This window comes from Acidobacteriota bacterium (genome assembly GCA_009691245.1).
GTDB lineage: Bacteria > Acidobacteriota > Terriglobia > 2-12-FULL-54-10 > 2-12-FULL-54-10 > SHUM01.
In genome coordinates this window covers 57,672-99,438 of the sequence record SHUM01000003.1, presented here as the reverse complement: position 1 = coordinate 99,438, position 41,767 = coordinate 57,672, and the positions used below count along the sequence as shown (strand labels likewise).

The window sequence follows — 41,767 nt, the reverse complement described above, 5'->3', positions numbered from 1 at the left end:
TGTCTTCCCGCTGGCCACCGCCACTTCAACCTGCCGCAACACCGTTACGATCTGCTCTGGTTTGTACCTCTGCATCGGCATATTCAAATACCTCCCTCATGAGATTCTCTCTCACTTCGGCTGGTATCGAAATCGCCGGGCAGGTCAATGCGGATGTAGCTCTGGCTCAGCTGCTCATAGGCGCTACCGTCGGTTCCCTTGGGTTTCCAGTGAAATCGCAGATTGTATTTCAGCAGCTGATCGCGGATCAGATACTCTTCGAGATCGAGCACCTTGGAGAGATAGTATCCACCCACCTGGACGGTCGATTCACCAAGCTTCTGTCGCGGAGTGGGGACCTGCGGAGACTTATCGAGCAGCAAAACTTTTTTGTCCGCGCGCAGGAGCAACTGCCGGACCAACGTCAAGCCAGCCAGTCCGGAACCGATTACGGCAAGATCGTAGTGCTGTTTCATGGATATCCCGCCCTCTTCTCCGTGAAGTTCATCGCCCCGGCGCTTTTCGGCAAAGTGCGGAACCTTCGGCGATCCTTCGCCGAATATCGGCCCATCCAAAAAATGGCCTTACTTCAGGGGGAAGCCGGTGCGCGACTGGCACGTCCACCAGCAGGACAAAAATAGCACAACACGCCAGCGCAACACGAGGGCGCAATTGGCGACAGTCGTCGTGAAAGGAGAGTTTGAGTTCAGTGCTGGAGCGGCGTTCTACTGATAATACTCAGTGGAAAAGGTAGCTCGATGCAGTAATAACAGGAGTGAGAATGATGCTGAATGATCGGAGCGGAATGAACGGAAACTGATGCGCTATGCAACCGCTATTTCGCGAGCTAAGTCAGCATTCCGGCCATGAAGCCCGCTTCGAGCCAGAGAATGATCTCATCCAACCCATCCGGTTCTTCCGAAAAGGCAACGCCCATCGTGGATTCGGTGGAATGCGCAACAAATCCATTCACAACCACTTCGAGAGGATAGTTATTGATGAGGAAGCGCGCCTGAACGGCCGCGCCGTCAGGTAGTGCGGCGTCCGTCAGGACCAGCAGCCCGCCGGCGCCCACATTGAGCAGTTCAGCCTGAAGGGTGGTGCTGCCGGATTGCAGCGAGGCAATGCCGTTAACCAGAAAGCGGCGATGTTGACGCCTGTCGTCTCCCGACCCTGAAGATGAGTACACCATATAGATCTTCCTCCACAGATGTTATCGGACAGCAGATGGTGAGCAATGGGTTTATTATTCTACAGGTGCATTAGTAATCACATTCTGGCCCGGGAAACCAGCGAGTGAATAGACGATTCGGGCTAGACACCGAAAACCTGTTGGTGCCGAATCAACCCGCTAACAAACATTTAATCTATTGATTAGCTGGCATCGCGCTGGCCAGTTGGGTGCGTGCGTGATAGGAGCTGCGCACCAGTGGGCCGGATTCCACGTGGCTGAATCCCATGCGCAGCCCAGCCTGCTGAAATTCCGCAAACTCGCTGGGGTGATAGTAGCGGGCGATGGGAAGATGGTCCCGCGATGGTTGCAAGTATTGCCCGATGGTCATAATCTGGCAACCGCTGCGCGCCAGATCCCGCATGGTCTCGTGAATTTCTTCGGTCGATTCGCCTAATCCCACCATGATCCCCGATTTGCTGGCGATGGATGCGTCCATCTGGCGCACGCGCGAAATGAGTTCGAGCGACTGCTCATAGCGGGCGCCGGGACGAACCTGCTTGTAGAGGCGCGGCACGGTCTCCGTATTGTGATTCAACACGTCCGGACGCGCATCCAAAACTATTTCGAGCGCCTCGCGCGAGCCTTGGAAGTCCGGGATCAGCACTTCCACTTTGCACCCAGGCTGCCGCTGGCTAATGGCGCGGATCGTGCGCGCAAAAAGCTCCGCCCCGCCATCCTTGCGGTCATCGCGATTGACGGAAGTAACCACAACGTATTCCAGATTCAACGCATGCACGGCCTCGGCCACGCGCTCCGGCTCGTCTTCATCCACAGGCAGCGGCTGGCCCTTGGGGACCGCGCAGAAACCGCAGCGCCGCGTGCAAACATCGCCCAGAATCATGAACGTCGCGGTGCGCTGATCCCAGCACTCGCCGAGATTGGGACACTGCGCGCTTTCGCATACCGTGTGCAGTCCCAGCCGATTGGTCAGCACTTTCAGTTCGTGATGGTTCGCCCCGCCGGGCGCGCGCGCCCGCAACCACTCCGGCCGGGGAGCGCGGCGAACGGCGGAGGTAGCCGCCTGTAATTGCGCAACAATGTTGACCAGATCACTCATGTCGTTTAGGCCCCAAGGTAGCGGGCGTATAAGCTGCGGGCCACGCCAGGGTCGTTGGTGCCTTTGATGATGGCGCGGCCATCGGGGAATACGATCATTTCGTAGGCATCCACCTGGAATCGGAATACATGAGAATTGTACCGCACCGCGCCCAGCAGTGTGAGCGTTCCGGCCAACTCGGCGAAGTCCAGCGGGCGTTCCCGTTCGTGTATCTGAACCGAGTCGCGACCGCAAAGCGTGACAGGCGCCGACTTGGCACCGGTTAGATAAGCGAACTCCCGACGCTGACAAACGCGGCAGTCCGCGGCGGGCGGGCCGGGATCAATGGACTGGAAGCGGCTGTCCCACACATCCACCGAGATCATCTTGCCGGTCAACTCCTGCGCCGCGCCCACTAACAGTTTGGTCGCCTCGGCCACCTGCAAAGAGGCCACCACGGCGGCGGCGGCATTCAGAATGCCCGCCGTATCGCAGGTGGCGTGCGCGCCAGCGGGGGCGGCGGGAAATAGGCAGGCCAGGCAGGGAGTCGCGCCTGGCCGGATGGTGAAGGTGACTCCGTAACTGGCCACGGCGGCTCCGTATATCCACGGGATGCCGCTGTACACGCTGAAGTCGTTCAGCAGATAGCGCGTCTCGAAGTTGTCGGTGCCGTCAAGAATTACGTGGACTCCGCCGAGCAACTCGGCGATGTTGCGCGGCGTCAGGTCAGCCACCACGGGGAGGATACGGACCTCGGAGTTCGCGCGCTTCAGATGAGCCGCGGCGGCTATCGCCTTAGGAGTGTGCTCGGCGGCGTCGCTCTCATCAAAAAGAGTCTGGCGCTGCAAGTTGCTCTCTTCCACAAAATCGCGATCAATTAAAGTGATCTCACCCACGCCGGCGCGCGCCAGCAATGCCGCCTGTAGGCTGCCCAGCGCACCGCAGCCTACGATTGCCGCTCGCGACTGTCCGAGCCGCTGCTGTCCCGCTGCGCCGATGCCCTTGAAAAGTATCTGGCGCGAGTAGCGGGCGAATCCAAGTGTATCTGGAGGAATGCCCATATTCAGATTATAGAGGGACCATATGCTAACGGGCTAACTGGCTTGCTCTTCTGTGATCCGGTCCTGCGCCCTCTGCGATTGATCCTTGCCCGAGAGATAGTATTCGCACACGGGCCGGCCGAATTTGAGGAAGAGCGCGGGCGTGACGGTCCAATCGAGCAGCGTGGAACTGATCAGCCCGCCAGCGATGACCACCGCGATGGGTTGCAGCAATTCCTTGCCCGCCTCTCCGCCGGCGAAGACCAGCGGGGCCACGCCCAGAATCGCCGCCAGCGCCGTCATCAGCACGGGCCGCACCCGTTCGAGCGTGCCGCGAATGATCATCTTCTCGTCAAACTGCTCGCCTTCGTAGCGCACCAGATGAATGTAGTGCGAGATCATCATGATGCCGTTGCGCGCCGCGATGCCGCCCACCGTGATGAATCCCACCAGCGAGGCAACGGAAAGCACTCCGCCCGACAGATAGACCGCGATCACCGCGCCCACCAGCGCCAGCGGAATATTCGCCATCACCTGCAACACCACGCGGACAAAACCAAATTGCGCGTACAGCAGCAGGAACACTCCCAGAATGGCTACCCCCGACATCGCCAGAATCAACTGCGTCGCCTGCTGCTCGAACTCAAACTGCCCGCCGTATTCAATCCAGTAACCAGTAGGCAGCTTCACCTGACTGTTGATGCGAGTTTGCAGTTCGGTAACCGCGCCGCGCAGGTCGCGACCGGCGACGTTGGCCTGCACCACGATGCGCCGCTGCGCATTCTCACGCCACACCTGGTTGGGGCTGGACGATAGTGTAATATCGGCCACCTGCCGCAGCGGAACTTTGCCGCCCGAGGGAGTGTCGAGGAGCACGTCGCTGATCGCTTCAATGTTGTTGCGGTAGACCTCATCCAGCCGCACAATCACATCGTAAGTCCGCTGTCCATCGAGCACTTGTGAGACCGTCCGGCCCTGTAGCGCCGTCTCCAGCACATCGTTGATCTCGCCAGCCTGCAAGCCGAACTCAGCCGCGCGCTGGCGATTCACGGTCAGGCGCAACTCGGGCACCAGCGACTGCTTCTCCACCGCCACGTCCACCATGCCCGGCACGGACTTCATGACTGTTTCGATCTCATCGGCCATACGCCGCAACTCGGCCAGCTCCACCCCAAAAATCTTGATGGCGATCTGCGAACGCACGCCGCTCTGCATGTGGTCGATGCGGTGCGAGATGGGCTGGCCGATGTTCAGAGCGATGCCGGGAAGAATGGAGAGCTGACTGCGAATGTCGGCGACGATCTCCGCGATCTTCCGCTCGCCCGGGTCGAGCGCTACTTCTATCTCCGTGTAATAGACGCCCTCGGCATGGTCGTCCAGCTCGGCGCGGCCCGTGCGACGGCCCGTCGATTTGACGCCTTCGACGGCCAACATGCGCGTTTCCGCCAGTCGCCCGATGGCGTCGGACTCCGGCAGGCTCACGCCCGGCTCGGCCTGCACGTTGACGGTAAGCGTTCCTTCGTTAAAATCAGGCAGGAACTCACGGCCCAGCAGGGGAATGAATGCGATGGAAAGCAGCACCAGAAAGGCCGATGCGATCAGAATCTCCCACGCATGAGGAAGCGTGAAGCGCAGGATGCGCGTCTGCAGAGACTTCAGGCCGCGGACCAAAAAGGAGTCCTCAGCCTCATCCATAAAGGAAGCCTTGGGCAGCAGATAATAGCACATCACCGGCGTCAGTGTGAGTGAGACCAGCAGCGAAGCGAGTAACGAAATGATGAATGCGATCCCCAGCGGCGCGAACAAGCGGCCCTCCACTCCAGAGAGGAAAAACAGCGGAATGAAGACCAATGCGATGATGAACGTTGCGTATACGATCGAATTCCGAATCTCCGCCGAGGCGTCGAAGATCACCTGCAACGCAGGTGCGGAATGCTCACGACGGCGATTCTCCTGGAGGCGCCGGAAAACGTTTTCGACGTCCACGATGGCGTCGTCAATGATCAACCCGATGGCCACGGCCAAGCCGCCGAGCGTCATGGTATTCACGCCCAGGCCCAGCACCTTCATCACCAGAAACGTCAGCAGAAACGACGCAGGGATGGCCATGACGTTGATCACGGTGGTGCGGAAATTCCAGAGAAACAGAAAGAGGACAATCGTAACGAAGACGGCGCCTTCCACCAAACCATCCTTCACGTTATCGATGGCGCGCTGAATGAAATCGGCCTGGCGGAAAACATTCGTATCCAGCGTAACGCCGGCTGGCAGAGCGGGCTTCAACGATTCGATGGCGGCTTCGAGCGCCTTCGTGAGGGCGATGGTGTCGCCGTTCGGCTGCTTGTAAATGCTGAGGATTACCGCGGGTCCGCCATTGAATCCGGCTGACCCGCGCGGAGCGGGCGGGCCGAATTGCAGGTGGGCCACATCGGAGACGTGGATCGGCTGATCGTTGCGGAAAGCAACTACGGTCTGACCAATTTCTTCGAGGCTGCTGGTGCGGCCCACGTTGCGAATCAGAATCTCGCGATTCGGTCCGGTGAGGAATCCACCGGAAGTGTTTTGGTTGGACGCACCGACGGCGGCTTCCAGCTCGTGCAGTGTTACGCCATACTCCTGCATGCGGTCGAGAGACGCCAGCACCTGATATTGCTTCACTCCGCCGCCGATGACCGTTACCTGCGACACGCCGGGCACGGCAAGCAGACGCGGGCGAATCACCCAGTCGGCCACCTCGCGCATTTCAAGAGGCGAAACTTTCCCGTCATCACTCTTCAGCGCGACCAGAAGAATCTCGCCCATGATGGAGCTGATCGGCCCCAGCACTGGCGTCAACCCCTGCGGCAGACGGTCGCGAGCCAGCTCGAGTTTTTCGGCGACGATCTGGCGGTCGCGATAAATGTCCGAGTCCCAATCAAACTCGACAAATAGTAGCGACAGGCCCACGCCGGACTGCGACCGTATGCGCTCGACATCCGTCGCGCCGTTCAGTGCGTACTCGAGCGGCAGCGTCACCTGCACTTCCACTTCCTCGGGCGCCAATCCTTCGGCTTCGGTGAAGACGGTGACGGTAGGGCGGTTCAAATCGGGGAAAATGTCGACGGTCAGCTCGCGCCAGACAACGTAGCCTCCGTAGCTCAGCAACAATACGGTCAGGCAGATGACCAACAGGCGGTGTTCGAGGGAGAAGCGTATTATGCGATTGAACATGAGTCGAGACGGGCTCGTTTATATTGCTGAGTTATCGTGCTTTGAAAATTTCCATGTAATGGACTATATTTCTAAAATTCCGGTTCGCTAAATTTGCAAGTCAACACACTCAAAGTTTGGCTTACTGTACGGCGACTGCCGGCACCGCATAGGAAGCGCTCTCCGATTGCTGGCGTGGCAGCGCGCCCAGCATGCCCGCGCCATTCACCACCACGCGATCTCCTTCACCGATTCCTGACAGCACCTGCCAAAAACCGTTTTGGCGAATCCCTACTTCCACCGGTTGCGCGGCAAAGTTTCCGTCCGCCCGCACTATATATACCCAGCGCTCAGTTCCGGTATCAATGACCGCCTGCTCGGGAACAGCCAGCACGCGCTGCTGCCGGCGAAACTCTGCACGAACAAAAGATTCAAGCGCCAGCACGTTACCTTCATTCACCACATCCACGATGACCGGCACCGACCGATTGGTGGAATCGATTGTGTCGCCGATCCAATGGACGGTTCCCGACATAGGCTTGGCACCCGGGGACGGCGGGAAGATGGAAGCCGATTGTCCCCGTTTCAACGTAAGCAAGTCCGAGCTGTACACCTGCGTTTTCACCCACACCCGGCTGGGGTCCACGATGGTGAATAGCTGTTTGTATTCGTCGTTGAGATTCAGCTCTCCGGGAGTGAAATTAATGGAGGCAATGATGCCATTAATGGGAGAGCCGACGGGCGTGCGGCGCGGGTCGCGAAACTTTTTGGTGGCCTCCATGGCTTCGTCCTGCTTACGGACTTCGTCGAAAATGCGCACTGCCTCGTCGCGCAATTCCTTGGCCCACTTGGCGTCCGCTTCATAGAGCGGATTTGCGGCGGCCAGTTTTTGCGTGCGATCCAGTTCAAGCTGCGCCGCATCGCGCCGCTCACGCGCGCGTGCCAGCACGCCGTTGATATCAAGGTCCTTGGCTTCCATTGGGCCGCGCTCGATGGCGGAAAGCTCCAGCGTTACCACCGCCAACTGCTGACCGCGCTTGACGGTTTCGCCGAGACTCAGCGGCTTGGGCGCAAATTCGATTCGTCCCCACAGAGGAGCCTCGACAATCGCGGTGAGATCCGGCCGCGCTTCGACGTGGCCAGTAGCACGAACAATCTGATCAAGCGAGACCAGCTTCGCTTCCACTAGAGTAATTCCCAATTCCTTTTGCGCCGCGTCCGTGATGGCATACGTTCCATCTTCATTCAGAATGACGAATTGCTTGCCTTCCGTGGGTACCGCCGGCTTCCGCATATTCAGCACGGCCGGCAGGATGAACCGGTCCATCACCCCAACCACGAAGATCAGGCAAGCCAGTCCGATCAGAGCTGGCCTGACCATGCGCGTCCCAGCACCACCCACTTCGCCGGCCTGCTGGCGCACACGCCACAACTGGATCGCAGTTAATCCAACGACTAGAAGCACCAGGGCGATATTCACCATCAGGCGGAAAAAACTGGCTGGATTGCTCTGCACCGTGATCGGGAAATCCATGCTGAACTCATCGCCAGTTTCCGTCTTGAAAGTAAAGTGTAGATTGAAGGACCCCGCTTTGGAGAACTGGTGTTCCGCAATGCCAAACACTCCGGCTTCTCCCTCCGGGTGAACGGGCAGGTGCGGCTCGACGGCGCGTTGCGATTGCGTATCGACGAGTGAACCTTCCGGCTGGAGCCCCAAGGGAATTTCGGTGCCAAGCAGCGGATCGGGAACCGCGAGCAGGCGGAACGCTTTGATTTCGACGTTGGCAATCTCGCCCGCAACAGGAAGCGATGGCGAGTACATGATCTCCACGCGGTAGTTGCCGTTCGCGCCGGTTACGTTCTGGACGAAGGTCTGCCGGCCGCCACCTGCGACTTCACCATGCGCATGTAGCAATGCAGGGATGAGCATCCACGCGCAAATGCCGAGTGCGGCGGTGGCGAATATCGCAAGCCGTGGATACAGACTTGAAAACTTCATTCGCGGTACGCTCACTGAGTCACCTCCACGCGGCCAATCATGCCGAAGCGGAGAAGCTCATCCGGATTGCTGACGCGAAAGATCAATTCGCGGGTGCGCGTTTCCGGATCAACTGCGGGTTCAATGATTTCCAGCGTGCCGGTGAAAACTTTGCCCGGCAGATTGTCGAAGCGTATCCCCGCCGTTGTACCCATGGGCCACGGGCGGAACTGCGACTCAATTACGCGCGCCGCTACGCCGACCTGCGCGAGATTCACGATGCGATACAGCTTGAATCCCTCATTCACCGTTTGATTTTGTGTAAAGGTCGCCTCGGCGATTTCACCGTCAATGGGCGAAGCCAGCGGCTTCCGTGTTGGCGACACATTGCCGATCTGTTCGTCCTGCTGACCAATCAGAGTGCGGGCTTTTTCGTATTCCGCCCTGGCGTCCAGCTCCTCCGCCTGCATATGCTGCAACTGCTGGCCCGAGAGATTGCCCAAGCTCATTAGGCGCTCGCCGCGCTCGCGTGCGACACGCGCCACCAACGCCCGGTAGCGAGTATCCAGTAATACTTTCAGCAAATCCCAACGCTGGTTGGAGATATGCGCCTGATCGTGCATATTGTAGCGGTGTTCGATGATGACTACGGGGTCGCCCTTCTTCACACGGTCGCCGACTGTATAAGGCTTCTCTTTGGGAGAAATCGTACGACCCGTGGCGGGCGAGAAGATTTCAGCGCTGGAATCCGGGAGATGAACCACCTTGCCCAGGAAGTTTGTGGATTGCGCGCGCAGTAACGATGCGCCCAATGGCAGGGCAAAACATAAAAGCAAGGCGCGGCAGACGCTTCGGCGCAGTGAAGCGTTTCGCGGAAAGTCGCTGCGGGATTGGCCGTGCATCCTCATTGACATTTCATTCGACGGTCACTTTTATGGCTTGCTGGCCTCGGTCAATATTTGCAACCCACGGCGGACTGCGGCGGCGACCGCCTCCGCTGCCGCAGCCGCCCCGGAGTATCGAATATCCTTACCCACCACCAACGGCGCGGCGGCATTCTTGCCTTTGAATTGGTCCAGAAACGTGGCGGCGGCAAGACCGGGATCGTCCTTGTTCAGCACGATGACCACGCGGTGAATGGTCATATCTCTCTTCAACCCGATCGCCATATCGATAGCGCCCTTCAGACCATTCGTGTCCACCACAAGCACCATGCCGAGCACGCCCGAGCCGTCGCCGCTCTTGCCGACTGCAACATAGAAGGTGGCTGGATTATCATTGGCGTGAAGCTTGCTGCCAGAAGCCTGCTCAATGCGCTTTACCTGCGCCGCAGTCAGCGATTTATTGCGCGCCGTAAATCCGGTTGCCTCCGGGAAGACACTCTTCAGCGTCTTTTCAGGAAATCCGGATTCGTGAGCCGCCAAGGGAAGAGACAGCAAGAAACTGAGAATCACGGCCAAGCCAAACCAAAGAAATGGGCGATATGGTGCAAGCGGAACTCTCATACCTTGATTTTACTCCTTCCAGGCTTGGATTTCCGCTTCCCTGCCCGTTATCGACTGCTTATCGACCACCAGACGAAGCGTTAACGGTAGCCTCGAATGCCGTCGTAACCGCCCACACGCGATAATTCATTTCCACTTGCGTGGCCTGCTGTTCCTGCCAGAGAAGTTCGCTGACGGAAACGCCACCCACCGAGTAGGATTGGAATAATTTCTTGAGCAGCTCCTGCCCGCGCGGAACGACATCCCTCTCGAACAATTCAAGCCCTTGCGCATCCTCGTTGGAGGGCGGGGCCGGCTCGACGACGGCCAGCAAAGGCTCTGCTGTTGGACGTCCCGCCACGGCGTTGGCTCGCGCGATCGCGCGCCGCCGATTGGCTTCCAGCCGTGCCACTTCAGAAGCCGTCTGCTTTTCAGCATGTGCGAGTATTTCGGCATCCAGCGACGAGATGCTCTGGGTTTCCAGCCTGAGCTGAATGGCTTGATTCCAGCCGGCAAGGCGGTCCTGACTCTGGCGAGCGGCGGCAGCACCAGCTTGCGCCAGCAGAATTTGCAGAAAGGTCTCGTCGCTTGCATGGTAATCGGGAGGAGGGAGGGGGACTTTTGTATTGGCCGGCTTAGGCTGATTCTTCGCGATCATTTCTCGGAATTGCGCAAGAGTAACCGGTGAATTGCCCCCGGCGCCCCGATTGGATGGTTGCTGAGCTTGCGCAGATTGACAATATGCGGCAAGCATGACGAACAGGAATCCCGCGCACACCACAGCCGCTATGGGGTTTCCGAAAATTCGAGTCCTTTTGTATCTGCTTGTCATGCCATGGCCACAATCATTGTCCTACAATAACGATGTTTCACAATGAGTCCAGTATTTTATTTCCGAGCCATTCCCGTAAACTTCGTCGGTTAGTGTGTAAAAAAGAAACACGCCACCATGCCGCCTTCTCCCTCGGCGAGTACTTCTACCTGAGCACCGAAGGCGCGAACGTCGCCAGCCGCTTTGCTGCTTCCCGCTAACTGAGCGGAAGCCTCCGCGCGCAGCGAGATGTTCGCGGGAACCGCTGTCTCCAGAATGTTAAAGGAGAGATAACCGAGCAGTCCAGATGGTATCGCTTTGCCTGCCTCGCCGGGAACCACGGCGCGCACGGTCAGCGCCGTGGTCTCCAGGCCCTGATCGTTTTTGCCATCCTTGGTTTCCGTCTTGATCTCGACATTACTCAACTCGGCGGCGGCCCCTAGATCGACTTTGGAAAATTTCAGGTTCTTGCTGACAAAGCTGATAGTCAGGCTTGTCTGTCCCACGGCGTCCTGTTCGGCCGGCGTGAAATAGATGGGGACAACAACCGAGGAGCCGGGCATTCCAGAGGCACTCCCCAGCGTCAATCGAGTCGTCGTCTTGGGATTCACAGGGGGTTGCGCGATCGCCGCCCCCTGCGAATATAGATTCGCCGAGGATATAACTGCGAGCAGGATGGCGGCAGGTAATCTCTTGTTTGCGATTTCGCTAGGGGAGCCAATCATCTGATGAAGGTCCTTTCTAAAGAGTTTGATTCATTCTGCAAGATGCCGAGTTGCCTGCGCTCTCCTGGTGACCAAACAACCTTGGCCAACCAGCGCGAGTTGGCCGGTCCAGAATTTGCATAGAGGCGAGCAATGAGTGAGGCAGCAAATGGCAGGGGGCGGTAATGGAGTGCCCGTGCAACAGTTGACTCCCCCTGATCGGGACGCCTTTTTGGCCAGTTGACATCAGTAGTAGCCAAGGCGGCTTAACTGAGGTCAACAAATTGCGGGATCGCGTGCAGCAACAGCCTTAACGCAAGGCATCCTAGCGCCAGAAGAACGAAGATGAAATAGGCCGGCTGATTTTCGGTGAGCTGGAGAGTATAGAAAATACCCTTCTCAATATCATTGATCTGGTTGAATGCGCCTTCGAGGTGCCCTGGATTGCGAACGTCGTAGTACTGTCCACCGGTGGAGTAAACGGCATTGGCAATCTGCTGTGATGCGCCTGGCTGGAGCGCCACACCCATCATGTAAATCTTGGTGCCTTCGGTTTTCGCGCGCTCCACCTCGGTCATGGGATCGCGACCGTAATTGTTGTCGCCATCCGTAAACAAGATGATGACCTGACCCTTGGACTGCTTACGGTTCTTCTGGCGGCTGAAGGCAAAATACCGATTGGCTGAGTTCAATCCTTCGCCGATAGCAGTGAACCCCTCATTGACTAGTGTGTGGGTTCCGGTCATATGCAGATACTGTATGAGGCTCTCATGATCAAACGTCGCTGGGCTGACCACATAGCCATTGTTGGAAAAAACGGAGAGTCCGATGGCATCTCCTGTGCGTTTATTGACAAACGCCAAGGCGCTAGCCTTTACCGCCTCCATCTTGCTGCCGACGGTAGGCGGGGGAGCTACCGTGCTCTGATTGGAGAACTGCGGCGGAGGTGAGGTATTTACGGTGGTAACAGCCGCCACATTGGCACCGCGACCAATCGGTTCTTCCATGCTTTGCGAAAGATCCAGCACGAACATGATCTGCAATCCGCCGCGCTCAATGCGATTCAACTGAAACGGAAAGACCGGTCCGAGCAGAGCTACCAGCAGGAATCCCAAGGCGGCGATTTCCAACAACCGCGGCAAACGGAGCACGGGATTGGGCGGACCAATCTCCTCGTTCATGATGTCGACGAGGGAATTGCTCCAGTAATTCCGCCGCAGCAATCGATAGATCAACAACAGCACAAGCGGAGGAATTGCGTAGAGAGCAATCTCGAGATGCGTGAAACTAATGCCCATTCCCTGTTTTCTTCCTAAACCTTTTTCGTTGACCCGAACTCGCCTGCTGGAATCAAGGAATCCAATTACCGTCCAGCCTGCAAGATATCTCGCACATCAGACACAAACCCGGACGGATCGCCAACTGACCCATTGGTATTGCGGCCATAGCGAACGTCTTCGCACATGCCCAGCACTCGACCAACTTTGTCGGCAAGATAGGATTCGGTAGACTGGCTGGACAGTTCTTCCTTCATTTCGTCCGCCGTCAAGCCCTCCGTGTGAACGTCAATCATGTGGCCAACATAAGCTTTTACGTCCTGATACGAGCGGCCATAGAAGTCCATGACCTTCTGAGGATCAGAGAAATCGGAGGGAACATAGTCATTCCAGCGCTGCTGAATCGCAGCCATCGCCTTACGGGGGTCAGGACCGGTGCGCCCCGTACTAGCCTTGAACATTCCATAACCCTCCCACGCTACGCCGAGCACCAGTATGCTCAAGGCAAACCAACCCATGCCCGCAAACACCCAACGACCCCTGGGCCAGCCATTGACTGTAACGGCATCGCGCAAGTCAGCGGCATCGGGCGTTAGCGTGCTGCGCAGTCCGACGATAGGACCGGGAACTGTCAGGCTTTCAGCGGCCTTCTCTTCCGCACTGACTGTGGTCGCATCCTTGCGGAAAAAGAACAGCGTCAACTGCGGAATCTGCACCTTGTCCTCGCCCACGGCGAAGCTGGCCAGCGTGATGTCCAGGAACAACCGTTTGTTGCCACTCTTCAGTTCGCTAACGGAGTAGCTTGCGTTATAAACCCGCAGCGGGTCCATGTTGATGGTGTCTTTGTTCAAGTTGTCCAACACGAACTCGACGGTAGGTTTGTGCTCGACAATGATCGCGTAATGAAACTGATCGCCAACCCAGACGGCCGTCTGGTCCAGACGCGTAGTAAGCTCGATTTCCTTGAGGGGGGCCACGGGTGCCTTGCCACGAGCACCACCCTGCGGCTGCCGTGTTTGATTGGTCTCTCCGGTGAGCATCTCTTCTTCGCCAGCATCGTGGTCACTGCCACCCATTTGCCAGGCCGAGAGGTTCCGGGGCGCGGCCAGCAATAACACCACGGCCACCGCCAGTCCGGCAATCGCAAAAATCCAATTCTGACGTATCCTGTTCATACTTTCTTCCGCCTTTCAAATAACTCCATCAGAGGATCCATAAATGGCTCGCTCACTGGAAGGAACATGCATTCCAGCCCCAGCGAAAAGAACAAATCCCGCAAACTCTGCTTGCGCCGCTCCACAATCGCCTCATATTGATCGCGTTGCTTGGAGGAAAGACTCAGGGTCATTTCGCCCTTCCCCTCGGACGACCGGAAACGCAGTAGACCATGCCCAGTGGGTAGTTTCGTCTCCAATTGATCTTCAAAAATGATGGGCACAATATCATGCCGCCGGGCGATCGCCTTGAAATCGGGGATATCCTGCAAGTCCTTAGTATCCGGACTGGCAACAAAATCCGAGAGCAGAAAGATGATCGACATGCGATTCAGGCGGCTGCGCAGAAACCGCAAGGCAGTTTCCCAATTTGTGCCCGTGTTGCTGCGCTCCATGCCATAGAGCCGATCGATGACGCGCCAAACATGCCCTTTTCCTTTTCGGGGTGGCTCGTAAGCTTCCACTTTGTCAGAGAACGCCATGAATCCCAGATGGCAGTTGTCTTCCGTGGCGGAAAAGGCCAACGAGGCAGCCACCTGAACCATGCGCATGCGCTTGGAGTATTCCGCGGTGGAGTAACGCATGGACCGCGACACGTCAGCCACGATGAAAACGACCACTTCCTTTTCTTCAAAGTTCCGTTTCAGGAAAAGGTCCTGCATGCGCGCGGAAACGTTCCAATCCACCCGGCGCAAATCTTCGCCGATCTGGTACTTGTAGTGGCTCTCGAACTCGTATCCGGACCCGCGAATGCGGCTTCTGCTCTGGCCGAAGCGCAGACTGCGGATTCGGCGCGAAGCCGAAATCTCAAGGTACGCGAGTTCTTTAGCAATCTCCGGAGGTAGCAACCAACTTCTCCCTTTATGGAATCCCCTATGGGATGGATGTCCGGCGCAGCACTTCCGCGACGACTTCGTCCGTACTCACGCCTTCCACTTCAGCGCGGATGGTGCGTGTCATTCTGTGGTGCAGCACATCGGTGGCGATGTATTTAACGTCTGAGGGCGATACATAGTCCCTGCCGCGGAAGAACGCCGCGGAGCGCGCCATGGCCAGCAAATGCTGGTAGGAACGCGGAGAGACGCCGTACTGAATCATCTCCTTCACGATCGGCAGGCAATCCGCATTGGTGCTGCGAGTGGCCTGGCCGACGGCCACGATGTAGCGGCGGACCTTGTCGTCCACATGCACCTTGCTGGCAAGCTGGCGAATCTGAACCACCGTGGCGGGTTCCGCAACAGCTTCCAGTCTCAATTCCTCAAGCTTGGAGGTCAGCATCTTGAATTCATATTCTGGCGTCGGATAAACCACGCGGATCATCATGGCGAAGCGGTCGAGCTGCGCTTCCGGCAGACTGAAGACGCCTTCCTGTTCGACCGGGTTCTGAGTCGCCAATACCCAGAACGGATCGTCCATTGGATAGGTGGTCTCGGAGATGGTTACCTGGCGCTCCTGCATGACTTCAAGCAACGCGCTTTGGGTCTTCTGCGGAGCGCGGTTGATTTCGTCAGCCAGGACGATGTTGGCGAAGATCGGACCTTTCTGTGTCCGGAACTCGGCGGTTCTTGCGTCAAAGATGCGGGTACCCAGAATGTCGGCGGGGAGCATGTCGGGCGTGAACTGAATTCGAGAAAACTTGGCGTGAAAGGTGCTGGCCACGGCGGAGACCAGCAGCGTCTTGGCCAGTCCGGGGACGCCTTCCAGCAGGATATGGCCCGAGCCGGCCATCTCGCCTTCGCCCTTCTTGAACGAATACGGGATGCGGCCGAACAGGCCAATCAAGATTTTTCGGATCAGATCTTCCTGCCCAACGACTACGCGCTGGACCTGCGCTTCAATGGCGTGGATGACCTCCCAGGCCTGTTCAGTCGTCTGTACTTGGGTAACTACTGCCAAAGTTCCTCCTCACTAAACCCTGCGCCAGATTCGATTTGCGCAGCGCTCCGCCCCGTCGGGCTTCCTTACAGAAATATCGCGGCGGCCATCAGGGCGAGGGCTGCCGTTAGAAAATGTGTAAACAAATCGCGCCGGATCGGGTTGGCCTCATAGCCAGCCACCGGCCTGCCACTTACCAAAATTTCTTCCATGGCATCGTTGACCTGCCGCTGATCTTCACCGCGGAAGAAACGCGCGCCGGTACGCTCGGAAAGATCGCGCATGGTGCGTGCCTGCGCGCGGGTCAGGATGCGCTCACCCGCCGCAGTCGTAACATACTTCACGATTTCGCCATTATTCAACATATGCGGCACATGAGCGCCGTTGGCTGTGCCCAACCCGAATGAGTAAACCTTCAAGCGCCGGCGCGCAATTTCAGGCATTACCGCGCCCCATTGGCCAATATTGTCGTCGCCATCGGAGACCATCACCAAAATCCGTCGGCGCTTCTTGGCTTCTTCCGGGAAGGTGATCTCATCAGCCTGAATCACGCGCAGCGCGCTCACCAGAGCCGCGCCCATATTGGAACCCCACGTCGGCTCTTCGGTCTGGTTCAGAAAATCAAAATAGAGCAGCACGCCTTCTGGGTCACGCGTCAGATAGGAAAGTATGACGCTGTTGAAGTTGTAGGTAACCAACGCATATCGATCCTGCGGCTGCTTCCGCATGATGAACTGCTGGATAATTTTTTCTGCATGCCCCAGGCGGTTCGGGTCCATGTCCTTGGCATACATGGACGGAGATACGTCCAGCATGAAAATCACGTCCGTAGGCATCGGGAGTGGACGCAGGTCGCGGGCCAGTATCTGCGGATAGGCCAACCCGATGATCATGCAGACTAACGATAGTGCGAACAAGAATCCGCGCATCCAGCCGCGCCCAGCCCAGGATATCCGCGAAATGCCGCGCATATTGTCCAGGTTGCCGAAGCGGCGGCGCATCACTCTGTGGTACATCAAGCCGATGAACCAAAAGAGCATCACTGCCGGGATTCCCAGCAGCAGCCACAAATAATTTGGATAAACAAACTCGGGCATTGTTGAAGTTAACCGGTCTCAGGTTCAAATTTTTAATGGGCAGCTAAGACTGCCTGTTGCATGGGGCAATCTGTCTCTATTGCTTGCACGGTACGATCAGGAGTATCTGAATGCTCCCGGCCCGGCAATTCCGCTATATTCCCATCTGGAAGTTATCCCGCAAGCTCCGGCGGGAGTTCCTTGGTCTGCGGCTTGGCTTCTTCTTCCATCAGCAGCTTAACCTTCTCGGAATCCTTGCTGGAGAGCATCTTGCGAACATTGTTAATAAACTCGTAGTTGAACTTGGCGTCCCAATCACCCGGCTCCATCTGCAAAGATTCCCGGATGCTGTCCTCGGCGCCCAGCAAATTTTCCTCAAGCAGGTTCGCGTCCTTCTTGGCGGATTGCTGATAGGTGGCAACGGCCTTTTTGAAATTGATGTTGCCGCGGAGCAGGAAGAAGCGGCTGTCGGTGGTGATTCCGGAGATCTCGTTTTCCTTTTCCAAACGCTCGCCGGCATCGTTGAGCTGCTTCATGTTGTACAGCATGCGCGCCTGATTCAGGAACAAGTTGTGCCTGTCGCCTGCCGGTATCACGCGAAGCGCTTTGAAGCTGCGCAGCTTCTCCTCAACCGTTTCGTAGCGCTTGAGGGCCGCCTCCATATCTCCCCGCGAGTAGTCCTGCGATGCCGCCTCCATCTCCTTGAGCAGCGAACCGTAGGTCAAGCCCAAATATGCTACGACGGCCAGGACTATACCAATCAAAATTTTGGCAATCGTCCAACTGTGGCTTTTTCTCTTTCGTGCCATGGTTCCTCTTCCCCCTTACCCAAAAATCTTCTAAGTGTCCACCTGATCAGCGTAAAGATCAACCATTAATTTACTACCAATTTACACCGCAGGTAACGCGGACTCTCGTTCACACCGTTCTCTTCAAGAAATATTTCAGCTGCTCTGGAACTTCGCCACCTGGGCAAATTCTTAAAAATTCCACTCCCTGCCGCAGCCAGTCCACTGGAAGCTGGGCACCCATTCTGCACACCTAGCTTGAAGCGAAATAGACTTAGGTTAATATCATGCAGAACTATGGCCTGTAAAGTAAAAATTTGCTGGCCCTCTTTGCTGCTCGCCCATTTTGCATGAGTCGAGCCTCTGGGGCAAGCCGATTCCCCGTTTCTGTTAACAATAGCGGTTTCGCCAAATGGATTTTGGTTTCAAGAATTTTATCCATCTTCCACAATTTTCAAAGTCCAGCAATGCGCAACCAAAACGGAGCGACTTGCTCGCGGACTTCTTGATCAGGCCGTGAAGTTGCAGACTTTGGGGAATATTTGGATGTAAAGGATAGCTGCGCGCGATCTGGACAGGCCTGGAGAGGCTCGTGCGGCTTCAATAATAGGTGGTTGCCAACTTTAACCTTGCAAGGAGTCCAGCGGTTCTCGGGTGAGGACTTGCGGGCATTCCAAACAGCGACGAAGGAGAAATTAGGATCTCAGCCATTCTTCTTAAGTCATGCTGGGAAGTTGATTGGAGGCTCCACTTCTGGATACTGCGGCCATTTCGCTTGCGGCTTGGACTACGGATCGCAACCTTGAGACTGTGAGCTGGCTTCCCAGTCTCAAGAGTTCCTCGGTTGCTGTATTCTAATTTGAAGTGGAGTAGGCTTCGAATCCGGCCCAGAAGTATGTCAAGTCAACCCGCAAAGTTTTCGCAATATGCGCCAGCATTACAGGACCGGGGAGTAGGTATTCATTTTCAACTCGTGATAAGTAGCTGCGCGGGATGCCAAGCTTCCGGGCCAGCAAGGCCTGAGAAAACCCCAGACGCTGCCGGCACTCGCGCGTTTGGCGCGCAACGGCCCGGCGCAGGGCAGAGGAATACTCGTTGCGGCTTTTGTGAGAATGATCCTTTCTGCGGCATATGGTCTCCGTTTTTAAATGCTTTGGCTCAACCTCATCTTGACTGAATGGTCTGCCAGATTCCTCAATTTGAGCCTGGATCAGGGGCTGGTCGCACCGGCGACAAAACCCAGATCTCGTTTGGAACTGAACTAATCCGCATGGGGCGCATCGAATGATCGTCTTGAGAATTATCAAGTCCTCATAGATACGCTCCGCATATTCGCTGTTTCTGAAGTCAGGTTCCATACGCTTTGCAGTTATGGCTCGTTGTTCTCGCACAGGCGAATGGGTTTGCAGCGTCATTCGATGACCACCTGTCTTTTGAAGGATGGATCCCGACACCCAAACTGAGGGACAACATCCCGGGACTTGACTCCGAAGATTTCAACACAATTTCACACCTGCACGTGAAGCGCCATTTGCGATGGCGCGCCTCTAATCTTGTTATTCCGCGATTAAAAAATATTCCATCCGGGATCCTCTCTTTTCCATCGTCAGAAAGCCCGATAAGGATGAGTCCGTTGAGTCCATCTGAATATCGCAAGCGGTTGTTGAGATCGCTACCGTCTGGCGTAAGTACACCATCGAAGTTGAGTGGATAAGCAATTAAGACCAAGCAATAGAACCGGGGAAAAATCGAATGACTGTTCTGGTCGCACAAAACGACGCCGCGCTTGCCACTTTTTTGCGCAAAGGTTTGGAAGCCGAAAATCACTCTGTCCATGTGGTTGGTGAGCGCTCTCTAATAATGCCCGCAGTGCTTAGAGTGGATTGCAATCTTATCATTCTCGATTTGGACATGCTGGTGGGATCAAAAGCGGACCGAAGCGAGCATGCACTCTTGCGGGATATACGATTGACCCGCGAGAGTTTATCGATTCTGACACTATCCTCGCGCACAACCGTGGAGGATCGCGTTGGCGCGCTCGACTCTGGCGCGGACGATTTCGTGGCTAAGCCATTTTCTTACTTCGAATTTTCCGCCCGAATCCGGGCTCTCTTGCGCCGTCAGGCCCGACCGCCAGCAGCGCTACTGCAAGTAGAAGACCTTGAAATGAACCGCATGGAACGGAGGGTCCTGCGGGATGGCCGGTCCATCGAATTAACCCCGAAAGAGTTTCACCTACTCGAATTTCTTATGCAGAATTCCGGCCGGCTGGTTTCACGCACCATGATAATGAATCGCGTTTGGGGTTCATCGGGTAACGCCATTGGAGACGCCATGGGGAGCGACTTCAATCGGATATCTCATGATGCTCCCGGATTACCTGGGAAAATTATTGCCGACTCATCGGTGGATGCCATGACAAATATTGTGGATGTATACATTAATTATTTGCGTAAGAAGATTGGGGACCGCAAAGACCGCCGCCTAATCCACACCATTCGTGGATGTGGTTATCAGTTGGGAACTGTTGGGGCTCATTTTTCGCCGATGCTGTCGAATGCTCCAGAAATCCGCGCATCATAAAATAATTGAAAAAAAACACTAGCCGCTTCAACAGCGGAAAAAGCGTAACAAGTTTCTATTGCCCACGAGGATATACATGGACCAACAGCAAATGCTCCTGGAAGAGCATTCTTATCTTTACTCAGCGGATTCAAAAATATCCATATTGGTGGCATCGGGAAACTCCGCCTTTCAAGAATGGATCGCAAGACAGAGGATTCCTGCCGGCCAATTCGAGAGCGTCAGCGGAGGAGCGAGCGCGCTCGCCGCGCTCGGCGCAAATTGTCATCAAGTACTTCTGGTTGACCAGATTCTTCCAGATCTTGATAGCAATGAGCTAGTTGATATGGTGGAAAGTGCATACCCTGGCTTCGTCGCCGAGATGCTCCAGGAAGTGACCGTTGCCGGCCACGCCCAGCTCGCGCCCGAGATGCACGATGGGCAGCAGCTTGCCGCGCAGACGGTAGACCGGCGTCGAGTGAATCATCTCGATCGATTGGCGCGCTTCGTCGGCCTCCAGCCGCACCAGTTCCAGCAGGCTCACCTGCGGGATGGCGAAGCGGTCGGTGCCGCTGTTGACGATCAGCGCAGGAATGATGGCCAGAGTGAGCGGAATCTTCATCTTCACCGTGGTGCCGCGACCGGCGGTGGATTGCAGGTCGATGGTGCCGCCGATCTTCTCGACGTTGGTCTTGACCACGTCCATGCCCACGCCGCGCCCCGAGACGTTGGTGACTTTTTCGGCGGTGGAAAAGCCGGGGAGGAAAATGAGGTTCAACTGCTCGCGCTCGCTGATGCGGTCGGCCTGCGCGGCGTTGATCACGCCATTCTGGATGGCCTTGCGCTTGACGGCGTCCAGATTGATGCCGCCGCCATCGTCGCTGATCTCGATGTTCACCTGCCCGCCCTCGTGATAAGCGCGCAGCAGCAGGCGGCCCTCGGCGGGCTTGCCGTTGGCGGCGCGGACATCGGGACGCTCCAGGCCGTGATCCACCGAGTTGCGCACCAGATGCGTGAGCGGGTCTTTGATGGCCTCGATCAGCGTCTTGTCGAGTTCGGTGTCCTCGCCTTCCATCTCGATGCGCACGCGCTTGCCGCAGGCCATGGCCAGGTCGCGCACCACGCGCGGAAATTTCTGCCAGATATTCTTGATGGGCTGCATGCGCGTCTTCATCACGCCTTCCTGCAGCTCGGTGGTGATCAGGTTCAGCCGCTGCGTGGTGTAAGTGAAGGAGGCGTCCAGCGCGTCCTTTCGGGCGGCGTTGAATTGCAGTATCTGGTTGCGCGCCAGCACCAGCTCGCCCACCAAGTTCATCAGCCGGTCGAGCACGCTCACATCCACGCGGATGGAGGAGTCGGCCACGGCGGGCTGGCGGTTGTCGGAGGCAGAGGAGGCAGATGAAGCAGAGGGGGCGGAAGACGCAGAGGAAACAGATGTTTCGTCTTCCTGTATTGTGGCCGACGCGGGAACGGCGGCGGCGGTCGTCGGCTGAACTGATGTCTGGCTGGGCGCGGGCTTTGGTTCTGGGGGAACGGCGGCGGCGCCCGTTTGCAGCGCGTCCAGCGCGCGGATCACCGTGGAGTAATCGCCGTCGCCTTCCTCGTTGGACTTTTCAATGCGCGCCAGCAGTTCGCGCACGGCATCCACCATGGCCAGCAGCGCGGTGGTGATTTCGGTGGTCAAGTGAATCTTGCCGTCGCGCAGCAGGCCGAGCAAATTTTCGCCGGAGTGGGTAACTTTTTCCAGCTTGGAGAATCCTAAGAATCCGCAGGTCCCCTTGATGGTGTGAATAGTGCGGAAGATGCTGGCCAGTTTGTCGCGGTCCTCGGGATGGCTTTCGAGCACGATGAAATCGCGGTCGAGCTGGTCGAGATTTTCGTAACTCTCGACGAGAAATTCCTGTATGACGCCATCGAATTCACCCATGATTCCAATCCTCTTTTGCGCGGACGCGCCTGCCGATCACGCTGCTGAATTTGATCCAACCTACCGGACCCTATCGGCGGGAGTTCACGCGCCATTAAATTTCCGGCCAGCAAATTTCGGAGATGAAAAATCTACCCGGTCGCTTGCAGATTTTCGCAACGTCGTTATGTGACTCCCGTCATGACCGCAATAACCATTGCAACTGGGGGACCATTCCTAGAGGCCGCTGACTTTCTGAGTGACCGCTCCCTTTCGGTCGCGGCTCGGTTCGCTCTCAAGCGCGCACCCGTTCTGGCCGATGCAGGTTCCCGGAGAAGAATTTGCAGATGGTCACTCTGTTGCCAACCAGTCGAACATCACGATTACTACCCGCCCCGCCGCCAGAGGCGGTCCTGGCGGAAACAAAATATGTGGCGCGCCAGCCGATCTTCGACGCCCAGAAAAATTTATTTGGCTATGAATTGCTGTTCCGCTCCAGCAGCAAGAATTTCTTCGACTCCTCCGATCCCGCCGCGGCTTCCTGCAACGTAATCGCCGACAGTGCGCTGCTGCATGGCTTGGAGCGCCTGACCGGGGATCACAAAGCGTTCATTAATTTTCCGCGTGAACTGCTCACCAGCGGCGTGGAAGCGTTCATCCCCTCCGACAAGCTGGTGATTGAGATCATCGAGGACATTCCGGCCTCCGCCGCCGTGCTGGCTGCCTGCCGGCGCATGAAGCAGGCCGGCTACATGCTGGCGCTTGATGACGTAACCGATTGCAGTCGGCCAGCCCAGTTCCCGGACCTGATCGACATCATCAAGGTAGACCTTCCCGCACTGGGCGAACGTGAGCAGATGGAGATGGTCCGGCGATATGCGCCACGCGGCATCACGCTGTTGGCGGAAAAAGTGGAGGACTACGCCACGTTCGAGCGGCTGGCCCGGCTGGGCTATGGACTATTTCAGGGATATTTTTTCAGCAAGCCGGAGATGATCGCGCGGCGCGATATTCCAGCCTTCAAGTGGAATTACCTGCGCCTGTTGCACGCCATTTACCGGCCCCATCTGGACGCGCGCGAACTGGAGCGCATCATCAAAGCGGAGATGGCGCTGTGCTACAAGCTGCTGCGCTACCTCAACTCGCCGGTCTTTGGGTTCAGGGGAGAGATCCGTTCGATCCGCCACGCCATTGCGCTGCTGGGCGAGCAGAAACTAAAGCGCTGGGTTACCTTGCTGGCCCTGGCCTCGATGGGCAAGGACAAGCCGGAGGAGCTGCTGATTTCCTGCCTGCTGCGCGCGTCCTGGTGTGAATCAATGGCACCCAAGCTCGGCATGAAGAACCGCGAAGGCGACCTGTTCCTGCTCGGTCTATTCAGCCGCCTCGACGCCATTCTCGATCAACCGATGATCGAGGTTCTCTCGCAACTCCCCGTGGCCGCGGACATCAAGGAGGCGCTCGCAGGCACGGAATCGCCTTTTAACGATGTTCTGCAAATGGTGGACACCTATGAACGCGCTGATTGGGATCGTTCGGAAGAGTTGGCCAGCATTCTCGGCATTGATAGCCGGGTGATTCCGGAGAGCTATCTAACGGCCATGGACTGGGCCCATCAGATTCACCGCCTAACGTAACAGGGCCGCGCGACAGAGCCGCGACCGTTAGGGAGCGGACGGGGGAAGCCATCCTGCGTATTGGATGCGCGGCCAGCAAAACCGTCCGGCGTAGTATCCGGCTACGGATACATTTCAATAGACCCGCCCACCGCTCCCTTCCGGTCGCGGCTCTGTCACGCCAGGCGGATAAAATTATCTAATTTGATTTTTGCGGGAAGATTATGATGCGGCGGTGTGCGCCGGCGCCGTCGCTTTCGCTGCGCACGCTGGGGCGGCCCTTCAGGGCGAGGTGGACGATGCGGCGGTCGCGCGAGTTCATGGGATTCAACTCGAAGGGCGTGCCAGAGCGCTCGACTTGTTCCGCGGCGGCCTCCGCCATGAGGCGGAGTTCCGCGGCGCGCAGAGCGCGAAAATCACGGCTATCGAAGGAGACCAAACTCTGCTGATCGGAGTGCAGGCGCAAAACTTTCGCGGCCATATGCTCGAAGGCGTCCAGCAACTCTCCGCCGCGTCCGAGCAGAATGTCCGTGTCCGGGCCATCGCACTCGACCAAAATCTGCGGCGCGCCCAACGCCTGCAACGACACAGGTGACGACGCGGGAGCCGACTCTATGGCAGGTACAGCTGCGGCCTGCACACGGAAGCGCAAGTCGAGGCGCGCGGCCTTGGCCATCTTTTCAAGAAATTCATCCAGGAGGGGAACAGCGACGGAAAGGTCCAACATGGTCATGAAATTTAACCTGTTTTCAAACTTGGTTTCTAACTCTGGTTCTACTATTTAAGTTCCTCGCTTTTTCTTGGCGGCCTGCTTGGCCTCGATCTCGCTCTTTAGTTCTGTACGGTTGAAGTAAGTCTGTTGAGCGATTCCCACCAGGTTTCCCGTAGTCCAGTAAAGCACCAATCCGGTGGACATGCTCCAGAAAAAGAACAGCATCATCACGGGCATGAACATCATGATCTTCTGCTGCATGGGATCGGCGGCCGGGGTCGGTGTCAGCTTTTGCAGGGCGAATTGCGTTCCGCACATCAACAGCGGCAGCAAACGGATGGCCATGTCCTCCGGTGCGGACAGATCGGTGATCCAGGGCGCGATCCACGCGGCGTGGCGCATCTCAATGCTGGAGCGCAGCACATTATAGAAGCCGATCAGGAAGGGCAGTTGGATCAGCATGGGCAGGCATCCGCCCACAGGATTCACGCCATGCTTCTGGTAAAGCTGCATGGTCTCCTGCGACATCTGCTGGCGCTTGGGATCCTTCATCTTGAGGTTCTTGTACTTGTCCTGAATCGCGCGCAACTGCGGCGCAATCAACTGCATCTTGCGCGCCGAGCGCAGGCTGGAGAGCTTCAGCGGGATCATCAACAAATTGATGACCACGGTAAACAGGATAATGGCCCAGCCGTAATTGGCCACGATGTTGTCGTGTATCCAGCGCAGCCCCAGATAAAGCGGCTTGGCGATCACCGTGAACCACCCGTAGTCGATCAGGGGACCGAGGGACGCATCAACTCCCGGCAGAATGCGCGAATCCTTGGGACCGACAAACAGCCGCAAGCGGTTCGCCGCGCCGGCACCGTTGCCCACGGCTAATCCTACGGCGGGAACCGGGTCTTCGCGCGTGGGTAGCTTGATCTCGCTCTTCAGCGCGCTGACGCGCAGACTTCTCTGTCCGTCCTGGTTGGCCTGGTTAGGAAGAAACGCCGCTGTAAAGAAGTGGTCCTGAATAGCTGCGAAGGGAAACGCGCCTATTACAGACTTTTCTTCACCCTCCACATTTTTCGGAAGCACGTGGACGACTTTTTCATTCTCCAGGTAAGCCACCGCGGCCTGAATTCCGGTTACCTGAATGTCGTGAGAATCGCCGAAGCTGCCCGGCCATGCAATTTGGTGGGCCTGCGGGGTGCCGCCAATGGAGACTTCTGATTCAACGCCCACCACATAACTGTCCGGCGCGAAGGTGAACTGTTTGCGCACGGCGAGCCGCTGGTTGGCAAACTCAAAGGTCAGCGTGACCGGAGCTTTCAGTTCGCCCTGCGCCGAGCCTTTGGACGAGGTCGCCAGATAGATCGCGCGACCGGCCTCCTGGCGGACGCCGGCGTCGGAGACCCACAGGCTGAGCGGATCGCCGAACTTGGCGGCGGCTTCGCTGACCAGGTCGAGCTGATTCTTTTCTTCATCCTTGAAATTGTTGAGCTTCCAGCTTTTCACCGCGCCACCACGCGTGGAGAACTCGACGCGATAGAGATCGCCCACCACGGTGATGGTCTCTTCACGCTCCCCTTGCTTCAGGGTGCCGGGTGGCAATGTGGAAGCGGATGACGAAGCGGGTTCGGGAGAAGCTTCCGGCGTGGTTGCGGGGATCTCCGTCGTCGCGCTTTCCGCCGTCGTCGCCGGCTTCTCCTCGGGAGGAGTATCGCGCACCAGCAGCGGCCGCGAGATCAACAGGATGAGCAGCGAAAGCCCGAACGCCAGGACAACACGCATCTCGGGACTGAGTTCTTTTTTAGCCATGAGTTTGAATGATCTGCTAAACCACCGGATCAAATCCGCCGGGATGAAACGGACGGCAGCGCAGTACGCGGCCAGCGGCCATCCACAAGCCTTTCGCCGGGCCGTACTTCTCCACGGCATCCATCGCGTAGCACGAGCAGGTCGGATGATACTTGCAGGCCGCGAACATCGTCTGCGACAGCGCGCCCTTGTAAAACTTCAGTGCCGCGAGGATCAAGGTCTTCAGCATTTTCATATGCCTACGTGCAACCCAGCAAACCAAAGACTGAGCGCGAACGACAGCCAGTCAATCATTTTGCATCGGCTGCCGGGCGCCCCACCGAGGACGCGAATGGCGCGGTCTTCGCGCAGTATGAAAATAAACGCCTCAGCGTGGTTATCAGCTCGTCAAAATCCAAGGTCAACCCGGCCGTGCGCGGATGCAGCACGATGTCCCAGCCCGCGGGCAAGTCATTCATGCAAGCGGCAATACCGTGGCGCAAGCGGCGCTTCATCCGATTGCGTTTCACGGCGTTCCCGAAGCGGCTGGGAAGCGTGAGGCCCACGCGGCTGACCGGACTTCCCGTTTTTAGGATGAAGGCCATCAACCAGCCATATTGCCGCCGGGTGCCGTGGTCATATACACGGCGATAGTCGGCTGTGCGCGTCAAATGAGCCGCCGCTGGAAAAACCACGGAAACACCACTGGCCATCCCTGGGGTTGGCCGTGGCGCTGCCTGTGGGCCGGGATTTGCGGAGGGCATAGGATGATTCAAGCGAGTTGGCCGCTCCACGTTCGTCTGCCCCAAGCCGGTATGCCAAGGTGATTCCCATCATCAACTACAGGAAACACGCAGGGACAGCATTACGCAAGCACTAGGTGCTCTTGGGGTCGGAAACCGTCAGGCGCTTACGGCCCTGCGCGCGCCGCCGCGCCAGGACTTTCCTGCCGCCCGGGGTCCGCATGCGGATACGAAACCCGTGCGTCTTGGCGCGCTTCCTGCGGTTAGGTTGAAAAGTTCTCTTGGGCATGATTCTTGCTCGTTTCTACAAATTGGCCTGGAGGGCGAAGGGCGGCACAGTTTTTCCCGCCCGATTGACCCGAAACATTCAGTATAGCTGGTTCCGCTGCTGCTGGCGACTGTAAAAGTACACGCGCCTAAACTAGCGGCTTGGCATACAATCAAAAAACAAAGAAAAAAAACGGTTCCCGCCACTCTCTGAAAAAACTGAGGATGACGGTTGCGAACCTCAGACGACGTAATATCAACTCAAATTTGGTGCGGGAGGGGGGATTTGAACCCCCACGCCTCGCGGCGCCACCCCCTCAAGATGGTGTGTCTGCCAATTCCACCACTCCCGCGAAGGGAAAACTTTGTGCGACTCATCCGGCATCCTGACCGGCACTTTCCCCAATCCGGCCATTCTCCGGCCTGCCCTGTAACGCAAATCCATAGGAAGACGGGCGTTTACGTGATGATTCTTCCGTGCTACTGCCCGCTTTTCGGAACGGAGGTAAGAGTTGGAGCAGGAGGCGCCCCAGGAGGATTCACAATTTTTATACTCTGAACTACTGGCGCTGTTTGCGCAGGGCTGCCATCGGCGGACCCTGTGGAGACGGTCGCCGTAGGTGTTGGAATCGCTCCAGCCGGTATGGGAGTTGCCGGGGCAGATGCCGCGGCTGGCGCGGTGGGCTCTTCGCTCAACACGGAATCTCCGCCGCCAACCGTGTCGCTGCCGAGACGCACCAGCGAAACCGAGGTGATCACGAACACCGCCGCCATCACGATGGTGGCTTTAGACAGAAACGTCGCCGTACCTCGCGGTCCGAAGGCCGCCTGACTGCCCATCCCGCCGAAGGCCCCCGCCACGTCAGAGCCTTTAGCGCTCTGCAGCAGGACGGACAGGACCAGCACGATGGCCGTTAAAATATGGATGGTGGTTAATAAAGCGATCATCTTAATCTCTTTCTAGCTTTTGCTCACTATTTATAATGTACCAGCGCGGCGAAGGATTTCGCTTCCAGACTGGCGCCGCCCACCAAGCCGCCGTCGATGTCCGGCTGTGCCATCAAACCGCGAATGTTGTCCGGCTTGACGCTGCCGCCATACAGAATCCGCACGCTGTCCGCCGCCGACGCGGCTACCTGCGCGGCCACCCGCTGCCGGATGAACGCATGTGCTGCCTGCGCCATGTCCGGCGTCGCGGTTCGGCCCGTGCCGATGGCCCATACCGGCTCGTAAGCCACAATGATAGGAGAGAATTGGAGTTCGGTCAACCCGGCCAAGCCTCCGGCGAGCTGTTTGGTCAGTACCGCCTCGGTCTCGCCAGCCTCGCGCTCGGCCAGCGTTTCGCCCACACAAACAATGGGACACAGTCCGGCGGCCAGCGCGGCACGGCATTTTTTATTCACTGTTTCGTCGGTTTCGCCGAAGAATTGCCGGCGCTCGGAGTGGCCAATCAGCGTGAATGTGCATCCCGCCTCGACCAGCATGGCAGCGGAGACCTCGCCGGTGAACGCCCCCTGCGCCGCCCAGTGAAGGTCCTGCGCGCTGATCTCAACATGCGCCGCCCGCGCCGCCTGCACGACACGGCCGAGCGCGGTGAACGGAGGCGCGATGACCATCTCGCAATGCTCCCCATCACGCACAACGTCCCGCACCAGCGGAGCCAGCTCGGCGAAGAACGCCTCGGCTTCGGCGATGGTTTTGTACATTTTCCAGTTTCCGGCAATCACCGGCTTCCTAGTGGACACAGTCAATGTCTTTCTCCCATGTGGTATACCGGTGGTGCCAATCCATAATAAGTAAATCTTCCCGGTATCGGCAACCGGCTTGTGATTCTCCCGCCGGGCGTCCATCATTGCAAACAATCGGAGCGCGTCGGCTTGACTTCCCTGCACCGCTCCGATAATTTCACTAAGAAGACGCCGGTAGCGGGCAGGATCGGCTTCAGACTCTTGGGGAAGGCCGGGGAAAGCTGACTACCGGGCAATAGGTTAAGCACGACGAGGCGTTCACTCCACGAGTTGACTCGCGATTGATCCTCGCGAAAATAGTCCGCGTTCTCAGGCCAGAAGGGAAAGGTGCTCTTGTCTCGCAGCATCGTTACACTCACCACGGATTTCGGCACCAGCGATCCCTATGTGGGGATCATGAAGGGCGCCATCCTCAACGTCAATCCGGAAGCCGAGCTGGTGGACATCACCCACGACATCCGCGCCTATGACGTAATGGAGGCCGCCTACGCGGTGGCTCAGGCATACAGTTATTTTCCGCCGCGCACTATTCACCTGATTGTGGTCGATCCCGGCGTAGGCACCCCGCGGCGTCCCTTGCTGGTAACGGCTGGGCGCTACCATTTCATCTGCCCCGATAACGGCGTACTCTCCGTGGTTCTCGCCAAAGAAGAAGGCATTACCGTGCGGGCGATTACTTCGACTCACTACTATCTGGAACCAGTGAGCAACACATTTCATGGCCGCGATATCTTTGCGCCGGTGGCGGGCTGGCTGAGCCGTCGCGTGGAAACGGAGAAGTTTGGCGAGCCCATCACCGATCACGTTCGTTACGCGCCTCCCACGCCCAAGCGCCTGAACGAAAAGCTGGTCAAAGGTGTGATCATCCACGTGGATCGCTTTGGGACGCTGCGCACCAACCTCACTCCCGCCGATGTACCGGAGATCTTTGGACTCGATCCGAAGCCGTTCAAGATTGTGGTCGGCAAGTGTGAAGTTACGCAGGTCAGGCAGGCCTACGCCGAGGGCGCCCAAGGCGAGGTGTTCGCCATTGTCGGCAGCGCGGGCTTCATTGAGATCGCCTCGAATCGTGCCTCCGCGGCACAAGCCGTCGGCACCGGGAAAGGAACCGAAGTCGGCGTGGTGCTGTCTTAAGGCCCTGTCTTAAGGGCCGGGCTTATGGACTTGGCTTAAAACAGCGCCGCTTGATTCGTGATGAGTAATGAGTCAGCGCAAGTCACTCATAGTTTCCACTGTTCCATTCGTTACTAGCCACTCGTCATTTATTTTTATGGAAGAACGCGATTTCTACACCGAGACCGAAGAGAGTTACCCGGCCACGCTGAACTGCCCCAGTTGCCGTCAGCAGGCCGAGTATCATCTGCGCTGGGCCGTGCGCACGAAACGGACACAACTACCGCCACGCGCCGATGAAAGGGATCGCGCCCGGTTCGCCAAGTTTCAATCCTACAAAGTCCGCAAGGACGACATGATGGGTTGCTCCAACCCCCGCTGCCGCAAACGCTTCGAGATCTCCGGCATCCAATCCGTCGTGCAGATGTAGCCCCACCCGAGGATTGCGAACATCCAAATTACGCCCTACCCAGCGACCATACTCAGCCGCATTTTTGATCCAACCTGCTACCCAGAACCTTTGCTCGTGTACACAATCAAGTACGGCAAAGCTGCGGTAAATCGGTACGTGAAAATGGCAAACTGGTAGTCGCTGGCCGATAGCTAATGAGTGGTGAAACTTCCACCAGCATTGGTAGTACCGAATATTTTCTGCAGCGGGTAGAGTTTTGTCGGCTAGGATTGGCGTGTGGCATGTGCCGGGCATATGGAACCTGGCGCCGCGCGTGGGGGCTGTTTGCGGATAGCGGTCGGTTCAAGATCAGATGTGGGTCTAATAAGGACCAATAACGAAGACCACTATGCGGTGGAGCTTCCGGTCAACCTCTTTGTGCTCTGCGACGGCATGGGCGGTCAGGCTGCCGGAGAAGTGGCCAGTCGCATGGGCGTGGAATCAATTATTGAGCATTGCCGCCATCAGCACAAAAACTCCCGGACCGATATCTTTGGTGAGTACCGCGAAGAATTCACGCCATTAACCAATCGTCTGGCCAGCGCCGTGCGGATTTCGAATGAGGTCATTTACGGACATGCCATGAAAGATGCGAGCACCGCCGGAATGGGTGCGACCGTGGTGGCTGGGCAGATTCGAGAAAATATTCTCAGCATCGCTCACGTGGGCGACAGCCGCATCTACCTTTTCCGCGGACGGCAGTTGCAGCAGCTCACGCAGGACCATTCTCTGGTGATGGAGCAGGTACGGCAGGGATTGATGAGCGTGGAACAGGCCGAGGAGTCCGACCTGGCCAACGTCATCTTGCGCGCCCTCGGCGCCGAGCCTACGGTGCAGGTGGACCTCGACGAACTGTGGATTGGAGCGGGCGATCAATTGCTGTTCTGCTCTGATGGACTGACGCGCATGGTAACCGAGCAGCAGATTTCCGCCGTGCTGGCGCAGATCACCAATCCGCAGCAGGCCGCCGACAAGCTGGTAGAGCTTGCCAATGACAAAGGCGGCGAGGACAATACCACCGTGATTGTCGTGCGGATGATGCCATCGCCTAGCAGCGGGTGGAGGAAATGGCTGGGCTTGGAAAAGCAATGAGAGGTTAACAGAGATGGCGACGCTAATCCTCAAATACGAATCGAAGGTTCTGAGGGAATACCCAATTCAGAAGTCGGCCATGACGGTTGGGCGTGCGCCGGGCAATGAGATCGTCATCGACAATCTGGCCGTCTCCGGAACCCATCTGCGCGTGGCCGTGGAAGAGCGCACCTTCGTTGTGGAAGACCTCAACAGCCTCAACGGCACCTTTCTCAATGGTCAGCGCATTCGCAAAAGCAGCCTGAAAGAAGGCGATCAGATCGTCATCGGCAAGCACTCGCTCGAATTCTCTGAAAAAGGCGGCCTCTCGATTCTGATGATGATGCCGATGGATATTTCCAAGGATGCGGCGCGCGCCGACCAGACCGTCGTATTGGACACCAAGCAACGGCGCGATTTTTTGGCAAAGGCTACCGCCATCGCCGAGGGTGCCAATCCGGAGACCAAGACACAGATCGCCTGTCTGGTGGTTCAGTCTGGAAAAACCAATCAGCCGGAATACATTCTCACCAGAAAAATTTACGTCATCGGCAAAGATAAATCCGCCACCGTGCGCCTAAAGGGATGGTTCCTGCCTCGCGTCGCGGCGATCATCACGCGCCGCGGCGCGCGGCATTTTGATATTGCTCCTTCGGAAGTGAGCGGTGTAACCAAGGTCAACTCGGAGGCGCTGACCGCGCCGCAGGAGTTGAATGAGGGCGACATCATCCAAATCAAGAAAGTTCAACTGCGTTTCCATTATCGCGAGTAAGGGTCGGCGTACTCCCGGTCCAAGAATGCCCAGTCGCAGAATCTCACGAGCGCGGCCTGGTTCGTCCTTCGCGCGACCTGCCTGCTCGCTGAATAATCCTCCAACATCCGCCCATTAATTTTGTATGATGAGAGCCAGAAGGCCGCTACTCGGGCCGCGGATGCACTGTCCCTGCAGAGGAGGGCATCATGAAGAACACCTGTTTACGAAACGCCATCATGCGAATCATGATACTGGTGATCGGGATACTGCTGGGGGCCGCCTGGGTGGGTCAGGCCCAGCGGAACAGCCCCCGTCTCCCATCCACCAATTCCCGCCACGACGAGACGGATCCCAACGATCCTCGCAAGAAGCTCGCCAGGCGCATGCTCAAGGAAAGTTTCGAAGCGATGCAGAAGGAGTCGCGGCAATTAGTGGAGATGAGCACCGAGTTGCGCGACATTTTGCGCGCCACCACGGAAGACGAAATGTCATTAGGCGCGATGAAAAAGGCCGAGGCCATCGAAAAATTGGCCGAGAAAATCAAGAACCGAATCAAAAACCTGTAACGGAACGTTGCGGCGCCATACCCCAGAGTCGTCATCCCGAGCGGGCGGGAAACCCGTAGTTACAGGATGGCTATTGGAAAATTGTTTTTGGGAAAAAAAGAGAGCCAGTGAACTCGGCAGGTCGGGTCCGCATTGACTAGGGAGAGCAGCCCTATGTCCCTCCCGATCCACCAAGCCCACTGGCTCGCAATCGTTTGTTCTGAACTACCATTGCCTAGTGCAAGAGGTGTGCCAAAACTGACGTGTCCGCCACATCGCCCGCATCCCATTGATTTAATTTGTTGCAGTATCCGGCTCGCGAACAAGGTTGGAACATCCAACCGTAGCATTCCGCCCCACCACATTGAGACATTGCTTGGCGGGCGTGTCAGAATGACACACGCCGCAAACAGAGCCTCGACCGCATTAGGAATGCGCCAGACGCATCTTTTCAAGTTTGCGATAGAGTGTCTTGCGCTCGATGCCGAGAATCTCCGCCGCGCGAGTTTTGTTGCCGCGCGTGGCTTCCAACACCCTGCGGATGTGGTCTTCTTCCAGGCTGGATAGCGACTCCGCAGGGCCGGCTATCGTCGATCCTGGCTGATGCGGGCTGGTTTGGCTCTGACTAGTGGGGTCCATCGCCGACAGCGCACTGCGCAATCCCGCCGCATCCACCACCGCACCGGAGTGCAGAATCGCCAGCCGCTCCAGCAGATTCTCCAACTGCCGCACATTGCCCGGCCAGCCGTATTGTTGAGCCACAACCAGCGCGTCGTCGCTGAAGCGCAGCGCGCGAACGGATGAGGTGCTTGTCTGGGTGCCGGCCTGACGTGCAAACTTCGCTAGAAAGAAGCTCACCAGTTCGGGAATGTCCTGCCGGCGATCACGCAGCGGCGCCAGCTGGCAGGTGGCTACCTGCAGGCGATACCAGAGGTCCTCGCGAAACTTCTTCTCGGCGACCATCCCGCGCAAATCACAGTTTGTGGCGGCAACTACGCGCACATCTACCTTCTTCGCTGTGTTGCTGCCTAGCGGACGCACCTCGCGCTCCTGGAGGAAGCGCAGCAGCCGCTGCTGGAAGGCCCACTCCATTTCGCCGATCTCATCCAGGAAGACCGTGCCGCCCTCGGCGGCTTCCAGCAACCCCGTGCGATCACGATCCGCGCCAGTGTAGGCGCCGCGCGTGGCGCCGAACAATTCAGCTTCCAGTAGCGAGCCGGAGAGCGCGCCGCAATCCACCACCACCATGCGCCGCGCGCGCCGCGGGCTGGCCTGGTGGATCAGCCGCGCCACCATCTCCTTGCCCGTGCCGGTCTCGCCTTGTAGCAGCACGGTGGCGTCGGAGTCGGCCACGCGCGAGATGAACTTGTACGTCTCCACCATGGCGTCGGAGTGGCCCACCAACGCTGGTGAGTATTCGCCGGGGCCAGGGAGAGTCGCTGTCTCATCAAGCGAGTTCTGGCGGCGGGCTGCCCAGGCATTCGCGGCATTGCGCACCGTCTGCACCAGCCGGTCGAGCGGGAAGGGCTTGGCGATGTAATCGAACGCACCGGCGCGCGTGGCTTCCAGCACGGTGTCGAGCGATCCCTGCCCGGTAATCAGGATCACCGCGCACTCCGGCTCCACGGCGCGCGCGCGGCGCAGCACATCCAGCCCAGTGCGCTCGTCAATGTAGATGTCGGAGATGACAATGGGATAGGAACGCGCCGAGAACCGATCGAGCGCATCGGCGGTCGAGTTTACGGCCTCAGCAGCGAACCCCTCCGCCTCCAGCAGTGCCAGCATGGTCTGCGAGAAAGCGAAATCATCCTCGACGATTAAGACTTCCGGCAAGACGGCCGAGCGCCCTCCAATTGTAGATTGAGACTCCAAAACGCAATTCCTCCGCAGACTAATGTAGCCTATTTTCCACGTCCGTGACGGCCCTCTCCTCTGTAAGTAAGGCGAGTGTTTAAAGTAACGCCGCCATCCTTGCGGCCCTTGGGTCCGACTGGATACCGGCGCTACATCATGAGTGCGTCAAACTGCCCACTACCTGTACGTCAAATGCGTTGACGGCGGGTGATGGTTCTGGCTACAATGAGCAATTGCGCTGGGTTCTTGAGCAAATATATATATGCTCGAACTTGATATAGCCCGGCCAGAAGGACGTTCCATGCCTAATCATTATTCCGCGCTCAAGCGCGTGCGTCAGACCAAACGCAAGACAGCCGTCAACCGCTCCAACAAAGGCGTGCTGCGCGCTAGCCTGCGCGGACTTCGGAGCACGCTGGACGAAGGCAAAGCCGATCCTCTGCAAGTGAGTGCGACGGTTTCCCGCATCGACAAGTCGGTGCGCAAGGGCCTGATCCACCGCAACACCGCGGCACGGCTGAAGTCACGCTTGGTGACCCGCGCCAACAAAGCCACAGCCACAGCCACGGCCGCGGCCTAAAACCCGGGCCTGGCCCATTTTCACATCTAATGTATCGTTGACCCTGGGGACCCTGGGGACCCTGAAGGCCCTGGTAGCCAAGGTGAGTGCTTCTCTCGCCGTGGGCTTGTGGTTTTCACTGGAAACTTCACCACCAGAAAGACGCTGATCGTGGCTACCAAGGCATCAGCGCGCCTTGGGTGTCTCCTGTGAAACAGCCTGACTGTTCTGCTACGCATGCTTTCCTTTCCTATCTGGTTCGATTAAACTTTCCCCAGTATGTGGTCCTCTACCCCGAGTAAACTCCATTCGCAGGACTCCACCGGCAGCAGCAGGAGTTGGCTGACCATCGTCGTGAAGCTGGCTGTGGCGATTGCGCTGGTGGTTTATCTGGTGAAGAAAGAGCACATTGCCTGGGAGCCGCTACTCGCTTCCATGCAGCAGTGGCAATATTCCGTGCCTGCTCTGCTCTTGTTATTCCTCACGCCCTTGGGCCAGCTCTGGCGTTGGCAGAGCCTGCTGCGCGCGCGTCAATTACATCTACCCACCGGCGAAGTCTTCGCCTTACTGATGGTCTCTAAATTTTTAAATATGGCGTTGCCTGGCCACATTGGCGGCGATGTGTTGAGGGGCGTGTTCATTTCGCGGCGCGCTTCGGAGAACTCTCCCGCGGGAGGCAGCAACCATCCGCCATTGGGGCCGTACGCCGTGGTGCCAAGTATTCTGTTTGACCGCCTTTTCGGCGTTTCGGCGTTACTGGTGTTCTGTCTGCTGGGAACCTTGGGAACCTTTTATCATCCGTTGCCGGCGCGCTTCGTAGTGCCCTTCAGCGTGCTGGCTGGTTGCGGAATACTCGCCACTCTGGCCCTATTATGGTTGGCCTATCTGCGACCGGCGCCGCCGGTGATACTGGCGCACTGGGCGAAGAAACTGCGCATGGGCGAGATGTTCGAGGAGCTGTATCGCGGCACGCACGATTATGTCCGTGATGCCGCGCTGATTCGTAAGATTGCGCTGATCTCCTGTGCCAGTCAGGGATTGATTCTGAGCAGCCTCGTGCTCTACGGACGCGCCTTGGGAATTGAAGTGGATCTGCTGGAATATATGGTGCTGGTGCCGGTGGGGTTGGTGCTGACCACGATTCCCATCACGCCGGCCAGCCTGGGAGTTGGCCAGGTGGCGTTCCTGGCGCTCTTCCAACTTGCGGGATCAACGCAGGGAGCCAACCTCTTCACGCTTTATATGATCTCGCAGGTGCTGATCAATCTGTCAGGGGCCGTGCTGTTTCCGCTGTTGCAAACCCGGGAGGTGCTTCCGGACCTCACCCGTTTTGTACGCGCCAAAAAGAGATAAAATTCCCGGACCAGTCAATGCCTGCTTAAAGCGAAGTGGCACTACTGGCTGGCGTCGCACCTGCGTCCTGCAAGGTAATACAGGCGATGTAATACAGATTGACACACATGGAGGCCCCGAAGATCATGCCCAACCACTCACCCCACCACTCAAATGCCGTCCTACGGATCCACTGTCCGGACCAGCGCGGTTTGGTCGCTCAGATATCGCAATTTGTCTTTCAATATAACGGCAACATCGTCCACTCGGATCATCACACCGATCTGCAGTCTGGGCTTTTCCTGATGCGCATGGAGTGGGAGACGACTGGTTTCCAGATTGGGCGAGATGAGTTCGCCGCCGCCTTTCTTCCCCTGGCGCGCAAGCTGAATCTGCAATGGGAGATTCATTATCGCGATCAGCTCGACCGCGTGGCCCTGTTCGTCTCCAAGGAGTCGCACTGCCTTTATGATTTGCACTGGCGCAGCGTCGAGGGCGAGTTGCCGTGTACGGTCGCGCTGGTCATCAGCAATCATCCCGATCTCGGCTCGGCGGTCGAAAAGTTCGGCATCCCCTTTCATGTGTTTCCCATTACCGCGGACACCAAGCTCGCGCAAGAGAAAGCTGAACTTGAGCTGCTGCGCCAGCACCGCGTTGATCTGGTGGTGCTGGCGCGCTACATGCCGGTGCTCAGTCCGCAGATGGTGGAGGCCTTCCCCAACCGCATTATCAATATCCACCATTCATTTCTTCCAGCCTTTGTTGGCGCAAAACCGTACCACCAGGCGTTTGAGCGCGGCGTGAAACTCATTGGCGCGACCAGCCATTACGCAACCGCCGATCTCGATCAGGGCCCCATCATCGAACAGGACGTGGCCCGCAGCAGCCATCGCGACACCGTGGAGGACATGGTGCGCAAGGGCCGCGACCTCGAGCGTGTCGTGCTGGCCCGCGCCGTGCGCCTGCACCTCGAACGCCGCGTCATCCCCTACGGCCGCAAGACGGTCATCTTCGATTAGGTCTTCTTGCCGACCAGGCAAATCATATTTCTCCACTCATACGGAAAATGCCCCGGCATTCCACGCCGCGGAGTTACAATACTGTTCCTGAGCGATGCCCAGCCGCTCCGATCGCGAGACTTGAAGGAGCCACGATATGATGCGCGCGCGAATCTTACAGGCTGTGATTGGAATTTCCGTCCTGCTTCATGCCAACCTCGGCGCTGCCCAACAAGGCAGCGTCCCCGCGCAGGCCGCCAAGCTCGGCCATCCCGAGATGATTCTCATCAACGGGAAAATCGTCACCATGGACGACGCCTCGTTCGAGTCCCGCGTGGGCACCATCGTGGAAGCCATGGCCGTGCGTAGCGACCGCATCCTGGCGACGGGCCGCACCGCCGACATCCGGTCGCTGGCTGGGCCTTCAACCAAGGTTATCGACTTGAGGGGGCGCATGGTGCTGCCGGGCTTCATCATCACCCACGAGCATCCCACCGATTGGGCTTTTCAGGAGCCGCGAGCGCTGACGCACATTTTTCCCAATGACAATGAGATCATCCATCGCTGGATGCCCAACCTTCCTCCGAAGGAGCAGATGGCGCGCTTCGAGCCGATGATGCGCGAAGTGCTGGCGAAGGCCAAGCCCGGCCAGTGGCTGTTCCTCAGCTTCAACTACGGCCCAGACTACGAGCACGCCACCGAGATGGCCCAGCTTTTCGCCAGGAGCATTAAGAAAGAATATCTCGACCTGCTCGCGCCTAACAATCCTGTGAAGGTGCGCAACGGATTCATCACCTCAATGGTGAACACGCGGGCGATGGAGAGTCTGGAGTCGGCCGACGGCGCGCTCGATCCCGAGTTCAGGAAGAACGGCTTCGGCTTCAGCCGCGAGATGGAGCCGAACGCCATGTTCAAGGGCAAGACGCCGCAACTGGCGCAGGTGCTGAAGTCGGAGATGGAACTATGGGCCAGCTACGGCGCGGTCGCGTTTGCGTCGTCCCCCTATTCCTACTCGAATCTGCGCGCGCTGCGCTATCTCGACGAGCGAGGCGAAATGCCCGCGCGCTTTGCCTGGGGCTACTCCGGCGACGCCTGGGACCTGACCACGCTGCGCTATCTGGCCAGCAACGTTGGCACCGGCACGGATAACATCTGGATGATCGGGGCTTTTGCGGGAGCCGGAGGCAATTGCATGACCGCACCGGTAAGCGAACAGTGGAAAACCAATCCACTCGAGATCGCCGGTCGCCGCAGCGAGGGCAGTTGCAGTTACGCGCCGGGATCAGAGGGCCGCGCGCGCATGGAGACAGTGGTCAAGAGCGGCATGAGGATAGCCACCATCCACACCGGCGGCGACAAAGATATCGATTACCTGATGGACATCATCGAGCAGTCGAGCGCCGAGGCCGGCTTCTCGCTCGACGACATTCGCGCCAAGCGCCACGCCTTTGACCATAGCGCCGGAGCGCCGCGCCCACAGCAAATCCCGCGCATCAAACACCTCGGCATGTTGACCAGTCTGAATAACAATCTGCTCTGGGAGCCCGCCGGAGTAGTGCCCAACATGATGGGCACGGCCATGATCGCGCGCGTCTATGGGACCGAGTACACGTCCTGGGTCTCGCCACGCAAGAGCCTCACCGCCGGCGGCGTGATGAGCGGTTTCGAGATCGACCGTCCACTACCGCACAAACTTTTCTTCTTCATCACCAAGGGCATGAATCGCTACAACGACCGCGACAAGATGGTCTACGGCCCCGGCGAGCGCACCGACCGCATCACGCAGTTGAAGGCGCTGACGCGCTGGGGCGCGCACTACATGCTGCGCGAAAAAGTAATGGGGTCCATCGAGCCTGGTAAGTTCGCCGACTTCATCGTCCTCGACAAGGATTTCCTCGCAGTGCCTGAAGAGGAGATACCCACCATCCGCCCGCAGATGACCGTGGTGGGCGGCAAGGTAATTCACCTGATGTCCGCGCTGGCGAGTGAAATCGGCATGCAGCCGGCGGGGGCCACCGCTTGGAAGGAGCGCTTCCCCGACGGCTGGTAGGGAAACGCGGGGCACTATTTGCCGCCCATGATGCCTTTTAGCAGATTCATACCCATCGAGGCTAGATCATTCTCGGCGGGAACCTGCCCCGTTGGTGTCAGCTTGTCCACCAGATTGGGCAACAGCCCGGCCAACAAATTGGGCGCGTCATGTTCCGCGACGCCGGCCTTCTGCGCCAATTATGCGATTTGATTCTTGCCCAGCACAGATGATAACTGTGCGGCGCTGATCGCTTTGTTCTGTCCTGTACCGACCCAGGAGCTTACCACATCCCCCAAACCATTCGAGTTCATAGTCTGGATTAGCCCCGCCAAGCCGGTGCTGCCGCCTTGGCCACTCGACCCACCTTTATGGATCAGCAGCTGCATGACGGCTCCGGCCAGTCCGCCGCCTTGGCCGCCACCCTTCAGGCTCCCCAAAACATTTCCCAGCATGTCCATCTGTTTCTCCTCTATTGTCTGGCTGATGCCTCGTTGAACCGCGATCGCCTTAGCATACCAGATACAGATCTCGCTGGAGGCCGGATTGACCTGCACGCCGCCGGTTCCCTATAATCAATGCACCGTTTACGGTGGGCGTAGCTCAGCTGGCAGAGCGCCGGATTGTGATTCCGGAAGTCGCGGGTTCGAGCCCCGTCGCCCACCCCAATTTACGCGCCGCTTGACAGCCGTGCCTTCCTGCCTGCAACATGGAAAATGTTCTTGGTGCTTAATCATCAATAGGGAAGCTGGTGAGAAACCAGCGCGGCCCCGCCACTGTGATTGCGTTGGATTGAGCAATTCGCCACTGTTCCGTACTGCCGTAATAGGCACGCCGGGATGGGAAGGCGCTCGATCCGTTAAAGCATCAGCCAGGAGACCTGCCAAGAACCCCCCTGCGGGAATCGGCTTCGAGGGGAAGTCCGATGAGCTTGGCGCTGTCTTTCCATCTTTGAAATCACTGTTGCGCTGATTTAGTGCATCGTTGTTTATTTTGTGTAAGGGTCGCGCCTTCGCCTCATCCTCCGCTTCCACCAACACTGGCCTCCCCGTCTCGGCGGTATTGCGTTTCCTCCTTCCGAGGGCCAAAGGAGTCCACATGTCGAAAACGTCCATGAAAGTGCTTCGTCGTATTCGTGTCTTTGCCTGCCTGTTATCCCTGATCTGTCTGATAAACGCTTCGCAACCCGCATGGCGATTGGCCCGCGCGCAATCGAGCGCAACGCATATGCTCAGCGCCGTGGTGCGCGACCGCACCGGCGGCCGCATTACCGGCGCTCGTGTTCGCATCTACGGAGCCTCCACCTCCACCGCGCTGGAGGTGGCCAGCGCGGATGGGCGCATCGAGTTGACCAACTTATCCAATGGCACCTACGTTGTGGAGATCAGCGCCGCTGGATTTCAAACGCAAAGCCAACGCCTGACTCTTCCATCCGATAGCGACTCACTCGAATGGGTTCTCGAAATCGCCGGAATCCACCAGAGCGTGAACGTGCTGGCCTCCGGTCTGCCGGAGATACCGGAGGAGACGGCCAAGTCCGTCAGCATCATCACACGCGAGGAGCTGCGCGCGCGCGACGTGGTAACGCTCGCCGACGCGCTGCGTTCCGTGCCCGGCCTGCAACTCCAGCAACTGGGAGGGCCAGCTGGTCTGGCCAGCTTCCGCTTCCGCGGACTACGTCCCGAGGACGCCGCGATTCAGCTCGATGGCTTCCGCCTGTCAGACCCTTCCGACAATAAAGGCTCGGCGCGCTCGCTGCTCTCTGAGATTTCGGTGGCCACCGCGGATCGCGTGGAGATTCTGCGCGGGGCCGCGTCGTCGCTCTATGGAACACATGCGGTCGGCGGAGTAGTTAACGTGCAGACGCAGCAACCTGATCGCGTGGCCGACCGCCCGCAGGCCGGGTTCCTCTCACTCGAAGGCGGCTCGTTGGGGCTGCTGCTACCCAGCGCGGGTTTGTCTGGATGGAACGCCTCGCGACGTTTTTCCTACTCTCTCAACCTGACGCATCAGAATTATCTCTCCGGCCAGGATGGCCAGGAC

General features: G+C 57.9%; 39 protein-coding genes, 2 tRNA genes and 1 riboswitch (1 of these 42 running past the window's edge). Of the genes, 13 read left to right on the top strand and 28 right to left on the bottom strand.

From position 1 onward, the window contains the following. Positions 1-83: 83 nt before the first annotated feature. From EXQ56_01785 to EXQ56_01705, 17 genes are all read right to left on the bottom strand, one after another. Positions 84-455: a hypothetical protein gene (locus tag EXQ56_01785; GenBank protein ID MSO19186.1), complete on the bottom strand. Its 372-nt coding sequence runs from the start codon at positions 453-455 to the stop codon at positions 84-86. Between the two features lie 371 nt (positions 456-826). Then, positions 827-1,171, bottom strand: a complete 345-nt coding sequence (locus EXQ56_01780; GenBank protein ID MSO19185.1) for a PilZ domain-containing protein — start codon at positions 1,169-1,171, stop codon at positions 827-829. 175 nt (positions 1,172-1,346) lie between these two features. Beyond that, positions 1,347-2,360 (bottom strand): lipoyl synthase, encoded by a 1,014-nt coding sequence (gene lipA, locus EXQ56_01775; protein MSO19184.1) that lies wholly within the window; start codon positions 2,358-2,360, stop codon positions 1,347-1,349. Beyond that, a complete protein-coding gene (locus tag EXQ56_01770) occupies positions 2,276-3,310 on the bottom strand; it encodes a thiazole biosynthesis adenylyltransferase ThiF (protein ID MSO19183.1) in 1,035 nt (344 codons plus the stop codon). Before EXQ56_01770 ends, lipA begins: the two co-directional genes overlap by 85 nt. A gap of 33 nt (positions 3,311-3,343) precedes the next feature. Then, positions 3,344-6,499, bottom strand: a complete 3,156-nt coding sequence (locus EXQ56_01765) for an efflux RND transporter permease subunit (GenBank protein MSO19182.1) — start codon at positions 6,497-6,499, stop codon at positions 3,344-3,346. A gap of 121 nt (positions 6,500-6,620) precedes the next feature. Further along, on the bottom strand, positions 6,621-8,492 hold the full coding sequence (locus tag EXQ56_01760; GenBank protein ID MSO19181.1) for an efflux RND transporter periplasmic adaptor subunit: 1,872 nt from the start codon (positions 8,490-8,492) through the stop codon (positions 6,621-6,623). Then, the gene (locus tag EXQ56_01755; GenBank protein MSO19180.1) at positions 8,489-9,370 is read right to left on the bottom strand and encodes an HlyD family efflux transporter periplasmic adaptor subunit; all 882 of its coding nucleotides are present in this window, start codon (positions 9,368-9,370) and stop codon (positions 8,489-8,491) included. Before EXQ56_01755 ends, EXQ56_01760 begins: the two co-directional genes overlap by 4 nt. An 18-nt stretch (positions 9,371-9,388) precedes the next feature. After that, a complete protein-coding gene (locus EXQ56_01750; protein ID MSO19179.1) occupies positions 9,389-9,961 on the bottom strand; it encodes a hypothetical protein in 573 nt (190 codons plus the stop codon). Positions 9,962-10,019: 58 nt separating this feature from the next. Next, on the bottom strand, positions 10,020-10,598 hold the full coding sequence (locus EXQ56_01745) for a hypothetical protein (protein ID MSO19178.1): 579 nt from the start codon (positions 10,596-10,598) through the stop codon (positions 10,020-10,022). 263 nt (positions 10,599-10,861) lie between these two features. Further along, positions 10,862-11,476, bottom strand: coding sequence for a hypothetical protein (locus tag EXQ56_01740; protein MSO19177.1), 615 nt, complete (start codon positions 11,474-11,476; stop codon positions 10,862-10,864). Positions 11,477-11,721: 245 nt separating this feature from the next. After that, positions 11,722-12,753: a VWA domain-containing protein gene (locus EXQ56_01735; GenBank protein ID MSO19176.1), complete on the bottom strand. Its 1,032-nt coding sequence runs from the start codon at positions 12,751-12,753 to the stop codon at positions 11,722-11,724. A gap of 65 nt (positions 12,754-12,818) precedes the next feature. After that, complete coding sequence (locus EXQ56_01730) at positions 12,819-13,907, bottom strand: hypothetical protein (protein ID MSO19175.1); 1,089 nt, start codon at positions 13,905-13,907, stop codon at positions 12,819-12,821. Next, positions 13,904-14,794, bottom strand: coding sequence for a DUF58 domain-containing protein (locus EXQ56_01725; protein ID MSO19174.1), 891 nt, complete (start codon positions 14,792-14,794; stop codon positions 13,904-13,906). The genes EXQ56_01730 and EXQ56_01725 overlap by 4 nt, the downstream gene beginning before the upstream one ends. A gap of 25 nt (positions 14,795-14,819) precedes the next feature. Beyond that, positions 14,820-15,842: an AAA family ATPase gene (locus EXQ56_01720; protein MSO19173.1), complete on the bottom strand. Its 1,023-nt coding sequence runs from the start codon at positions 15,840-15,842 to the stop codon at positions 14,820-14,822. Positions 15,843-15,907: 65 nt separating this feature from the next. Continuing rightward, on the bottom strand, positions 15,908-16,918 hold the full coding sequence (locus tag EXQ56_01715; protein ID MSO19172.1) for a VWA domain-containing protein: 1,011 nt from the start codon (positions 16,916-16,918) through the stop codon (positions 15,908-15,910). Positions 16,919-17,070: 152 nt separating this feature from the next. Next, positions 17,071-17,706 carry a hypothetical protein gene (locus tag EXQ56_01710; GenBank protein MSO19171.1) on the bottom strand — a complete coding sequence of 212 codons (636 nt, stop codon included), beginning with the start codon at positions 17,704-17,706 and terminating at the stop codon, positions 17,071-17,073. An 833-nt stretch (positions 17,707-18,539) separates the two neighbouring features. After that, a complete protein-coding gene (locus tag EXQ56_01705; protein MSO19170.1) occupies positions 18,540-19,100 on the bottom strand; it encodes an XRE family transcriptional regulator in 561 nt (186 codons plus the stop codon). 337 nt (positions 19,101-19,437) lie between these two features. Here EXQ56_01705 and EXQ56_01700 point away from each other — a divergent pair, with 337 nt between their 5' ends. Further along, a complete protein-coding gene (locus EXQ56_01700) occupies positions 19,438-20,268 on the top strand; it encodes a response regulator transcription factor (GenBank protein ID MSO19169.1) in 831 nt (276 codons plus the stop codon). A gap of 316 nt (positions 20,269-20,584) precedes the next feature. On the opposite strand, the gene EXQ56_01695 is transcribed toward EXQ56_01700, so the two are convergent. After that, positions 20,585-22,174 (bottom strand): chemotaxis protein CheA, encoded by a 1,590-nt coding sequence (locus EXQ56_01695; protein MSO19168.1) that lies wholly within the window; start codon positions 22,172-22,174, stop codon positions 20,585-20,587. A 320-nt stretch (positions 22,175-22,494) separates the two neighbouring features. On the opposite strand from EXQ56_01695, the gene EXQ56_01690 reads away from it, so the two are divergent. After that, a complete protein-coding gene (locus EXQ56_01690; GenBank protein MSO19167.1) occupies positions 22,495-23,787 on the top strand; it encodes an HDOD domain-containing protein in 1,293 nt (430 codons plus the stop codon). Positions 23,788-23,965: 178 nt separating this feature from the next. On the opposite strand, the gene EXQ56_01685 is transcribed toward EXQ56_01690, so the two are convergent. From EXQ56_01685 to EXQ56_01650, 8 genes are all read right to left on the bottom strand, one after another. Further along, positions 23,966-24,499 carry a single-stranded DNA-binding protein gene (locus EXQ56_01685; protein MSO19166.1) on the bottom strand — a complete coding sequence of 178 codons (534 nt, stop codon included), beginning with the start codon at positions 24,497-24,499 and terminating at the stop codon, positions 23,966-23,968. Positions 24,500-24,547: 48 nt separating this feature from the next. Then, positions 24,548-26,401 carry a membrane protein insertase YidC gene (locus EXQ56_01680; protein ID MSO19165.1) on the bottom strand — a complete coding sequence of 618 codons (1,854 nt, stop codon included), beginning with the start codon at positions 26,399-26,401 and terminating at the stop codon, positions 24,548-24,550. Beyond that, a complete protein-coding gene (gene yidD / locus EXQ56_01675; GenBank protein MSO19164.1) occupies positions 26,298-26,516 on the bottom strand; it encodes a membrane protein insertion efficiency factor YidD in 219 nt (72 codons plus the stop codon). The genes EXQ56_01680 and yidD overlap by 104 nt, the downstream gene beginning before the upstream one ends. A gap of 55 nt (positions 26,517-26,571) precedes the next feature. Further along, positions 26,572-27,024 (bottom strand): ribonuclease P protein component, encoded by a 453-nt coding sequence (gene rnpA, locus EXQ56_01670; GenBank protein MSO19163.1) that lies wholly within the window; start codon positions 27,022-27,024, stop codon positions 26,572-26,574. Between the two features lie 112 nt (positions 27,025-27,136). Continuing rightward, entirely contained in the window at positions 27,137-27,292 is a 156-nt protein-coding gene (locus EXQ56_01665) for a 50S ribosomal protein L34 (protein ID MSO19162.1), read from the bottom strand. 246 nt (positions 27,293-27,538) lie between these two features. Next, positions 27,539-27,623: transfer RNA gene (locus EXQ56_01660), tRNA-Leu, on the bottom strand. A 127-nt stretch (positions 27,624-27,750) separates the two neighbouring features. Beyond that, positions 27,751-28,218 carry a preprotein translocase subunit SecG gene (secG, locus tag EXQ56_01655; protein MSO19161.1) on the bottom strand — a complete coding sequence of 156 codons (468 nt, stop codon included), beginning with the start codon at positions 28,216-28,218 and terminating at the stop codon, positions 27,751-27,753. Between the two features lie 26 nt (positions 28,219-28,244). Then, positions 28,245-29,120 (bottom strand): triose-phosphate isomerase, encoded by an 876-nt coding sequence (locus EXQ56_01650; GenBank protein MSO19160.1) that lies wholly within the window; start codon positions 29,118-29,120, stop codon positions 28,245-28,247. A 225-nt stretch (positions 29,121-29,345) separates the two neighbouring features. On the opposite strand from EXQ56_01650, the gene EXQ56_01645 reads away from it, so the two are divergent. The 5 genes from EXQ56_01645 to EXQ56_01625 all read left to right on the top strand — a co-directional run bounded on the left by EXQ56_01645 (position 29,346) and on the right by EXQ56_01625 (position 32,973). Then, positions 29,346-30,152 carry a hypothetical protein gene (locus EXQ56_01645; GenBank protein ID MSO19159.1) on the top strand — a complete coding sequence of 269 codons (807 nt, stop codon included), beginning with the start codon at positions 29,346-29,348 and terminating at the stop codon, positions 30,150-30,152. A 136-nt stretch (positions 30,153-30,288) separates the two neighbouring features. After that, positions 30,289-30,561: a hypothetical protein gene (locus tag EXQ56_01640; GenBank protein MSO19158.1), complete on the top strand. Its 273-nt coding sequence runs from the start codon at positions 30,289-30,291 to the stop codon at positions 30,559-30,561. Positions 30,562-30,837: 276 nt separating this feature from the next. After that, positions 30,838-31,674, top strand: coding sequence for a Stp1/IreP family PP2C-type Ser/Thr phosphatase (locus EXQ56_01635; GenBank protein ID MSO19157.1), 837 nt, complete (start codon positions 30,838-30,840; stop codon positions 31,672-31,674). 13 nt (positions 31,675-31,687) lie between these two features. Beyond that, the gene (locus tag EXQ56_01630) at positions 31,688-32,425 is read left to right on the top strand and encodes an FHA domain-containing protein (protein MSO19156.1); all 738 of its coding nucleotides are present in this window, start codon (positions 31,688-31,690) and stop codon (positions 32,423-32,425) included. Between the two features lie 188 nt (positions 32,426-32,613). Beyond that, positions 32,614-32,973, top strand: a complete 360-nt coding sequence (locus tag EXQ56_01625) for a hypothetical protein (GenBank protein ID MSO19155.1) — start codon at positions 32,614-32,616, stop codon at positions 32,971-32,973. Positions 32,974-33,378: 405 nt separating this feature from the next. On the opposite strand, the gene EXQ56_01620 is transcribed toward EXQ56_01625, so the two are convergent. Then, positions 33,379-34,785: a sigma-54-dependent Fis family transcriptional regulator gene (locus EXQ56_01620; GenBank protein MSO19154.1), complete on the bottom strand. Its 1,407-nt coding sequence runs from the start codon at positions 34,783-34,785 to the stop codon at positions 33,379-33,381. Between the two features lie 322 nt (positions 34,786-35,107). Here EXQ56_01620 and rpsT point away from each other — a divergent pair, with 322 nt between their 5' ends. From rpsT to EXQ56_01600, 4 genes are all read left to right on the top strand, one after another. Continuing rightward, a complete protein-coding gene (gene rpsT, locus EXQ56_01615) occupies positions 35,108-35,386 on the top strand; it encodes a 30S ribosomal protein S20 (protein MSO19153.1) in 279 nt (92 codons plus the stop codon). A 258-nt stretch (positions 35,387-35,644) separates the two neighbouring features. Next, positions 35,645-36,718, top strand: coding sequence for a flippase-like domain-containing protein (locus tag EXQ56_01610; protein ID MSO19152.1), 1,074 nt, complete (start codon positions 35,645-35,647; stop codon positions 36,716-36,718). A gap of 125 nt (positions 36,719-36,843) precedes the next feature. Next, a complete protein-coding gene (purU, locus tag EXQ56_01605) occupies positions 36,844-37,716 on the top strand; it encodes a formyltetrahydrofolate deformylase (protein ID MSO19151.1) in 873 nt (290 codons plus the stop codon). Between the two features lie 136 nt (positions 37,717-37,852). After that, positions 37,853-39,745 (top strand): hypothetical protein, encoded by a 1,893-nt coding sequence (locus EXQ56_01600; protein MSO19150.1) that lies wholly within the window; start codon positions 37,853-37,855, stop codon positions 39,743-39,745. Between the two features lie 179 nt (positions 39,746-39,924). Here EXQ56_01600 and EXQ56_01595 read toward each other — a convergent pair whose 3' ends face one another. Further along, the gene (locus tag EXQ56_01595) at positions 39,925-40,185 is read right to left on the bottom strand and encodes a hypothetical protein (GenBank protein MSO19149.1); all 261 of its coding nucleotides are present in this window, start codon (positions 40,183-40,185) and stop codon (positions 39,925-39,927) included. Positions 40,186-40,316: 131 nt separating this feature from the next. On the opposite strand from EXQ56_01595, the gene EXQ56_01590 reads away from it, so the two are divergent. Then, positions 40,317-40,392 (top strand) — tRNA-His (locus tag EXQ56_01590). Positions 40,393-40,430: 38 nt separating this feature from the next. Beyond that, positions 40,431-40,627, top strand: a riboswitch (cobalamin riboswitch). A 195-nt stretch (positions 40,628-40,822) separates the two neighbouring features. Continuing rightward, positions 40,823-41,767, top strand: the beginning of a protein-coding gene (locus tag EXQ56_01585) for a hypothetical protein (GenBank protein MSO19148.1). 1,488 nt of this gene lie beyond the right edge of the window; 945 of the gene's 2,433 nt are visible here — the first part of the coding sequence; it begins with the start codon at positions 40,823-40,825; its stop codon lies off the right edge, out of view.

Coding starts and splice junctions, on each gene's coding strand:
- EXQ56_01785 (MSO19186.1), bottom strand. CDS start 455: ATGAAACAGCACTACGATCTTGCCGTAATCGGTTCCGGACTGGCTGGC.
- EXQ56_01780 (MSO19185.1), bottom strand. CDS start 1,171: ATGGTGTACTCATCTTCAGGGTCGGGAGACGACAGGCGTCAACATCGC.
- EXQ56_01770 (MSO19183.1), bottom strand. CDS start 3,310: ATGGGCATTCCTCCAGATACACTTGGATTCGCCCGCTACTCGCGCCAG.
- EXQ56_01765 (MSO19182.1), bottom strand. CDS start 6,499: ATGTTCAATCGCATAATACGCTTCTCCCTCGAACACCGCCTGTTGGTC.
- EXQ56_01755 (MSO19180.1), bottom strand. CDS start 9,370: ATGTCAATGAGGATGCACGGCCAATCCCGCAGCGACTTTCCGCGAAAC.
- EXQ56_01750 (MSO19179.1), bottom strand. CDS start 9,961: ATGAGAGTTCCGCTTGCACCATATCGCCCATTTCTTTGGTTTGGCTTG.
- EXQ56_01745 (MSO19178.1), bottom strand. CDS start 10,598: ATGATCGCGAAGAATCAGCCTAAGCCGGCCAATACAAAAGTCCCCCTC.
- EXQ56_01740 (MSO19177.1), bottom strand. CDS start 11,476: ATGATTGGCTCCCCTAGCGAAATCGCAAACAAGAGATTACCTGCCGCC.
- EXQ56_01735 (MSO19176.1), bottom strand. CDS start 12,753: ATGGGCATTAGTTTCACGCATCTCGAGATTGCTCTCTACGCAATTCCT.
- EXQ56_01730 (MSO19175.1), bottom strand. CDS start 13,907: ATGAACAGGATACGTCAGAATTGGATTTTTGCGATTGCCGGACTGGCG.
- EXQ56_01715 (MSO19172.1), bottom strand. CDS start 16,918: ATGCCCGAGTTTGTTTATCCAAATTATTTGTGGCTGCTGCTGGGAATC.
- EXQ56_01710 (MSO19171.1), bottom strand. CDS start 17,706: ATGGCACGAAAGAGAAAAAGCCACAGTTGGACGATTGCCAAAATTTTG.
- EXQ56_01705 (MSO19170.1), bottom strand. CDS start 19,100: ATGACGCTGCAAACCCATTCGCCTGTGCGAGAACAACGAGCCATAACT.
- EXQ56_01700 (MSO19169.1), top strand. CDS start 19,438: ATGACTGTTCTGGTCGCACAAAACGACGCCGCGCTTGCCACTTTTTTG.
- EXQ56_01695 (MSO19168.1), bottom strand. CDS start 22,174: ATGGGTGAATTCGATGGCGTCATACAGGAATTTCTCGTCGAGAGTTAC.
- EXQ56_01685 (MSO19166.1), bottom strand. CDS start 24,499: ATGACCATGTTGGACCTTTCCGTCGCTGTTCCCCTCCTGGATGAATTT.
- EXQ56_01680 (MSO19165.1), bottom strand. CDS start 26,401: ATGCCGTGGAGAAGTACGGCCCGGCGAAAGGCTTGTGGATGGCCGCTG.
- yidD (MSO19164.1), bottom strand. CDS start 26,516: ATGAAAATGCTGAAGACCTTGATCCTCGCGGCACTGAAGTTTTACAAG.
- rnpA (MSO19163.1), bottom strand. CDS start 27,024: ATGCCCTCCGCAAATCCCGGCCCACAGGCAGCGCCACGGCCAACCCCA.
- EXQ56_01665 (MSO19162.1), bottom strand. CDS start 27,292: ATGCCCAAGAGAACTTTTCAACCTAACCGCAGGAAGCGCGCCAAGACG.
- secG (MSO19161.1), bottom strand. CDS start 28,218: ATGATCGCTTTATTAACCACCATCCATATTTTAACGGCCATCGTGCTG.
- EXQ56_01650 (MSO19160.1), bottom strand. CDS start 29,120: ATGGACGCCCGGCGGGAGAATCACAAGCCGGTTGCCGATACCGGGAAG.
- EXQ56_01640 (MSO19158.1), top strand. CDS start 30,289: ATGGAAGAACGCGATTTCTACACCGAGACCGAAGAGAGTTACCCGGCC.
- EXQ56_01635 (MSO19157.1), top strand. CDS start 30,838: ATGGAACCTGGCGCCGCGCGTGGGGGCTGTTTGCGGATAGCGGTCGGT.
- EXQ56_01630 (MSO19156.1), top strand. CDS start 31,688: ATGGCGACGCTAATCCTCAAATACGAATCGAAGGTTCTGAGGGAATAC.
- EXQ56_01625 (MSO19155.1), top strand. CDS start 32,614: ATGAAGAACACCTGTTTACGAAACGCCATCATGCGAATCATGATACTG.
- rpsT (MSO19153.1), top strand. CDS start 35,108: ATGCCTAATCATTATTCCGCGCTCAAGCGCGTGCGTCAGACCAAACGC.
- EXQ56_01610 (MSO19152.1), top strand. CDS start 35,645: ATGTGGTCCTCTACCCCGAGTAAACTCCATTCGCAGGACTCCACCGGC.
- purU (MSO19151.1), top strand. CDS start 36,844: ATGCCCAACCACTCACCCCACCACTCAAATGCCGTCCTACGGATCCAC.
- EXQ56_01600 (MSO19150.1), top strand. CDS start 37,853: ATGATGCGCGCGCGAATCTTACAGGCTGTGATTGGAATTTCCGTCCTG.
- EXQ56_01595 (MSO19149.1), bottom strand. CDS start 40,185: ATGGACATGCTGGGAAATGTTTTGGGGAGCCTGAAGGGTGGCGGCCAA.